The 57671-nt window shown below is 46.5% G+C and carries 49 protein-coding genes (2 of these 49 only partly in view); 12 read left to right on the top strand and 37 right to left on the bottom strand.

All coding sequences use genetic code 11. The annotated features are described in order from the left end of the window. Both ACZ42E_RS01375 and ACZ42E_RS01370 read right to left on the bottom strand, forming a co-directional pair. Positions 1–1637: the 5' portion of an HD domain-containing phosphohydrolase gene (locus ACZ42E_RS01375; RefSeq protein ID WP_464892677.1), read on the bottom strand. 775 nt of this gene lie to the left of the window's left edge; the window shows 1637 of its 2412 coding nt (coding positions 1–1637); the start codon lies at positions 1635–1637; its stop codon lies beyond the left edge, outside the window. 176 nt (positions 1638–1813) lie between these two features. Continuing rightward, on the bottom strand, positions 1814–3490 hold the full coding sequence (locus ACZ42E_RS01370) for a Na/Pi cotransporter family protein (protein WP_464892676.1): 1677 nt from the start codon (positions 3488–3490) through the stop codon (positions 1814–1816). 408 nt (positions 3491–3898) lie between these two features. Between ACZ42E_RS01370 and ACZ42E_RS01365 the strand changes: the two genes are divergently transcribed. Beyond that, entirely contained in the window at positions 3899–4018 is a 120-nt protein-coding gene (locus ACZ42E_RS01365; RefSeq protein WP_464892675.1) for a TOBE domain-containing protein, read from the top strand. A gap of 66 nt (positions 4019–4084) precedes the next feature. Here the strand turns inward: ACZ42E_RS01365 and ACZ42E_RS01360 are convergent, their stop codons facing one another. From ACZ42E_RS01360 to ACZ42E_RS01315, 10 genes are all read right to left on the bottom strand, one after another. Beyond that, positions 4085–4912, bottom strand: coding sequence for a hypothetical protein (locus ACZ42E_RS01360; protein ID WP_464892674.1), 828 nt, complete (start codon positions 4910–4912; stop codon positions 4085–4087). Between the two features lie 132 nt (positions 4913–5044). Next, positions 5045–5815 carry an enoyl-CoA hydratase/isomerase family protein gene (locus ACZ42E_RS01355; protein WP_464892673.1) on the bottom strand — a complete coding sequence of 257 codons (771 nt, stop codon included), beginning with the start codon at positions 5813–5815 and terminating at the stop codon, positions 5045–5047. Between the two features lie 345 nt (positions 5816–6160). Next, entirely contained in the window at positions 6161–7297 is a 1137-nt protein-coding gene (locus ACZ42E_RS01350; RefSeq protein ID WP_464892672.1) for a zinc ribbon domain-containing protein, read from the bottom strand. A gap of 3 nt (positions 7298–7300) precedes the next feature. Continuing rightward, the gene (locus ACZ42E_RS01345; RefSeq protein WP_464892671.1) at positions 7301–9877 is read right to left on the bottom strand and encodes a zinc-ribbon domain-containing protein; all 2577 of its coding nucleotides are present in this window, start codon (positions 9875–9877) and stop codon (positions 7301–7303) included. 1 nt (position 9878) lies between these two features. Beyond that, positions 9879–10880: a ligand-binding sensor domain-containing protein gene (locus tag ACZ42E_RS01340; RefSeq protein ID WP_464892670.1), complete on the bottom strand. Its 1002-nt coding sequence runs from the start codon at positions 10878–10880 to the stop codon at positions 9879–9881. Next, entirely contained in the window at positions 10868–11548 is a 681-nt protein-coding gene (locus ACZ42E_RS01335) for an ATP-binding cassette domain-containing protein (RefSeq protein WP_464892669.1), read from the bottom strand. The genes ACZ42E_RS01340 and ACZ42E_RS01335 overlap by 13 nt, the downstream gene beginning before the upstream one ends. Positions 11549–11558: 10 nt before the next feature. After that, on the bottom strand, positions 11559–13103 hold the full coding sequence (locus ACZ42E_RS01330) for an ABC transporter permease (protein ID WP_464892668.1): 1545 nt from the start codon (positions 13101–13103) through the stop codon (positions 11559–11561). An 11-nt stretch (positions 13104–13114) separates the two neighbouring features. After that, positions 13115–14128 carry an extracellular solute-binding protein gene (locus ACZ42E_RS01325; RefSeq protein WP_464892667.1) on the bottom strand — a complete coding sequence of 338 codons (1014 nt, stop codon included), beginning with the start codon at positions 14126–14128 and terminating at the stop codon, positions 13115–13117. A 561-nt stretch (positions 14129–14689) separates the two neighbouring features. Beyond that, complete coding sequence (locus tag ACZ42E_RS01320; RefSeq protein WP_464892666.1) at positions 14690–16138, bottom strand: sensor histidine kinase; 1449 nt, start codon at positions 16136–16138, stop codon at positions 14690–14692. Next, positions 16135–16806, bottom strand: a complete 672-nt coding sequence (locus ACZ42E_RS01315; RefSeq protein WP_464892665.1) for a response regulator transcription factor — start codon at positions 16804–16806, stop codon at positions 16135–16137. Before ACZ42E_RS01315 ends, ACZ42E_RS01320 begins: the two co-directional genes overlap by 4 nt. Positions 16807–16978: 172 nt before the next feature. Between ACZ42E_RS01315 and ACZ42E_RS01310 the strand changes: the two genes are divergently transcribed. Together ACZ42E_RS01310 and ACZ42E_RS01305 are read left to right on the top strand one after the other, a co-directional pair. Then, positions 16979–17365, top strand: coding sequence for a CBS domain-containing protein (locus ACZ42E_RS01310; protein ID WP_464892664.1), 387 nt, complete (start codon positions 16979–16981; stop codon positions 17363–17365). 89 nt (positions 17366–17454) lie between these two features. After that, a complete protein-coding gene (locus ACZ42E_RS01305; protein ID WP_464892663.1) occupies positions 17455–18012 on the top strand; it encodes a DapH/DapD/GlmU-related protein in 558 nt (185 codons plus the stop codon). 46 nt (positions 18013–18058) lie between these two features. Here the strand turns inward: ACZ42E_RS01305 and ACZ42E_RS01300 are convergent, their stop codons facing one another. Together ACZ42E_RS01300 and ACZ42E_RS01295 are read right to left on the bottom strand one after the other, a co-directional pair. Further along, positions 18059–19261, bottom strand: a complete 1203-nt coding sequence (locus ACZ42E_RS01300) for an L-lactate MFS transporter (RefSeq protein WP_464892662.1) — start codon at positions 19259–19261, stop codon at positions 18059–18061. Positions 19262–19544: 283 nt separating this feature from the next. Further along, entirely contained in the window at positions 19545–20336 is a 792-nt protein-coding gene (locus ACZ42E_RS01295) for a hypothetical protein (protein ID WP_464892661.1), read from the bottom strand. A 196-nt stretch (positions 20337–20532) separates the two neighbouring features. Between ACZ42E_RS01295 and ACZ42E_RS01290 the strand changes: the two genes are divergently transcribed. Continuing rightward, positions 20533–20931 (top strand): OsmC family protein, encoded by a 399-nt coding sequence (locus tag ACZ42E_RS01290; RefSeq protein ID WP_464892660.1) that lies wholly within the window; start codon positions 20533–20535, stop codon positions 20929–20931. 64 nt (positions 20932–20995) lie between these two features. Here the strand turns inward: ACZ42E_RS01290 and ACZ42E_RS01285 are convergent, their stop codons facing one another. From ACZ42E_RS01285 to ACZ42E_RS01240, 10 genes are all read right to left on the bottom strand, one after another. Further along, positions 20996–23428: a sodium-translocating pyrophosphatase gene (locus ACZ42E_RS01285; protein WP_464892659.1), complete on the bottom strand. Its 2433-nt coding sequence runs from the start codon at positions 23426–23428 to the stop codon at positions 20996–20998. Between the two features lie 378 nt (positions 23429–23806). Further along, positions 23807–25741 carry an MBL fold metallo-hydrolase gene (locus ACZ42E_RS01280; protein WP_464892658.1) on the bottom strand — a complete coding sequence of 645 codons (1935 nt, stop codon included), beginning with the start codon at positions 25739–25741 and terminating at the stop codon, positions 23807–23809. 9 nt (positions 25742–25750) lie between these two features. Next, a complete protein-coding gene (locus ACZ42E_RS01275; RefSeq protein ID WP_464892657.1) occupies positions 25751–27388 on the bottom strand; it encodes a hypothetical protein in 1638 nt (545 codons plus the stop codon). Continuing rightward, a complete protein-coding gene (locus ACZ42E_RS01270) occupies positions 27381–29096 on the bottom strand; it encodes an Hsp70 family protein (protein ID WP_464892656.1) in 1716 nt (571 codons plus the stop codon). The genes ACZ42E_RS01275 and ACZ42E_RS01270 overlap by 8 nt, the downstream gene beginning before the upstream one ends. A gap of 50 nt (positions 29097–29146) precedes the next feature. Next, positions 29147–30481, bottom strand: a complete 1335-nt coding sequence (locus ACZ42E_RS01265) for a hypothetical protein (protein WP_464892655.1) — start codon at positions 30479–30481, stop codon at positions 29147–29149. Positions 30482–30702: 221 nt separating this feature from the next. After that, entirely contained in the window at positions 30703–30846 is a 144-nt protein-coding gene (locus ACZ42E_RS01260; RefSeq protein ID WP_464892654.1) for a hypothetical protein, read from the bottom strand. 14 nt (positions 30847–30860) lie between these two features. Continuing rightward, a complete protein-coding gene (locus ACZ42E_RS01255) occupies positions 30861–31490 on the bottom strand; it encodes a LysM peptidoglycan-binding domain-containing protein (protein ID WP_464892653.1) in 630 nt (209 codons plus the stop codon). Between the two features lie 24 nt (positions 31491–31514). After that, positions 31515–33464, bottom strand: a complete 1950-nt coding sequence (locus ACZ42E_RS01250; RefSeq protein WP_464892652.1) for a hypothetical protein — start codon at positions 33462–33464, stop codon at positions 31515–31517. A gap of 26 nt (positions 33465–33490) precedes the next feature. Beyond that, positions 33491–35911, bottom strand: coding sequence for an Hsp70 family protein (locus ACZ42E_RS01245; RefSeq protein WP_464892651.1), 2421 nt, complete (start codon positions 35909–35911; stop codon positions 33491–33493). Next, a complete protein-coding gene (locus ACZ42E_RS01240; RefSeq protein ID WP_464892650.1) occupies positions 35912–36409 on the bottom strand; it encodes a nucleotide exchange factor GrpE in 498 nt (165 codons plus the stop codon). It abuts the gene before it with no gap. Positions 36410–37080: 671 nt separating this feature from the next. On the opposite strand from ACZ42E_RS01240, the gene ACZ42E_RS01235 reads away from it, so the two are divergent. The 4 genes from ACZ42E_RS01235 (at position 37081) to ACZ42E_RS01220 (ending at position 39535) form a co-directional block, all read left to right on the top strand. Then, complete coding sequence (locus ACZ42E_RS01235) at positions 37081–37521, top strand: hypothetical protein (RefSeq protein ID WP_464892649.1); 441 nt, start codon at positions 37081–37083, stop codon at positions 37519–37521. 45 nt (positions 37522–37566) lie between these two features. After that, positions 37567–37821 carry a hypothetical protein gene (locus tag ACZ42E_RS01230; protein ID WP_464892648.1) on the top strand — a complete coding sequence of 85 codons (255 nt, stop codon included), beginning with the start codon at positions 37567–37569 and terminating at the stop codon, positions 37819–37821. A gap of 2 nt (positions 37822–37823) precedes the next feature. Continuing rightward, a complete protein-coding gene (locus ACZ42E_RS01225; protein WP_464892647.1) occupies positions 37824–38288 on the top strand; it encodes a hypothetical protein in 465 nt (154 codons plus the stop codon). A 182-nt stretch (positions 38289–38470) separates the two neighbouring features. Next, positions 38471–39535 (top strand): putative CRISPR-associated protein, encoded by a 1065-nt coding sequence (locus tag ACZ42E_RS01220; protein ID WP_464892646.1) that lies wholly within the window; start codon positions 38471–38473, stop codon positions 39533–39535. A 48-nt stretch (positions 39536–39583) separates the two neighbouring features. Here the strand turns inward: ACZ42E_RS01220 and cas6 are convergent, their stop codons facing one another. The 13 genes from cas6 to ACZ42E_RS01155 form a co-directional block, all read right to left on the bottom strand. After that, positions 39584–40339: a CRISPR system precrRNA processing endoribonuclease RAMP protein Cas6 gene (cas6, locus tag ACZ42E_RS01215; RefSeq protein ID WP_464892645.1), complete on the bottom strand. Its 756-nt coding sequence runs from the start codon at positions 40337–40339 to the stop codon at positions 39584–39586. Then, positions 40339–41571 carry a type III-A CRISPR-associated RAMP protein Csm5 gene (csm5, locus tag ACZ42E_RS01210; RefSeq protein ID WP_464892644.1) on the bottom strand — a complete coding sequence of 411 codons (1233 nt, stop codon included), beginning with the start codon at positions 41569–41571 and terminating at the stop codon, positions 40339–40341. Before csm5 ends, cas6 begins: the two co-directional genes overlap by 1 nt. Further along, complete coding sequence (gene csm4 / locus ACZ42E_RS01205; RefSeq protein ID WP_464892643.1) at positions 41561–42562, bottom strand: type III-A CRISPR-associated RAMP protein Csm4; 1002 nt, start codon at positions 42560–42562, stop codon at positions 41561–41563. Before csm4 ends, csm5 begins: the two co-directional genes overlap by 11 nt. A 15-nt stretch (positions 42563–42577) precedes the next feature. Further along, positions 42578–43321, bottom strand: a complete 744-nt coding sequence (gene csm3, locus ACZ42E_RS01200; RefSeq protein WP_464892642.1) for a type III-A CRISPR-associated RAMP protein Csm3 — start codon at positions 43319–43321, stop codon at positions 42578–42580. After that, positions 43318–43776, bottom strand: a complete 459-nt coding sequence (gene csm2, locus ACZ42E_RS01195) for a type III-A CRISPR-associated protein Csm2 (protein WP_464892641.1) — start codon at positions 43774–43776, stop codon at positions 43318–43320. The genes csm3 and csm2 overlap by 4 nt, the downstream gene beginning before the upstream one ends. A 72-nt stretch (positions 43777–43848) precedes the next feature. Next, on the bottom strand, positions 43849–46365 hold the full coding sequence (gene cas10, locus ACZ42E_RS01190; RefSeq protein ID WP_464892640.1) for a type III-A CRISPR-associated protein Cas10/Csm1: 2517 nt from the start codon (positions 46363–46365) through the stop codon (positions 43849–43851). A gap of 59 nt (positions 46366–46424) precedes the next feature. Then, a complete protein-coding gene (locus ACZ42E_RS01185; protein WP_464892639.1) occupies positions 46425–46694 on the bottom strand; it encodes a hypothetical protein in 270 nt (89 codons plus the stop codon). Between the two features lie 3 nt (positions 46695–46697). Then, on the bottom strand, positions 46698–48458 hold the full coding sequence (locus tag ACZ42E_RS01180; protein WP_464892638.1) for a dynamin family protein: 1761 nt from the start codon (positions 48456–48458) through the stop codon (positions 46698–46700). Between the two features lie 3 nt (positions 48459–48461). Beyond that, a complete protein-coding gene (locus tag ACZ42E_RS01175; protein WP_464892637.1) occupies positions 48462–49250 on the bottom strand; it encodes a hypothetical protein in 789 nt (262 codons plus the stop codon). A 39-nt stretch (positions 49251–49289) separates the two neighbouring features. Further along, positions 49290–52004, bottom strand: coding sequence for a dynamin family protein (locus ACZ42E_RS01170; RefSeq protein ID WP_464892636.1), 2715 nt, complete (start codon positions 52002–52004; stop codon positions 49290–49292). A gap of 2 nt (positions 52005–52006) precedes the next feature. Next, positions 52007–52681: a hypothetical protein gene (locus ACZ42E_RS01165; RefSeq protein WP_464892635.1), complete on the bottom strand. Its 675-nt coding sequence runs from the start codon at positions 52679–52681 to the stop codon at positions 52007–52009. A 716-nt stretch (positions 52682–53397) separates the two neighbouring features. Then, positions 53398–54228, bottom strand: coding sequence for a hypothetical protein (locus ACZ42E_RS01160; protein WP_464892634.1), 831 nt, complete (start codon positions 54226–54228; stop codon positions 53398–53400). A gap of 270 nt (positions 54229–54498) precedes the next feature. Then, a complete protein-coding gene (locus ACZ42E_RS01155; protein ID WP_464892633.1) occupies positions 54499–55212 on the bottom strand; it encodes a hypothetical protein in 714 nt (237 codons plus the stop codon). Between the two features lie 179 nt (positions 55213–55391). Here ACZ42E_RS01155 and ACZ42E_RS01150 point away from each other — a divergent pair, with 179 nt between their 5' ends. From ACZ42E_RS01150 to ACZ42E_RS01135, 4 genes are all read left to right on the top strand, one after another. Next, the gene (locus ACZ42E_RS01150; protein WP_464892632.1) at positions 55392–55862 is read left to right on the top strand and encodes a DUF488 family protein, N3 subclade; all 471 of its coding nucleotides are present in this window, start codon (positions 55392–55394) and stop codon (positions 55860–55862) included. Then, entirely contained in the window at positions 55859–56290 is a 432-nt protein-coding gene (locus ACZ42E_RS01145) for a DUF488 domain-containing protein (RefSeq protein WP_464892631.1), read from the top strand. Before ACZ42E_RS01150 ends, ACZ42E_RS01145 begins: the two co-directional genes overlap by 4 nt. 47 nt (positions 56291–56337) lie before the next feature. Beyond that, positions 56338–57078, top strand: coding sequence for a dual OB domain-containing protein (locus ACZ42E_RS01140; RefSeq protein WP_464892630.1), 741 nt, complete (start codon positions 56338–56340; stop codon positions 57076–57078). Between the two features lie 318 nt (positions 57079–57396). Further along, positions 57397–57671 carry the 5' portion of a long-chain-fatty-acid--CoA ligase gene (locus ACZ42E_RS01135; RefSeq protein ID WP_464892629.1) on the top strand. It continues 1357 nt past the right edge of the window, so 275 of the gene's 1632 nt are visible here — the first part of the coding sequence; its start codon is at positions 57397–57399; its stop codon lies beyond the right edge, outside the window.

Genomic DNA, 57671 nt, shown 5'->3' with positions numbered 1-57671 from the left:
AGTGCAAATTCATCTCCCCCGATGCGGGATATTACTATATTGTCTCTTTGCCCGCAGGCCCTCTTTATGGCTTCAGCAGCTGCTTGAAGCAGCTCATCCCCTTTCTTGTGGCCTAAAGTGTCATTAATAATTTTAAGGCCATCCACATCACAAACTATTATTCCCAGCGGATAATGCCCATGAGTTACAGAATTCATATTCTGTTCAAAAAAGGTTCGGTTATAGAGGCCGGTCAGCCCATCATGCAGGCTCATAAATTTTAACCTTTCTTCCATCCGCTTGCGTTCTGTTATATCTGAAATAAAAGCAAACGCATAAAGAGGCTTTCCTTTTTCATTCCTTACCAGAGTAGCCTTTACCAGCACATTTACCTTTTCCCCGTTTTTGGCCGGCAAAACCGCCTCATGCGTGTAGTGGAGGTTGTTGTCGCTTCCCTTGAGGAAATAATCGTAATTTAAACCTTCATCCTGTAAAAGGGCTCTTATGTTGTAATCTAAAAGCTCATCCCTTTCATAACCAAGCATCCGGCAAAGAGCCGTATTCACCTCTTTTATATGGTAAGCAAGGTCTATCATGCAGTAGCCTTCACTGGTCCTTTCAATCACTGTGGCCAGGTGATGGCGCACTTTTTCCAGCCTGCCAAGATAATAGGCCAGTATAAAAACCAGCACAGAAAAGACAAGCGTTATCAAAAACAGGTTGGAAAAAAGAAGTGCTCTCTGCTTTTTTATTTTCTTAACAAGGCTTTTATCATCATAAATTATTTCAATGAGATAAGAATTCCAGCTGTCTATTTCCCCGCTTGCCAGATAAGTATTATAAGGTATATAGCGGTAGGTAAGAATGCTCTTTTGGTCTTTTACCTCCCGCAGCTCATTATACAAAACGGCATCCGTTACTGCTTTCATATTCTCCGGAGGGATAACAAAACCTTTGCTTCTCCGGTTCTGGCTTATCTCCATTACCGGTTTGCCTTCCCGGTTGAACTTATAAATATTTATATCCCTGACTTCCGGATGTTTTTTCAAAAGGCCTTCTACCACCGTTTTAAAATCAAGTATGTTAAGCCCGGGGAATTTTTTCCCCACATCAATACTCAGTTCAAATATGTAGCGGTGGTCGGGAGACGGCATATAGCTGTATTTCATAAGCCTTCCTGTCTTATAAGAAGGCTCTATAAAATCGGTAACAAAACTATCTCCCTGAAGCCTTTCCTCAAGCAAAGCCCGGAAATTTTTGAACCTCTTGAAATCAAGCCCCTTATCAGGCGGGAAGGTAGTCCTGACTACCACCAGATTTTCATCAATTATATAAATATCAAAATCTCCCCCCTCTTTTTTCAGCTCATCAAGATTCCAGGACATGACATCGGGGTTTTTTTCGTATTCAGCTGCCAGACGCTCTGAAAATCTCATCATCTGTTCTGAAAAATAAGCGTCAATGACCCGCGAGGTATCCTCAACATTTTTCACTGCATGATAAACAGCGTTTTCAGTCATCTCCCGGCGGGCCATATCTTCTGCATACAGTATCTTTTCCACATTCTTAAAGCCCTTGTAAGATAAAAAGCATATTATCCCAAATACCAGAAGGTTGCTTATAATCACTACCCGGTAAAAGCGCGGTTTTTCAAGCATTTTTTACACCTGCCAGTATCAAATAAAAAAGCTAGTAATTCTTAATTAGATCATATTACAAAAAATGATAATAAATTTCTGCCATTTAAGCCATACAAAAAATTTATACATCTCAGATTATAAAAATACAGCACATCATTTTCGATGTGCTGCCTGTTTATAAAATTCATCTTTAATTAAGCATTATCCAGAACATAACCTGCAATATTGCGGCAGTGTTCGTTAATCCGCTTTATATTGCTCAAGAGATCCAGGAATACTGCCCCGTTATTGCCGTTGCAAATCCTCTCATTAAGCCTTCGGATATGGTTTTTGCGGTACTCAGCCTGCAGTTTTTCTACCATGCGCTCATTCTGCATAACCTTGCGCGCCAGATCCTTGTCTTCTTTTTCCAGAGCCCTGAAAGCCAAACGCAAAGTCTCCTTGGTCATATCAATAATATTGGCCAGTTCTTTCTGGGCTTCCCCGGAAAAATTGACATTATACTTGGTAGCATAATCTGCCTGTTCTATTATATTTTCACTGTGGTCAGCAATCCTTTCAATATCATTTAAAGACTGCAGTATCACATAAGCCCGGTTAGAATCTTCAGGGGAAAGCCTTTTTTCAGAGGCCAAAACCACATAGTCGGTTATTTCCCGCTCCAGGTTATCAATAACTTCTTCCAGGGACATCCCTTTTTGATAAAGCTGCATATCCCGGGTATTAAAATATTCTATGGCATTATTAAACGCCTCTACCGCCAGATTTCCCATGCGCAGGGTTTCCCGGTTAGCCTGGGCCAGAGCCACTGCTGGGTTATTAAGGAACCTTTTATCAATATATTTAGGTTTAAATTCAATAACTTCTTTTTCCGCTTTTTCTTCAGGCACCAGTTTAGTTACTATCCAGGCCAAAACCCCTACCAGCGGCAGATGAATCAAGGTATTGCTTATATTGAAAACCGCATGGGTCTGCGCAATCTGCAGCTTTACCCCTATCGTATCCCAGGTGCCGGCAAAGCCAGGAATAAGGGTAAAAAATGAATTGGTAACCCACACCACCATCTTTTCAAAAACGCCCATAATGAACAGAGGCAGAAAAATAATCGTTCCCACCACATTGAAAAGGAAATGGGTAAGAGCTGTCCGCCTAGCTGCCACACTGGCCCCAATCGCGGCCAAAATAGCCGTAACGGTAGTTCCAATATTATCTCCAAACAGGATGGGAACTGCCTGCCTGTAAGTCACTGCCCCCTGATAGGCCAACTCCTGCAAAACCCCGATAGTGGCGCTGCTGCTCTGTACAATAGCTGTAAACCCTGTTCCCACCAGCACTCCCAGAAGGGCATTGTTGCCTATATCTGTCATCAGCTTTATGAAAAACGGCAGGTCTTTAAGCTCTTTCATTCCATGCCCCATAATCGTCAAGCCTGCAAAAAGAAGTCCAAAGCCAAATAATGCCTGTCCTATGAGCTGCAGCTTTTTATTTTTGGAAAGCAAATACAAAAATACCCCTATGCCGATTATGGGATAAGCATAATCCTTAAGGTTAAACCCGATAAGATAAGCGGTAACGGTAGTACCTATATTGGCACCCATAATTACGCCAATAGCCTGTCTCAAAGTTAAAAGCTCGGCATTAACCAGCCCTACAGTTAGAACCGTAGTGGCGCTGCTGCTCTGGATAAGTCCGGTAACCAGTATGCCGGTAAAAACACCGCGTATCGGACTTTTAGTTCCATGTTCCAGGATAGTCCGCATCCGGTTGCCGGCTACCGACTGCAGCCCGTCCGACATAAACTTGAGGCCGAATAACAGCAGCCCCAACCCGCCCAGAAAAGAAAAAATTATCTCCTGCCAGGAAATAGCCATAGATCGTTTTTTCCTCCTTAAACAAAATATTCCTCAACAATATGCAGGAATTTTTGCCAGATCAATTTATTATTAAGCCGGTAATAAAATGTCTGGCATATATCCTACAAACCCCCTATTTTATTATATACATTTTAAGCCGGAAGCCAACCTGATAAATTTTACACAAAAATAAATAATGAGCAAAGCAAAAAATATTTGCCTCATGCATAACTTAAAGTTATATTCAAAATACATTGCTGGTTATATATGGATATTCGGGGTATAAAGCATAAATTTTGCACCCATCATAATAACAGCGTGATAAAGGAGGTGAGAAAAGAAATGAAAGCAGGAGTACGCAACAGGCTTACCGGAAAGGTATGAGAAATCAAGAAGGATGAGGTCATGGCCCAGGTTACTATGTGAATGGGCGACCTTGAAATCACGTCCGTGATGACGCGAGAATCTCTGGAAGAAAGCGGCTTTGCCCAGGGTGATGAGGTAACTGCTCTGGTCAAAGCTATAAACGTGGTTCTGGTAAAATAATCCTTAAGATTAATCTTTAACCTTCAAAACAGCCGGGCCCATCCCCCGGCTGTTCTCATAAAAACCCTACATTTTGGACAGGCTTTCTTCCACCGCTTTTAAGTTATCATCCACGACCTTAATCTTCATAGATATAAGCAAAGACTCCTTCTCCTCTATGGCTTCCTGTAAATCATTAAGGGAGAGTTCGGTACGGTCAAACAGTTTGTCGTCTTCACCCTTCTTTTTCTGCATTTTAAGCATATTCCAGTATTCAGACAAAGAAGGCATATGTTTTTGCGCCTCTGCAAAATCACCTTTGCCTGCCAAAGCAGCCGACATCAAGGCTTCATATTTTACCAGGTAAAAATTGGCTGGCACCACTCCGCCAAAATCCCTGCTTATCCCGGCATAATATTTATACATAGAAATCCCTGCCATCACGGCTTCTTCTTTTTTCTTCTTTTCCACTGCCCTGGCCAGTTCATCCAGCCCTTTACGGAAACTATCCCTCTTTTTGCTTCCTACCCCCGCTTTCACCAAATCCGGCTCCAGAGCATTCCATTCCTTATACATTTTCTGCAAAATCTCTTTTTCCTTGCGGTAGTCGTTTTCTTTCAACTTCTTTTCTTCACCTGATATCTTTCCTTTACTGCTGTCATTTTGCCCTTCTGATCCCGCACCTGTATCCTTGCTTTTCTGTTTGTTAGAATCCTCTTTTACCATTTTTTTAGCCAGTTCTTCATTTATTTTGTCAATATCGTCTTTTATTTTCTTCAAGGCAGGTGGAGCCTTCATCTTTTCTTCTCCTGCTGGTTTTTGGGCTGCCTCCTTTTTCTGGCCGCTGCACCCGGCTATTAACCCTGAACTCAAAAAAACAACAGCCAACATTATGAGCCATCTTTTCTTAAGCAAATTCCCACCCCTTTTATCCCTTGTAAACTATTATTTATCTTTTCCTGATACTCCCCTTTAAATGCACAAAAAAAGAAAAAGAGCTTCCTCAGGTGAAGCTCTCTTAAATTCTTTTGATATAACTGATATGTTTTAGCTTATAGCTGCTTTTACCGCTTTTAAGGTATTAATTATATTTTCATCAGTGAAAACCTTTATAAGGAGATCGAAATCATAGCTGTCTATAAATTTTCTCATATATTCTGCATAAGGCTTCCTTTCCAGGTATTTAAGCAGTATAAACGGACGTCCCGGGGTATCGATATAACTTGTAATTACCTCCTTGGCTCTCTTTATCAGGGTTTCGTCATCTTCCACCAGTTCGTCAAAAATCCCTTTTTCAAAGCAGTAAGCCGGACTTACCAGTTCCCCCTTAAATATTATATCCCGGAAATTTTTTTCCGTTCCCAAACCGAAACGCATGATTTCCCCTTCCGCAGGAGTCAGTGACAAACCTATTTTTATTTCCGTCATGCCAATCTTGATTTTCGGATGGTTTTTGGCAATCTTGTAGTCACAGGCCATAGCCACTATCATCCCGGCAGCAGTCGCATGCCCATTTATGGCAGCTACAACCGGTTTAGAACAGGTAAATAGCTTGTACAGGACTTCTTCTTCATATCTAAACCAGTCCACAATAGCTTCCGGACCAGCAAAAGTGGTAAAAGTCTCTAAATCAAAGCCCCCGGAAAAATACCTGTCCTGCCCGGTAATAATAATCCCTTTAAGTTCTTCTTCACTGTTTACCCTGTCAATAGCCTCTTCGAGGCCCCTCAAGGTATCCTGGTGTATAGCCTTTACCCTGCCGTAGCAAAAATTAAAAATAATAATATTATCTTCAATCCTGTATTCATACTTCTCCATCCTGTACACCCTCTCCTTGTAAAAATTTTTCTTTTCGTGAAAATCCTGCTGCAATACTCCTTTCCCCTGCTTTCACCCCCTGGAACAAGCCTTTAAGATGCTCTTATAAATGCATTATCAGTTTACCAAAAATCTACCCCTATTTAAAGATATCCGCGTGGGCAATATTTTATTTCTCAGCCTTTGATCCCCCACCACTGCTTCAGCTGAGGTACTTCAACCAGGAAAACATATTGCAGGATTTAGAACCAGCCTATCGCATTGCTTTTCGTAAAAAAGCAGCAGGTATTCTTCTAAATACCTGCTGCTCCAGCTACCGAAATCGAACCTAATTTCATGAGCTGATCAAATGCGGCTCCCACACACAACACAAAACTTGGCGCCTGCTGGAGCTGGATTATCGCACCTGGGACACCTTATCTCTTTGCCTGTCTTTTCACCACACACCGGGCAAAACCTGGCATGAGCAGGGATTTCTGACAGGCAAACCGAACATTTTCGCGATAAGAGGGCATCCTCTGCTTTACTGGTATTCGCATCTCCTAAAAGCAAAAGCCTGTTAAAAAGCACTTCCACATATTCCAGAACCGTTTCCGGAGCAATGCCCGTAAAGGATAACTTATCTCCCACAGGCTCCAGCATCAGCACATCATGAATACCGCCCATTACCGCCACATAACCCAGCTGCCTTACCTCTCCTTTTTCCTTGTAGGCAGCGCGCACAGAAAGCAGGCTCTCAATAAGAAGCAGCCGGCTCGCTACCTCTACCATTTCGGGACCAGCATTGAACTGTTCTCCGCTTACAATGAGAAGGCCTCTGTCAGTTAGTTCTTTTAAACCCTGCCTTATTTCATCATCAGTCAGTTTACGATTAATTATCCCGTAAACAACAGTCGTAAGCCACTGGGCATCGTCTTTCGCACTCTTTACCTCATCAATAATATGTTCACCGGTTAAAGCTATATCATACGAAGTTCCAAGGCCCAGCGCCGCCAGCATACGGCGCCGCATAATATCTATGCCTGCTGCATAGGCCAGAGCCCCGCTTAATGACAAATCTGTTTCCACATTCAGCGACAAAAAAGGAGAATCCCCCCATAATGCGCGCAGCGTCTGAAGAACTTCGCCTACCTTGACCGGATAACTTATGCGCCATCCTTCTTCCCGGCTTTTGAGCCGTATTACCTCCTTTTGCCCCGGGGCAAAGTAAAAAGTATCTTCCATCCTTCCCAGGCCGCTCGTAAAACGGCAGCGAAAGACCGCAGCAGGATCAGCTAATATTTGCATCGCATACATAGCTTTAGGCGTTAGATTATCCCTATCATCTATCAAGCCTGCCTTCTTTAAAGCACTTATTTCCTCCTCATTGGAAGACATTAAAGGCAGACTGGCAAATGGAGACAAAACCCCGAAGGTGGCAGCTGTTTTTTCACCTAAAAACCTTAAGGCTCCCCTGCTGACATCAAAGCTTTCACGTTTCATCCTCTACTGATCCCCCTTTCCAAACATCGCGTCCATGATGGGATCCTTGCTCAGCTTATCGCGAATGCTGCCCTGCAGGACATTCTTCCCCGCTGTGGCAAATTTATCGCGCACCATACCCGATACTGATTCATGAATGTTTTCCTTGCCCATTAGAGCGTCTTTGATAAATCCAGCTCGCGCTTCTCCCCAGGCCGCATCTTCCGGATTAAATGCGGTATATTCCTTAAATCCGGGCAGCTTGCCGCCGGTCATATCTGTGATTTTGCCTGCTCCCGCATCCATGATCTTGCCTAAACCAAGATCTACAACTCCTTTTAGCGTCCCTCTGGCAATGTGGCTGGTATAATCCTTGCCTTCAGCGATCGCCTCACCCAATCCCTCAGCAGTTCCCTTGGCCACCGTGTAGATATCCTTGATTCTGCCTCCAACAGGGCCAGTTACATTAGATAAGACATCTATCGACTTGTCAGCTCCCCACTGCACCCACTCACCTGCTGAAACCGCCTTATCCCACCACCAGACAGAGCTGTTAGCTGCCGCCGAATCTTGTTGCAGCTTTTCCTGCCTGGCCTTTAGATCTTCAAGTACCTCATTAAATGTTTTTCCCTGCCTGTTTATACCGTCGCGGTTAAAGCCGCGCCTGTCATACCCGTCCCGATCAAAACCTTCCCGGTCATAGCCCATCACATTAAAACCGTCCCGGTCATAACCCTCCCGGTCATAGCCCTTGCGGTTAAATCCATCTTTGTCATAACCTTCGCGATCATAGCCATTCCTGTCATAGCCGTTTCGGTCATAACCATCTCTATCATAGCCATTTCGATCGTAGCCTTCCCTGTCATAGCCGTCTTTTCCTATACCATCCCGGTCAAATCCTTCGCTATTATATCCATTTCTATCATAGCCTTCGCGATCGAACCCTTCCCGGTCAAACCCTTCCCGGTCATAACCTTCGCGATCAAATCCCTCACGGTTAAACCCTTCCCGGTCGTAACCTTCCCGATTAAATCCTTCCCGGTCAAACCCTTCCCGGTCATAACCTTCGCGATTGAACCCTTCCCGGTCAAATCCTTCGCGATCAAATCCGTTGACATCAAAGCCCTCCCGGTCGTAGCCTTCCGCATCGCGGCCATTTCGGTCATAACCCTCGTCATTATATCCACTGCGGTAAAAGCCATCCCGATCCTTGCCATTTCGATCATAGCCCTCCGCATCATACCCATTGCGGTCATATCCATCCCGGTCAAAGCCATTCCGGTCGTATCCATTCCTGTCGTATCCATCACGATCATAACCGTCACGGTCGTAACCATCCTGATCATATCCGTCCTCGTCAAACTTTCTTTCATCATCACCTTCTCCGCCCTCGCTGCCATCCTGAGGCTCATTTTGGTTCGGGACCGTGAAATCATTCAGGCTAACGTTATTCAAGGCATTAATTAAGGCAGGACCTGCTGCCGCTCCAACCGAGGGACCCACTCCATGCAGCACCGCCCGCACGGAACCCGGGCTGCGTACCCAGGAATCAAATGTTCCCCCACATTCAGCCCATCCTCCATCATCCGCCAAAACCTGTTTGGCTTTTAAGAACACCACAGCAAGTGTTAAGAGAAAAAACAAAAGCGACATAAAATGGCCGCCCTGCCCTCCATCCGAATACAGGAGATAGGCAGCTGCGCACAGCATTATAATCCCAGCATAAGATGGCCACGGGAGAATGAAGGCCAGGGCAAACCCCAGCGAAGTCCCGATAAGTCCCACATAAGCGGGAACCACTCCAAATTGGGCAGCAGCCTCCGCCTGCTTTGGATTAATCACAGTAACCAGCGCAATCCACGTTGACTGAATAAGGATCGCAACTACTCTTCCTGCAGGACTTGCGAAAATAACCGCCAGCCCCATGGCGAGTACCAGGCTCGTCATATTGCTCATTATCCCTGATATAACCAGCGATATCCCCATTCCAGACAGCAAAAGGACAAAGCCATCCTTACCGGCTTCGCGCACATAATCTGCCATCAGGCCAGGTATGCGCGCCATATCAGATATCCATACACCCCAGCCTTTTTTTCGTATCTGAGGGAGGGAAGTAAAAATAAAACCAGATAATAACATCCATAAAAGAGTAGCTGATATCACCCGTCCCTGAGTAGCCAGCAGCTCGCGGCCTATCCAGGTACCTGCGCCAAACCCCTCATTGCGCACCACCAGAAGATAGGTGTGCAGGAGCATGGTAACCAAAAAAACAATAATCATCATAGGAATGTTTTTTACCAGATTCCTAACCGTCTGTCTCAGTACCAGGTTGAAGAATGTCCTCCAGTTTAAAGGAGGTTTATCCTGTATATAACTTTCACCCTCCATCCTTTTAAAATCGTTACTTACATTATTTCCTAAATCTTGAGATGAAAAGCAGGTTACCGCGCTTCCGCAGTTCGCGCAAAATTCCGCTCCTTCTTTCAGCGCCCAGCCACAGTTTGCACATACGCCAGAAGCTTTTATCACAGCTGGCGTTCCGCAGCGGGGGCAAAATTTTGCCTGATCGGCCAGTTGGTTTCCGCATTGAAGACAACGCATGCTATTTTTCTCCCCTCCTCATGCGGGTCAAGCCATCTTCAGTGGCCATCCACAAAAAACCGTTGTCATCTTCCAGCATATCTTTAACCTCATTGCCCGCCAGCCCCTTTCGTCGATCAAGGTATCCCCACCTTTTGCCGTCGTACCACGCAACTCCATCATACTCCGATCCAAACCACATCCTGCCAGCGGCATCCTGATATATAGACCGCACCTTTTCCCCAGCCAGCCCATCCTTTTGGGTAAGCCTGCGAGCAATCTGGGGCCTGCCGTCAACGACCTTGAACAAAACTGCCCCACCTCGATTATAGAAACCTGTTGCCGCCCATATGTTGCCATCCAGATCCTCCATTATGTCACAAACATTATCATCAGGGAGCCCATCATCTGAATTAAAGTTAAACCACTCATTTCCCGCCAGGCAGGAAACTCCGCCCCCGGGCACTGCATAAGAGCCAAACCACATAAAACCTCTGGAGTCCTCAAATATTACATTTACCATTGAAGAAGCCAGGCCATCTTTTTCTCCATAAACCCTCCATCTGCTCCCCTCCAGCACCGCTGCGCCATTCCAGGTCCCTACCCAAATCCTGCCTTTATTATCACATGCCAGGCAATTAATGCGCTTATCAGGCAGTCCTTTAATCATCAGCACCTTATCATCCTCATACAAAAACAATCCATTCTGGGTGCCAATCCACAGATTTCCCGCCTTATCAAGAAGCAGGGCCCGCACATTTTCAACCTGTTCGCTGCCGGGAAGTTTTCCTTTTAGCCTGAAGGAATGCGCATCAATCACAAAGACACCATCTCTTCCCCCCGCATAGATGATGGGGCCGCTTTGTACAAGTGCTGATATCTCATGCGGAGGGCGCATAACAGCCAGATTTTTTTCCATCTGTTCATGCGCAATATACTGCCCCACCCCATAAATAACGGCCAAAACCACCCCCGCAGTCAAAACCAGCGGGAAGAATATCCTTTGCCAGTTTAAACAGGCCATTTACAATCAACCTCCGCCAGCCTCCCACCCTTCACCTCATATGTCTTATCTGCCAGCTGTTCTGCTTCCCTTATTTCATGCGTAACCAGAATAATTCCGATCCTCTCGGATTCCATCCTGTGTTTAACCCAGGAAATAGCTCTGTCCTTTAACTCCTCGTCCAGGTTAGTAAACGGTTCATCCATTAGCAGCCAGTTAGGCTGTGCAGCCAAAGCGCGGGCCAAGGCTACCCTTCTTGCCTCACCACCCGAAATCTGGCTCGGCATGCGCTTCAGTAAAGGGCCTATACCTAGAGCCTCAGCATTTTCATAGGCTATTTTCTTTTTATTCAATCCCCTGCGCACACCGAAGGTAATATTTTCATAAACATTAAGATGTGGCCATAAAGCTGACCCCTGAAAAACCATGGACATTAGCCTTTGTTCCGGGATTACTGCCCCTGTCGGCCGGCTTAATATGCGCATATCAGTCCGTATATCCCCTCTATCCGGAAGTATAAACCCGGCAATTATCTTAAGCAGCGTAGTCTTGCCGCTTCCTGACTCACCCAAAATGGCAGCACACGTCCCTCTTGCGAGAGTAAAACTTATCTCGCTTAAAACCTGTTTTCCAGCCAAAGATTTGCCGATTTGGTCAACAATAAGTATTTCTTCTCTGTCCGGGCACAAAGCTTACTTTCTACCCCCTCTCTCCATTCATAAACATGCTTCTCGCTAACACACCTGCCACAACAGTCACTAAACCCATACTCAAACAAAGCAGCGCTACTGCTCCCCTGGCCCCATAGTGCAGGTAATTGTAAATACGTACTGTTATCGTCTCCTGCCCTGGCGGAGTCAGCATAACCGCAGTCCCCAGCTCTCCTATCACAAAAGCCAGAATAAAAGCTGTCGCTCCCAGAAAAGCCATCTTAACCAGCGGCAGTTCTACCTTTAAGAAGGCTTGATACTCTCTTTTCGCATGGATTAAAGCCGCCGCCAGCAAATCATGGTCAACCCGCTTTAGAAAAGCCCAGCTTAACAAAACAGCTAATGGTGCAAAACGCGTAACCTCGCCTAAAATGATTAACAAATTAGAGCCGTGCAAAGGGTAAAGCCAGCTGCCAATTTCAATCCAGGCAATTCCCACCAGAGGTGAAGGAAGCGCCCACGGCAGCAATACAACTAACCACCAGCAATATCGCTGTCGACTGTGAAAGGCCAGCCTGCGTGCCACCACATATCCCAGCACAATGCATACAAAGGCCGCCGCGATTGATATTGCGCATGAATAAATCAGCGAGCTTATACTTCCTTTAAGTATATTAAACTCCGGGCCAGACAATGCCTCCAAGCCTAAACTTAATAAGGGCAAAGTAGGCTGGACCAAAGCTATAATCACAAACAGCATGCCAATTCCGCGATAACCAGCCTTCCAGTTCAAGGGAAAATAATCATTGGAATTTTGGGGGATAAGAAATGAACTTACATGCTGCAAAGGCAATATGCTTAAGGCTATGACGGCTGCACTTAATATAAGAATCGGCAGCGATAAGACAAAAGCTCTCCCGGGATCAGCATGCAATGAAAAGTCCGCAAAAATATCAAAGGCATAGACGTTTACCTGGCACAATGAAGGAATTGTGTAATCAAGCAAAGCCAAAACAAAATTAAATCCTCCTGCTGCCGCCATGACTGGAACCAGCAGGGGCAAAGCCACCGAAAACCAGACCTTTTCTCCCCCAGCAGCCAGGCTCGCCACCTCCAGCAGTTCCCGGTCGATTGCCCTTAGTCCTATGTACACGGCCAGCGATGACAGAGGCATAAGCCACATCACCATCGTCCACCAGGCGGCCAGCGGGTTATGCCAGCTTAATCCAATCCTATACGCCAGTAAAGACCACCCGGATACATGTATATAGCCTGGCATCGGCAAAACAATCAGGAAGGCAGGCACTATAAGTGCAGCCAAACGAGGTTTAAGCCATAATATACTGCCTATCCCGGCACCCAGTATTAAAGAAAAAATAGCCACTGCCGCCGATAAAACCAGGGTATTGAAAAACAGCTCCAGCCGGCGGGAAGTCGCCAGCAATACCGCCTTATGGCTTAAGCTGCCCGATTCCATTCCCGCTATCACCAGGACAAAAAAAGGTCCCAGGGCAATAAGAATATAACAAAAAAGAAGCAGTCTTTCAGCAAAGGCAGGCATCCGCGGCAACACATTATCTACCTGTGAAGGCATATGCTGCTCTCCTAACGCACAAAGATTTCAGCCATATCTGCTTTCGAGCGTTCTCTTTCCCGATATATTTCTTCAAAATTTACCGGCATTTCTTTAATATTCTGCGGGATGCCCGCATCAAATTGCTTGCTTAACTTTCGACAGGGAATCTGGATAGCCCCATCTTTTAAAAGACGTGCCTCTACAGGTCTGGAAAGAAGATAATCAATAAAGGCCTGCCCTTCGCAGCTATGCGGGGCATTTTTTATCAAGGCCACCGTGTTCGGGATTATTAAAGTCCCCATTCCTTCGTTATCCGGGAAAACAAACGCCACAGGTGCACCGCCACGAATCGCGCTCAGCGCGTCGTCAGTATCAGTTAGTCCCCACCAAAGCTTGCCGCTTGCCACCATATCCTTTACTACAGAGTTGCCATCCACTACCTGTACGCCACGTTCCTTTACCTTTTGGAAAAACTGACGGCCATTTTCCTCACCCCACAGCGCATATAAAGCCGCAACATGAGTCGCCGTCGTGCCAAACATCGGATAGGCAATACCAATCTTGTCTGCCGGCCACCTTGGATCAATAAGCTCCCTAACTGAACGCGGATACTGATTGGAGGCAACCTTATCGGTATTCACGATAATTACACGAGCTCTGCCGCCAAAAGCTGTCCACATTCCATCCGGATCACGGAACATTTCCGGAATATCCCCGGCGTTCCTGGACTTATAAGACGCTAAAACCCCTTGCTCCTTTAAAAAAAGTGTCTGCATAAATTCAGAGTTCCAGAAAACATCGGCCTGGGGACGCTCCTTTTCAGCCACCAGCCGGTTAACCAGCCCCGTTGTCTTGGTAGCTTCCACATCATATACCGCCTTCACCTTGATGCCGCTCTTCTTTTCAAAATCTTTTAGAACAGGCTCAGCATACACTTGGTCTACCGACGTATATACAACTACTTCCCGGCTGCTGCCGCAACCTGTCCCCAATACAATCACAACCAGCAAAAACAACCCCGCAAGCAAGCGCTTTGCTTTCATACAACCTTATCCTCCCCAGGCAGTCGTTTTCTCTCCCATTCCTCTTTTTCTTATACGGTCTCATCTAATCAAGTATTCTGCGTAATTAACAAAACCAGAATTATTAAAGGTTTATTTGGAAATAAAAAAAGACTTCACCCCACCATCAGAGAAAGACGCAAGTGAGCAAAACAAAAATTCCAGAAAGGAGTGAAGTCACCTGTATATTCTTCAGCAAATGTCATTTTCCCTGGAATAATTGATGGAACTCTAATTTAAAGGGCATATGCCTTTTCAATTTTGCAAAATGCTTAGTTCATGCACCCGCCCTTCGATATCAACCTTACCTATATCTTACAGGGAATTTAATCAACTTGCAATCTTGCTTTTTCAATAACCAGTGCCAGGACGCCACTGAAAAAAAAACTGTCCTTTTTCAGCACAAATTTCTACGAGATTTTTAACAAAAGCTAATCCTTTTAACCCCCATTACAGCTTTGTTTTTTCACGGTACAAAGCCGTTATCCCTGCCCAGTTATTCCTGAATATATTTTCAGACATCTAAAAAAAGAACAAATTCATTTATCCCCGGTCCAGTTCAAAATAAAACTCTACTCCCCCCTCTACATTAGCTGCCCCATAAGCATTATTGTCCAGCTCCTGAATCGCCTTCACGATAGCCAAACCCAGGCCCGTCCCCCCATAACTCCTGGTCCTGGCCTTATCCACCTTATAAAAGCTTATAAAAATCTTGTCCAGAGCTTCATCCGGTATATGATTTCCCGAATTATAAACCCTAACCCTTACCTTATTCCTCTCTTCATCCTCTTCAGCTATAATCCTTATCTTCCTTTCCCCATCCACATAATTGACAGCATTGTTTATATAATTGGTCAAAACCTCCTCAACCCTTAAAATATCGGCATAAACCGGAATATTTTCCGGTTTTTTAACCTCCAGGCTTATCCCCTTGCCCTCAAAAATCGGCTCATACTTCTGCAGTACCTGGTCGATAAAAGATGACAAATCAAAATGCTCTTTTTCCAGCTTCATATAGCCTGACTCCATCTGGGCCAGATCCAGAAGCTCCCGCACCAGTTTATTCATCTTTTCTGCCTCGTCTATTATTACCTCACAGTAAAAATCCTTATCTTCTTCACTCTCAGCCACATTAAGCTTCAGCCCTTCCGCATATCCGCGTATCAAAGCCAGCGGCGTCTTTAACTCATGAGAAACATTATATACAAATTCTTTTCTCATCTGGTCAATCTTTCTTTCTTTTTCTATGTCCTCTTCCAGCTTCAGGTTGGCTTCCTTAAGCTCTCTTATCGCCTTATCCAGCTGATAAGAAAGAGAATTGAGGCTCTGCGCAAGCTCCCCCAGCTCGTCATCGCTTCTTATTTCACAGCGCTGGCTGAAATCAAGATTGGCCATCTTCTGCGCAATACTGTTCATCTCTCTTATAGGCTGGGTAAAACGCCGGGACCAAAAAAACACCACCAGGCTGCCCAAAGCCAGACTCGGAATCGCTGCCAGCACAAAAAACCTCCTGGCTATCCCTACACTTTCCTCCACCGCAGCCAGAGGGGTGCTTAAAATCAGGAATTCTCCATTATCCAGCCGGTACAGCATATTAAGAAACCTGGTATTCAAGACCGGATCAATTATCAGCTCCAGCTGGCTCCTTTCTCCCAGCATCCCGTAAAACCTGATCCAGAACGGAATTTCCCTTCTTCCTCCAAAACTGCGCATCTTTCCCCGGGTTATATATTTAACCTGTCCGTAGGCATCAAGGATAACTATACTCAGTCCCTTGTCGCGTTCCAGATTTTCCAGCTTAATATCTATTTCTTCCACATCGCCATCATAAACCCGGTTAATATCTTCAGCTGCCTTTTTGAGCAGCTTTTGCTTTTGTTTTAGATAAAACTCTCCCATGTAGCTGGTATTTAAAAAAATAAAAAACATCATAAAAATCAGGCTGCCCAGCACAAAACCGCTGAAAAGCTTAAAACTTATCGACTTTCTCATCTTGCTCCCTCAAATCTATAGCCTATTCCCCTGACCGTCTGGATATAGCTTCCTTTATCCCTAAGCTTAAGCCGCAAATTCTTTATATGGGTATCTACAGTGCGCATATCTCCATAATAGTTAATATCCCAGACCGCATCCAGAATCTGTTCCCGGCTTAAAGCCCGGCCTTCATTCTTGACCAGGAAGTTCAGCAGTTCAAATTCCTTTAGAGTAAGGTCTATCCTCTCTCCATCTACTTCCACCCAGCGCCCTTTGGTATCAATTTTAAGGCCTTTAAAAACCTTAACCTCCTCATCCCCTTCTCCCATCCTGCGCATTACCGCTTTTATCCTGGCTACCAAAACCTGGGGACTGAAAGGCTTGCTTACATATTCATCTGCCCCCAGCTCAAAACCAAAAACCTCGTCCTCTTCCCCATCCCGGGCTGTAAGCATAACTACCGGAAGTTTAGACCTTTTCCTTATCTCCCGCAGAACTGCCCAGCCATCATATTCCGGCATCATAACATCCAGTATCACCAGGCTTATTTCACTATCCTCTTCCAAAATTTCAAGAGCCCTTTTTCCATCTGCTGCCTCCCTTACCTTGAAGCCTTCCCTTTTCAAAAAATCGCCTACCAGCTTGCGGATGCGCTCTTCATCATCAACCACCAGCACTTTTTTCATGCTGCTTAATCCTCCCGATGCTGACCATTTTGCTAATCTCATTTTAACCACTTTTTGTGTTTTTTCTGTGAAGCAGATACTATTCAGGCAAAATTTTAGCACATACTGGGCAAAAATAAAAAAAATCACCTATAATATAATAAAAGTTTTATTTAAAAAAGGGGGAGTAAAAATGGTAAAAGAGATTATCCAAAAAGGCTGTATCCGCCTTACCCCGGATAAAACCGTCGGATTTTCCCTCAAAGAAATGGAAAACCGCAAAAAAAGCGTAGCCGTAGTCATAGATGAAAACGAACACCTGCTGGGGATTGTGGTTAAAACCGACCTTTTAAAATTCCTGCGGCAGCCCGGACATTACGAAGATTATCCGGTAGAACTGGCCATGACCAAATCAGTAATAACTGTAAAACCGGAAGATGATATACTCAAAGCTTCCCGCCTGCTAAGGGAAAACGATATATCAGCAGTCCCGGTTATTGACGATGAAAATAAGGTAGTTGGCATAATCGGCCTGGAAGACATAGTGGATTACTGCATCCAGAAAAATAGTCTGCCATAAAATTATCATTGCAAAAGGAAAAAACATTTTTCAGTCGAATTTATAAACATATTTTAATAACATAGTTCATAAGAAAGGACGGGGTGAAGGTGAGCGAAAACCTGCGCGCAAATCCTGAAGGGGATAAGCCGGTAATTGACCCTTCCAGCTATGTTGACCCTTCCGCGGTCATCATCGGTCCGGTTACTATCGGCAAAAACTGCTACATCGGTCCCCATACAGTAATCAGAGCTGATGAGGTAGATGAAAAAACCGGCAAGGTAGCTCCGGTTGTCATCGGTGACAATGTCAACATCCAGGATGGAGTAATCATCCATGCCCTGGCTGGTACCAGCGTAGAAGTGGGGGCCAATACTTCTTTAGCCCACGGCTGTGTAGTGCACGGCCCCTGCAAAATAGAAGAAGGCTGTTTTATAGGATTCAGGGCTGTGGTTTTTAAAACCGCAATCGGAAGCGGCAGCATGGTAAAACACGGAGCTATCGTGGAAGGAGTAGACATACCTTCGGGCAAACTTGTTCCTACCGGCGAAGTTATAACCGGGGAAGCCGATTTGGGCAAACTGAAAGAAGTCGGCCACGCAGAAAAAGAATTTATGGAAGAAGTAGTCAAAACCAACATCGAACTGGCCCACGGGTATAAAAAATAAAAAAATTAAGGAGAGGACACCACCTCTCCTTATTTGTTATCTGCTTTTAGGCATTTTTAAGCTGCGGCGGTTTTACCAGGAAGGTCAAAACCAGAGCTATTACACAAAGAACGGCTGCGATCATAAAAGCCTGGGTAAAAGGCATGGAAGCACCAATCCTCGGACCTACTATGGCAGCTGTTCCATAAGCCATAAACACTATTCCGTAGTTCATTCCCAGATTGGCAGTTCCATAATAATCAGCCGTAATAGACGGGAACAAGCCTAAAAATCCGCCAAAACAGAAGCCGATAAGCGAGCAGGAAGCCAGGAAAGTAGTATAATTCATGCTGAATCTGCTCATATAGAACATAGCGCAGGCTGCCAGAATATACATAGCAATCAGAGCCGTGGTGCGCCCAATCTTGTCAGATAAGGTTCCCCATACAATACGTCCTGCAGCATTAAATAAAGCAATGATTACCACCGCATTGGCAGCCATAAGAGCATCCAGCCCTACCAGTTTAGTCCCTATATCCTTGGCAAAACCTATTACCATAAGTCCAGCTGTACAGCCAAAAAGATACATAATCCACAGCAAATAGAATTGGTAGGTTTTGAGCATCTGGCCGGGAGTAAAGTCAGCTCCGCTTCCTCCCTTGCCGGCATCCTGGGGAGGTGTCCAGCCAGGCGGGCAGTACCCTGCCGGAGGATTCTTGAGGAGCTGAGCGCCCAGGACTACGAAAACCAGATAAATAAGACCCAGGTACATAAACGTCTGGCTTACTCCATAAGCATTCAGGAAATTGGTAGCTATAGGCTTGAAGAGCATACCTCCCAGGCCAAATCCTGCTACCGCAATACCGCTTATAAGCCCCCTCTTATCCGGGAACCACTTGACACAGGTAGCCAGAGGGCATACATAGGCAGTACCTATGCCAGCCCCACCGATTACGCCATAGAAAATGTAAAGCTGAGTTAAAGTGGTAGCCTTGCTGGCCAGGAACATGCCGATAAAGAGAAGAATGCCGCCGGCAGTCGCCACCCAGCGCGGCCCAATCTTGTCCTGAATTCTGCCAGCAATAATCGTGAAAAAGGCAAAAACAAAGATAGTTATGGAAAAGGTCATTACTACTCCAGCCGGATCCCAGCCGTATTTGTCAATCAGCGGCTGGTTAAAAAGGCTCCAGATATAAACAGCACCCAGACAGAGCTGAATCATCAGTGCCCCTAATACTACCAGCCAGCGGTTTCCTGCCTTATTTTCCAAGATTTCAACCCCCTCAAGATTTAATTTCACTCGTAAATCCCCTGTTAACCAGAACAGCTACTCAGGTTATATCCCTCTTCCCCCTCCTTTTCCTGATTATTTTAGCTCTTCCCATAATATATATGTGCTTTTGCGCACAACATAATAACAATTTATTCTTCCTTTTTATCAAAAATCCTGCCGCAAATTTTCTATAAAAGATATATTTACGACAAAAAATGAAAAGCAGGGACGGTTCTCTGTTTCATTTTGAAACAGAGAACCGTCCCCTTGTTTCATTCACTTATTGATTCTGGCTGGAGGCGAAAGGGCAATTGCCGGCATTGCCTCTTCCCATCATTCCTTTTCCCTGGCCCATTCCGTTGCCTTTGGACGGGTGAATGGCTTTAGCTATTGCACTTGCCTGTTCAGAAGTTATAGTCCCTTCAGCCACTAAATCCCTTATAATATTTGGTTTTTCACGATTTTTAACATATTCTCTCCATTCTTCAGGTGTTATCTCCAGCCTTTTAGCCATATCAGCTTCTCTTTTTTCCATTTCTTCCCGCATCCTGGCAAGCAGCTTATCTGCCTGCTCCTGGGTTATGGTTCCGGCAGCTACCAGCTCATCAAGCTTGTTTTTAATTTCCTGCTGTCTTTCTGCCGCCCTTTCTTCATGCATAGCCTTCATTATAGCTTCTGCCTGTTCGGAAGTGATTATGCCTTTCTCAACTGCTTCGCTTAAAAAGGGATCCTGCAACTGTCTTCTTTCTTCCCTGGCCTGCTGCCTTTCCTCAGGAGTCATCTTTTTAATTTCCTGCCTAAATTCTTCCCTTTCCTTTACCCTTTGCTGGGCCAGGTTCTTCAAAGCTTCTGCCTGTTCCGAAGTAATAAGCGAATTCTCAGTAAGCTTGTTCAGAAGGGTTTCCCATTTGGCAGCCAGGTCTACTCCTTTTCCCATTCCTCCTCTTATCATCTTACCCTGCCCGCCTGCCATTACTCCGTTACCGGCAGCCAGCGCTATACTTCCAGTACCCAGAAGAAGCCCACCGATTAAAAATACACTTAAAATTTTGCGCCAAAAATTTCGCTTCACCGCTAGCCATCTCCTTTCTTTCATTATTTTTGCCTTCCGGCAATTATATTGTAGCCAGTTTATGTGAAGACTCCGTGAACAAAAACGCAAAAGTTGTTGTGAAAAAATTCAGTAAAGTTGTAAATTTTCCAGCGGGATTTATAATATAGACATACATCAATTTTTAAAATAAAAAAATTTAAAGGAGGGACAGCCCTTGGCGGCAGACAAAATTATCTCCACTGAAGTCAACTGGCAGCATGTGGGTATCAAGAGCATAGCCCAGATAGGCAGCTACAGTGTAACCATGGACTCCCCCGCTGAAGAGGGAGGAACTGGCGAAGGCCCTACTCCCCTGCAGATGCTTCCCGCTTCCCTGGGAGGATGTATAATAGCCATGATCGCCATTGTAGCCAGGAAAAAAAGAATGGATATAAAAGATATAAAGGTAAATGTGGAGGCAGTAATCGAAGGCGGAAATGTTAAAGAAATAAATTACAGGGTAAATGTAGAGGCTCCCTACAGTGAAGAGGAAATAGAAAAACTGATTGAACAGGGTATAAAGATATGCCCGGTTAAAAATGCCCTGGGGGTGCCGGTAAACCGCATAAAATAAGCATAAAAAGAGGGAATACCCTTAAAAAGGTATTCCCTCTTCTATTTTTTTTATACTTTTGTTCTTACACAGCCTTTTCTATCCGCATCCGGTAGAATGTGCGCCATACGAATACCAGAGCAATTACCAGGAATATTACACCGGCATAAGGAGCCATACTGCTGAAAGCAGGGGATATGGCTATCTCCATAGCCAGAAGCCCAAACAGGGTAGTAAACTTGATAATCGGGTTCAAGGCTACCGCTGTCGTATCTTTGAAAGGATCCCCTACCGTATCTCCTACTACAGTAGCATCATGCAGTTCAGTACCTTTTTCCTTAAGGTCTACCTCTACTATCTTCTTGCCATTATCCCATGCTCCACCGGCATTAGCCATAAATACTGCCTGGAAAAGCCCGAATACTGCAATAGATATAAGATAGGACACAAATAAGGCCACCGGTGTTGCTCCACTTATAGGAGCTGACAGACAGGCAAAAGCCAGAGCAAATGAGAATATGCCGATAAAGATATTAAACATACCAGCCTGGGCATACTGGGTGCAGATCTTAACTACTTCCTTGGAATTTTCGGTGGCTGCCTTCTGGCTGGTAGTATCAAGCTTGATATTGCGCTTGATATACTCAACTGCCCGGTAGGCACCAGTCGTAACCGCCTGGGTGGAAGCGCCGGCAAACCAGTAGATTACAGCACCGCCACAGATAAATCCAAACAGGGTGTAAGGATTAAGCAGGGTCAAAATGCTTTCCGGCTGAACTCCCAGCACATTCTGGATAACCAGAATGAGGGAGAAAATCATGGTGGTAGCTCCTACAACTGCCGTACCAATAAGCACCGGCTTGGCAGTAGCCTTAAAGGTATTACCTGCGCCGTCATTAGCTTCCAGGAAGTGTTTAGCCTTGTCAAAATTAGGCTTAAAGCCAAATTCCTTTTCAATCTGTTTATCTACTTTAGGAATAGTTTCAATCAGTGAAAGTTCATAGATAGACTGAGCATTGTCAGTAACCGGCCCGTAACTGTCAACCGCAATAGTAACCGGACCCATTCCCAGCATTCCAAAAGCCACCAGACCAAAGGCAAAAATAGAAGGATAAATCATGATAGACTCCAGCCCATAGCCGCTGGCTATATAAGCAATAAACATCAGGGCCAAAAATACCATGCCAATCCAGAAGCCGCTGAAATTGCCTGCTACCAGTCCGGAAAGGATGTTAAGGGATGCTCCGCCTTCCCGGGAAGCCTTAACTACTTCTTCTGTATGAGCAGACTTGGGGCTGGTAAATATCTTGGTGAATTCAGGAATAAGCGCGGCACCCAGAGTTCCACAGCTTATAATCGTAGCCAGTACCAGCCACATGGACTGCAGCTCAGGAGCAGCATTGGAAACCGGTCCCAGCATATAGTAGCTTACTACATAGGTAACGATTATGGAAAGGATAGAAGTTATCCATACCAGGTTGGTCAAAGGCTTTTCAAAATCCATATCCTGGCTGTTTCCGTACTTCGCCTGGGTAAGCCCCTTATTTATATAGAAGGCAACTACCGAAGTTATTATCATGAGTATGCGCATGGTGAAAATCCAGGTCAAAAGCGTAGTCTGCAGAGCAGGAGCTACTGCCAGCACTATGAAAGTGACCAGAGCAACCCCGGTAACCCCATAGGTTTCAAAACCATCAGCAGTAGGCCCTATGCTGTCACCCGCGTTGTCGCCGGTGCAGTCAGCAATAACCCCAGGATTGCGCGGATCGTCTTCCTTAATGCCGAAAACAATCTTCATCAGGTCAGAACCGATATCTGCAATCTTGGTAAAAATACCCCCGGCTATACGAAGGGCGCTGGCACCCAGGGATTCCCCGATAGCAAATCCTATAAAGCTGGCTCCTGCCAGTTCCCGGGGAACAAAAAGCAGTATTATTAGCATTATGATAAGCTCAACCGATACCAGAAGCACCCCGATGCTCATACCGGCATCGATAGCAATATTGAAGACCTTGGTGGGCTTAACTTCCAGCCCGGCAAAAGCTGTCCGGCTGTTGGCCACCGTATTCATGCGAATTCCGTACCAGGCAACCAGGTAGGACCCCATCATGCCTATGATGGTCCACATCAGGATAAAGAGAACACCGCTTACGCCGGTATGCTGCAGATAGCCAAAATAGAAAGCGATACACAGCCCTATAAATATAAACAGGATTAACAGGAACTTGCCCTGCTGGATGAGGTAAGTCTTGCATGTTTCATAAATAGTTTCCGCTACATCCAGCATAGCCTGATGAGCAGGATACTTCTTGACCTTGCTGTACTGGTACAAACCAAAAAGCATCCCCAGAACGCATACGACAAGCCCCATCATGAGCAGCCTGTTCTGGTCTGCTGCAAGCTCCGGTATTTTTAAATTAGCTTCACTGGCCACAGCTAAAGCAGGTGTCAAAAGAACCGCAAGCACTGCCAAAAAGTTTGCCCATATAGCTTTAGCCTTTTGTAGATACTTATTCATCGTCTACCTTCCTTTCCTGTTAAAGTATTCTGCAAAAATACTAAGATAACTGCCCGTCCCCAAGCCAGGTTTTTAAAGTCGCCCATTTAACCTCGCTGCCAGGGACTTAAAGCTCAAAACCCGTTTTGAGCCTTTTCAAGTTATCCTGCCCTATCCCCTCCTTCCTTCCAAATTAGGCTATACTTTTTGCGTCAAAATTTTTATATATTATACACTAATTTTTTCTCGATTTCGATATTTTTTGTGATCGAAATTTATATTTTTAGAATTTAATTTTCTGACAATTCAAAAAAACTGGCTGCATAAAAACAAAAATCCCCGGTTTTCTCCTTAAACCGGGGAAAATAAAACCCTGCCACTTTTTTACGGCAGTAAAATCTAGCCAGGCTCCGGATAAAAACCTTCCAGCCCTTCCCCATGCACCATAACCACCCTGTCAGGATGCAGGCATTCCAGGGTATACAAAAGGTCGCTGTATCCCGCATGGGCGGAAAGGCTGACTTTAAACCACACCAGCTTATAGTCGTCAAACGCTTTTACAAAACTTACATTTTCGTCCTCTTCCATATATCCAGTCTGGATAACCGCAAACTTTTCCCTGCGCAAAAGCCCATCCAGGTAGCGGTCAGAGGTGGTTCCCCTTTTCAGCATGCCAGAACTGGCAATGATAACCGGATACAAGACTAAATTGCCTTCAATACTGCCGTCAGGCAGAATATGCACATAATCCCCTTTATCCCTGAAGCCAGCTACCCGGTTGGCAAAATAATGAAAAACAGGTACTGCCTTCCCATCCAGCAAAACCGGCACTTTGTGCTTCATATTTCCCAAAGCCGCTATTATCTCCTGGGCCCTGCCTGCAGCAAAGGCAGGCAGCAGAATTTTTAAGCCAGCCCCATGTATTTCTTCCACCAGCCTAGCCAAAAGGACCCTGCTGTCATCATAATCCAGGCCCCCATAAAGCTGTCTGCCATAAGTAGTCTCCATAATAAGCACATCCGTCTTTTCCCCTTTAACCTTATCCAAATCAAAGCCTTTCACCAGAGCCTGGTCGTGCAGGCAAAAATCGCCGGTATACAAAAGCCTTTTCCCTTCCGCCCGCAAAATAAAGCCAACCGAACCCAGCACATGCCCATTGGGGAAAGCCTCCACCGCAAGGGAATCGTCTATAAGAACAGGCCTGCCTTCCCTTATAAGCCTTATGTCTATGCCTCTAAAAATCTCCGGAGCTGCCTTTCCTATAAGGTTACAGGTATCTTCCGTCAAATAAACCGGCACCCGGCTGTCTTTAAAAATCCCCAGCCCTCCCCAGTGGTCAAAATGGGCATGGCTTATAAAAACTGCCTTTACATCTTCAATCTCTGTCCCGTTTCTTTTCAAAAAATCCCTCATGTGCAGCCCGCCATAGCCTTCTCCCGCCTTATCCCCCAGGTCAAAAATGACCGTCCTGTCCCTTACCTTTACTAAATGCATATTCCCCGCCTGACAGGACCAGGGATAGGAAACTATTTCAAATGTTTCATCCCGCATGCCCTGGTAAAAAAACCGCGTACGTCTCTTTATCTCTTCCACATCCAGCATCAATTCCCTGATCTGCCCTTTGGCTTCCCCGTCCTTTAGCATTCCCCTTTCCCTTACATAAGGAACCAGCAGGGGCTCCAGCCACCCTTCTTCCAGCGTATAAGAAAGGTAGCGCTCCCTCCTCTTCTCATCAAACAGGGCCACCAAACTGCAGGCATGGTTTTGCAAAGCCCTGGTATCCAGTTTATCGATAATAACATCCGCTATATAGTCTACCAGCTTTTTTATATCTCCCCTGCTTCCCCGTTCTATAATCTTTTCCTGCAGCTCATAAAGCATAACTGCTGGAAGCTGGGGATTTGCGGCCAGATAGCCTTTCAGGGAGGAGGGGAGAGCCTCCCAGGGGAAATAAAAGACGATAAAGATATCCAGTATCTCCTTAAGGCAACAGGGGCTGTTTTCCAGTTCCCGGCAAAAACGCGCAGAAAAGCTGCGGAAAATATCTTCCGCTTTCCTGTAATAGCCAAGCTGGAGGAGGGATAAAACCTCATAAAACCTGCAAAAAAACTGGTTTTTCTTTTCCCAGCCCAGGCAGGCAAAATAGTAGGCCAGCTGGTAATCACGTCTGCGGTAATACATGACCGCCAGCAAGTCCAGGTGTTCCAGGTCCCCTTCCAGCAAAAATCCGCGCAAAGCCGCCTCTTTATAATCGCCTGAAAAAACCGGATTTCGCAAAAGCTCTATCTTTTTTTGCGGGCTTACCCCAAAGCCGTCTTCAGCATATCCCCCCATAGCTGCCTCCTACCTTCCAACCTCTCCTTCCTCTACCGACTTTAAAATCTTTAAAGCCCTATTCTTAACCTTTCCCTCATAATTGTCCGCCACATGGAACAAAAACCTTTCCAGTTTTTGGCCTGTTTTTGTCTTGGCATTTTTCACATAATACCTCCCTGTCATTTCCAGGAGGCTCAAAAAGGCCTGCTCATCATCCAGCCCATAAGCACTTTCTTCCCCAAAGCCAAAAACCCTGAATATTTCGGCCAGTGCTTCTTCCATGTCATTTATATTTAGCTTGTCCAGAGCCACGCTCATGTTGTCAGCCGCCCTTACAATGTCTTCTGCCCTCCTTTCCCGCAGGACAGCCACCAGCTTTTCATTAATCGCCTTTTGTATTTCTGTCCTTCTTCCCAGGTAAAACTGGTTTAAATGGGATATTATTTCCGCCGCCCTTTCCCGGCTTCCGGTTAAGAAATGCTCTATCAGACGCTCCAGATATTCTTCCCTGCCAGTAAGGTAATAGTAAGTCCAAAGAGAAATATCAAAGAAGGAAAAATTGCGGCTTAAAAAATAGTCATCATCCTGGTAGCCCAAAAAGCCAAGTGTTACCAGGGCATCTTTTATCTCCCCATCCCTGCAGTTCCCGTTCCTGAGGACCTGTATAATATAATTGGCAGCTTCCGGCCTTCCGGTTTTGCGGAAGGCAAAAAGCGCCTGCCTGCGCAGCGCCTTATTTCTCAAATAACCTATAAGCTCCTCAAAAGCCGCTTCCCTCTCAGCAAAAGAAAAACCGCTTTCCGGGTTCGCCTTACTGGCAAGTTCAATAATATGCCTTTTGGGGTCCTGTAAGTGCCCACCCCCTTCCAAACCGCCTCTCCTGTATTCAGCCAGCAGTCTGTTAATTCTGTTAGATACGTAATACCTCACCCCGGGGCTGCCAAGAAAGTTTTCAAATTCATTCAAGGCTTCCGGCATATAGAGATAAAAATTTTTTTCCAGCAGGTTGAGCATCCGCCTGTCCATATCGCTGTTCCTTTGCAAATTCCTTATCATATTAAAAACATAAGGCAGAAGCTCCCTATCCCCGCTCTCCACCAGAGCCCTAAACAAATCCACCTTAACCCGCTCATCATCCGCAAAAATTCTGTGTGCCTTCCTTAAAAGCTCCCTGTCCCTGGTAATGCGCGCAATATCTACAGCAATCTTCAGCTGGGGAAACCAGTGCCATCTGGAAATAATATGGCTTAGCACCTCCCGGCCTTCTTCTCCCCAGACCGTTATATTTTCCGCCGCCACTTCGGCAACCGTTTCCCTTATATAGCGGTTTTCAAGGTATTTGTTGACAGTTTTGCTGGCATACAGCATGCATTCAACCGGGCATATCCGCTTCCGGTTCATCTCTTCACACTTGTCCTTGAGGCTGGCCCTGAAAAAAGTGGCAAAAGCCTCATTTATATTGCTGCCGTCTATTTCCTTGTAAATATTAACAAAATCTTCCACGTCATCTCCGTCAAAATGGTAGATGAACAAATTTTTCCCTTCCCCCCGTATCCTGGAGCCGGTAGGCTTAAAAAGCCCCAGGCTGTCTACCCATTCATTCCCTTTAAACCTTTCCCTGTATCTCTCCAGTTCCCTTAAATCCTTTATCCTTTCATCAGGCATAATCCATCCCCCTCTCCCTGGATACAACCGGCAAATCCCGTTCTATCGTAAGCTCAATCTCCGGATTATTTTCTACCTTCATGACAATGCTCAAAATCTTATTTTTGTTAATCGTGTACCTTACATCGATAGGGGAGCCGCTTTCTACCGGATAGGAAAATCTGGCCACATAAGACTTCTGTATCCTCATATTCGGGTCATAAGGATCTCTTCCCCCGTACAGGTTTATCTTCATCCCGGAGGGGGAGGTAGTCTTAAGCCTCTTCTCCAGCCGCCCTTCATAGGGCACCGGGGTATGGGCAGGGATTATGACTTCCGGCAGGCCGCTGTCCACATCTATCATAATAGCCTCAGCCAGCACATTTATTACATCATAGCTTATATCCCTGCCGCCTCTTTCCGGCAGCTCCCTCGCATTATTCCTTATCACTCTTTCCCTGTTAAGCCTTTCCTGCTCCACATTATAGTAATTGTAGATAGCAGCCCCGTAGGCCACCGATTCCATAGGGGAATCAGAGACGATAATCTCCTTTCTAAACTCCCCGGCCAGCCTTTTCTGCAGTTCCCTATACCTGGACATTCCTCCCGTCATATATATAAGGTCTATATCTTCTGGCCCAATCCTGTAAGCAGCCAGGGTTTCATAAACCGGGTCGATAATATTCTTTGTTTCCCGCGCTTCCCTTTCCGTACGGGGCTTCTCCTTTCTCCTCCTGTATAAACGGGCTGTCGCCCCATCATATTCCTTTTTATTTATGGAAAACTCATACGGCTTCTTTTTATAAAAATCGGGTATTACCCGGGTAAAGAAAATATCTTCATCCCTTTCCTCCATCTCATTTATAGCGTTCATCTCCACCCGGCTGGAGATGTGTTCCTTGGCCTCCTCGGCAAAAACCAAAAGCTTGTTGAACATCTCCTCCCTTTCCTCTTCGCTCAGGCTATCCAGGCTGATCTGCTGCTTTCTCACAAAAGAATTGAGCAGATAATCAGCCGCCCAGAAATCAAAATCTATCCCCCCCAGTTCCTCATACCTGCCGACTGCCAGTTCCCGGAAAGTAAGCCGCAGCCCTTCCCGGCTTACCTCCACCACGGAAACATCACAGGTGCCCCCGCCCATATCAAAAACCATAATCCTGCGGGGGCGCGAAAAATCAATCATGCTCTCTTCCTTCACCGACTCCTTGTTCACAAAATAGATAAGGGAAGCAGTAGGCTCCGGAAGTATATCTACCATGTCCCTGTCAAACCCCGCCATGGCAGCAGCCTCCAGGGTATCGGCAATCTGGTCATTGTTAAAAGAGGCTGGCACCGTAATTACCGCGCTCTTTATATCACATCTCGTATACTGCTCAGCTGCCTTGCGGCACCTTTTCAAAACCTCAGCCGCCACATCGCGGGGAGTAATAACCTGTTCACCAATCTCCCATCTGTAGCTCTGCCCTATATAACGTTTGCTGTTTGATATAGTCCGCCCGGATTGGTAAAACCTCATATCCCTGGCAATCTTGCCTACCATCCTGTTTCCCCGGTGGTCGACAAAAAGCACCGAAGGCAGATAATGAAGGGTAATTACCGTATTGTTGGAGTCATACTGGGGAATCTTCACAATCTCGGAACTAAACTCATCACCCTTTCTTCTCTTAATCCCCACCGCGGCTACCGTATTGGTTGTACCCAGGTCTATGCCCAGATAAAAATCAGCCATAAGCTTCCACCCCTTTCAGCCATCACCATTCTTCTCCTCATTTCTTCTCCTCATTCCACCCTCACCAGGGGCAAAATAACATTTTTGCCCTTGTACTGCCAGCCGGGCATGGCAAACTCCCCGGCAAACTCCCTGGCATCCCTTATATCCCTGTCCAGGATAAAAGAATCCCCTATATCCCTGGCTGAAAACACTCCCCTGCTGCCAACCTTTTCAACCCCTTCCGCTTTTACCCCCATTTTTTCCAGGGCCACAAAAAAGTTGCGCAAAAACAGCCTTATATCCTCCAGGGAAAACTCCCGCTTCCCGCAGGCAAAAAGGAACAGCTGGCTTAAAACATATCCGTATTCCGGCCTGTTCATCACCAGGACCATATCCTTTACCGCCGCTTCATAGCGGTTAGAAGCATATTCATAAAGGCTCTCTATTTCCCTCTTTAAATCCAGGCATTCATTCCGGTATTCCTCTATTTCTTCCTGCAGAAGGCTTATCGTGCTCTCATACCTCTTAAGCAAATCCCTGAGTTCCGAATAAACAACCTCCGCTTTCCCGGCACTGCTGCCATTTTCCTGGCCTTTTCCGTCCCGGCCTTTCTCTTGCTCCTCCTCCGGAAGAGCTGCCCCTGCAGCATCGCTTTCAGAAGCCGCCTTTTCCTTTAAATTCCTGTAAGCTTCTTTTCCGCTTCCTTCTTCCTTCCTGGCCGCCTGGCTTTCAGCCTCCCGGACAGCTTCCTTAACCGCCGTCTTTCTCCTCACATACTCAGATGCCGCGTCATCAAATATCTTTTCCAGAACAGCTGCCCCCTGGCTGAAAACATAAACCAGCTCTTTTTCATCGACAGCCAAATCTGGCAAATAAAGACGGCTGAGTTTATACACCCTTAAGCTTAAACCGTCCATATTAAGCAGCTCTTCCGGAACCCTTTCCTTCACAAAAGCCAGCACATTATCCTGCAAAGCCTGGTATTCCCGCGCCGGCTTCCTTATAAAGGCCAGCTTAAAGGCAGTGTCAACCAGCAGTTTAAGCAGATAAACCTCGCTCCTGATCCCTCTTGCTCTCCCATTCCTGTAGACTAAAAAGTGCATTTTATCTTTTCTCGCATAATCGATTACCTCCCCAGGGATTCGGCAGCCTTTCTTTTCCGGGAAAAAATCCTCCCACCCCTCCTGCAGGCTTATATCCCTTCTCCCTCCGCTAAAAAAACAATTTTTTTCAATAAAGGTATCCAACTTCGCCCAGAAAAGCCCTTCCTTTTCTTTTTCTACCCTGAAAAGTTCCAGAATTTCATGCTTAATTTCCTCCAGCGTTTTTTCGTCATAATAGCGCTGTCGTTCCCCACTCCTTTCTTTCCTGTAATCCCTCTTAAATTCCTTTTCCTCATACATACGCCTCTTCCCCTTTCCAACTCATGTACTAAATTTTACAAAACCCCGGTGACAGCTATTTGTCAGTTTAAAAACTGTTTTCAAAAATTTTTAACCTTTATTTTCCATATACTGTATTTTGTATACCGCATTTATTAGCTTATCCTGTCGAAAAAAGAAAAAATTTTAAACTAAACCTTTTCTTTCCTTATGCCTGTTCCAGAATATTCGACCTTAAAAAATCAATTCCTGCTTAAATCTAAACCCTGCCTGCCTTTTTCCCCGCCTGCTTTCCCTGCCAGCCCCTCCCTCTCCCTGCCGCTTTTTCCTGTACCAGCCCTTTTTTGGCCTGCCCCCTTAAAATGCCATTTATCCCTGCCGTGCAAAAAAGCCGGCAGGGTTATTTTCCCTCCGGCTTTTTATCTTCTTCACCCAGAAGGTCAGGGATTACTATCACCTGCCCCGGCTTGAGGGAGTGCGGCTCAAGCTGCTGGTTGGCCCTCCCAATTTTCCTCCACAGCCTGCCGTCCCCGTAAAACGCATAAGCCAGGCCATACAGGGTATCACCTTTTCTCACCCGGTAGTGGATAAAACCTTCCCCTTCCCTGCCTTCTTCTCTCGCCTCTTCAAGCCTTTCCTGCCAGGCAGCCAGCTCTCTTTCATAGCCTTTTCTGGCCTCCCGCAGGTGGTAGTCCTGCCAGCCTGCTGCCGCCAGCAGCAAAAGCGCCGTCAGGGAAAATACAATCCCCAGCCTGCGCCATAAAACCTTCCGCCTCCCTCTTCTTATCTCTTTTCTCAGCATCCCCTTCTTCTCTTCCATCTCTTCTTTGCCTGCCAGGCAGGCCGCCAGTTCAGCATAAACACCGGCTTTTTCATACCTGCCTTCCCGCATGGCTTTCTCGCCTGCTTCCCACAGGTCCTGCGCTGCCTGGTTCCACCGGTGCAAAAGCCTCAAATCAGTCCCGCAGATGTGGCAGTATCTCTGGTTATAAGGTATCCCTTTCCCGTAGCCGCACGGGCAGTCAGTCATAAACCCCCCTCCTGTCCTCCATCCTCAGCATCCTGCCAGATAGCCCAGAAAAAGCAGGATTAAATAGCCAATAGCTATCTTCGCCAGAAAGCTGTCCAGGTCTTTCAGGCAGCCCGGACGTTCTTCCATCTGCTGCAGGCTTTTCAGCGCCCTGTCTACATCCTGGTAATTATCCTCTATTACCGGGTTATCGGGGGCCAGATACAAGGCCTCCCCCAGAAGCCTTTGCGCCGTCTGCAAAACCCTTTTCGCTGCTTCCGGGTTTTCCCTCATAACAAACCGGTTTTCCTCCAGCAAATACAGGGCTTTCTGGTTCAAAACAGCTGCCAGAGCCCCTTTCAGGTCTGGATGGCCGGTAACTTTTACCCCTTCCCGCAAAATACTTATGGCCCCATCCACATCATGTTCCAGCATGACTTTTTGCTCTGCCATCGAAAGATAGCACCTTATTATGCCTTTTACAATTTCTTCCCGTACTTCAGTCCCCTCTTCCGCTTCAGGCAGCCTTTTCCGCAGAAGAGCCAAAGCCTCCCTGGCCCTTCCTTCCGCACACCACAGCATGGCCCTTAAAATCTCCATATACAAAATCTCTTCTTTCCACTTCCGGCAGATGCCTGCCACATAGCTGTTGTTCCCTGATTTTTCCCTTAAACCTTCCAGCCAGCAGACTGCCTGTTCCAGAAACTTAACCGCCGGCTCAAATTCCTTACTCTTATAAGCGGCATCCGCCTCTTTTTTACACGCCTTATCCAGCCGGGCAGCCGCGAACTCTGCCAGCATCCGGGAAGCTTCCCCCTTTCCCTCCGCAGCTTCCAGAAACTCCTGCGCCAAATCTATCAACTCTTCTGGGGATTCAGCCCCCAGCAGGGGAAAAGTTTTTACCAGCAGCCGCTCCACCTTCTCCCTTATCCCCTCGCCGCCTTTTTTCACCACCTTGGCCAGCATTGCCAGGGCCTCAAAACCATCGCCGTCCTTAATATTTTCCTCTATCAGCGCCAGTTCGGCATGCAAACAAAGCTCCTCAAGCTTTTCCTCTTCTTCCCTGACCAGATCAAAAAACTCCAGCTTTTCCATCTCCCTTTTCGCCAGCAGGCCGTGGCCGTCAGCCAGCAGGGCTTCTATCTTGGCCAGGTAAAAGCGGGGGGTAAGGAAAAAATCTTCCTCCCCTTCCCTGGCCCAGGGGATAATTATCCCCCTTCCCAGAGACAGGGTGCAGAAGCTCCTGTCTTTTACAAAATTAAAACTCTGCGGGTTATAAAGCTTTTCCCCGGCCTTTAAGGCAGCAGCCGCGCTGTAATACACATCCATGGCCTCCTCATCCAGCCATTCGTCCGCTTCTTTAAATATAAGGTTAAGCGCATATTCCCTGAAAAGGCTCAAAAACCCGGCTTCTCCCGCCAGAAAGGGATGCTCCCCCTCCCGGACATCTTCCGGCAGCAGTTTTTCCTTTTCCTCCCCCTTCCACTTATCCCAGAATAGCCTGCTGCGCAGAAGATAGCTGAAACGGGCCAGCGACTCATCAAAGCAGGAGGAGGCAAAAGAGAAAACATCCTCCTCCTCTTCATCAAGGTCCCCCCGCAGCGCGGCCATGCCGCTCCAAAAAAAGGCTACCGCCAGGCTGTGGACCGCTTCTATATGCCATTTCGCGTCAGCTTCCCTTTCTTTCAGGTAGCCTCTCCACGAAACATGCCGTGAATATTCGGAAATGGCAGCTGACAGGGCATCTTCAAAGAAAACATCCATTTCGCAGAAATCCTGCCCCAGAAACGAAATAAACCGGTTGTCATAGCGCAGAATATCAACGAGCATCTTCTGCCTGTCATCCAGCAAAGCCTGCCGGGCTCTGCGCGCCTCTTCGGCCGGCATCCGCTTCAAGGCCAGGGCAAAAGCCTTCTTGATATCTTCCCGGGAAGCGCTGTCGCTTATTCCCAGAACCTCGTAAACATCTTCCACTGTCATCCAGGGGTCCCGCACCTTTGTCCCCTCCTTGCCTTTTTGGGTTAAAAAGCCTTCAAAAGCCACAAATCACTGCCGCAGGAACGGCAGTACCTGCTTCCCGGCTCATTGCTGGTTTTGCACCTCGGGCACTGCCAGGAGGCCTTTACCCCCATGCTGACAAGCGCTTCATACTCCCTCTGCAGGTTCTCGTTAAAATTCCGTATCCTCTCATTTATGTCCCTGTCCCCCGCCTTAACCTTTTCCCTTACCGCATAAAGCTCCTGTTCCAGCTTATAGGCAGCTGCCTGGTTATAAGGCCTTATGTCCTTGGCTATCATCACCCGGCTGTGCATAAACCATCCCAGCAGCGAAAAACTCCTTTTATCCGGGGTGTAGAAAAGGTTTAAGACAAAATCTCTCAGGCTGTCCGCCTGCCTTACCGCTTCTTCAGCCTTCCCGTTCCGCCAGAGGGAGCGCACCTGATTTGCCCTTCCCGTTATCTCATAGACTATGTCTTTATTAAGGAGCCAGTCATATTCGCTTACCACATGTTCTGCCAGCCAGCAGGCATTTTCCACCCTTTGGGCAGCATCCCTCGTGTTCCTTTCCAGAACCGCCTTTTCCAGTTCCTCGGCCAGAATCTCCGCGTTATACACCCTGTCCTTTTCCAGTTCCTTAAGGATTTCCAGCTGTTTTTCCCTGACTTCCCGCTTCAAGTTGCTGTCAAAATCCTTCTCCTGTTCTGAAATCATGCAGGAACATTCTTCCAGGATGCGCATCGCCTTGCTGTCCATCCGGTTCCAGCGCAGGATAGCCACCGGCAGCCTCTGTCCTCCTTCTGCAAAAGCCTCCAGCTCAAAATAGCCGTCCGCATTGAGCCACAGGCTCACCTTTACCCGGCTTCCCGCCTGAGTCCCAAAAGGCATGAGCACAATAGCCTCCCCTACCGTCTCCACTTCCAGACTGTCCTCTTCCTCCGCCCTCCACACCGGCACCGAAATAAAAGTCTGGTGGTCAAAGCGGGTAGAAAACATGCGGCTTATCCGGTTTTCTTCCGGTGTGGCATAGGTATCCCCTTTATTCACATAGATGTGCCTTACCCCTCCTTCAGTAACAATCCCGTAGTAAAACCCGGTTATTCCCCCTTCCACACTGCTCATCCCCAACATAAAGGCTCCGCATCTGGAACACCTCTCCGCTGCAGGGGAATTGGGGCTTCCACAGGAAGGGCAGAGAGCCTTCCCTTTCCCTGCCAGCTCAAACCCGCAGCCTTCGCAAAACAGCGCTCCCATTTCATTAAGCCGGCTGCAGGAGGGGCACATAACGCTGTTCAGCTGCGCTGCCGCTATCGCAGCCCCCATAGCCACGCAGTGCTTGGGATGAACCCCTGTTTTCACCTTTTCCCTGCCAAAAAGCCTTACCATCTCCCGGTAAACATGCGGCATGGAAGAAGCGCTGCCTGCCATCACCACATAATCTATATCCCCAACTTCCAGATAAGCATTGGCCACCGCTTTCTTCACCAGCTCCACGCTCTTTTTCACCAGGTGGCAGGTCATCTCCTCAAACTCGCTCCTGGTAACCTCAACCAGGACATCTATCGGATTCCCCCTCTGGTCCCTGGTGCAGGCAGGGATAATAATCTCCGTGAATTCGCTGGAGCTTAAAGCCTCCTTGGCCTGCTGGCACGCTTTCCTTATATCGATGGCTGCCCTGACATCATTCCTTACCGCCTCTTTGAGCTCATCCCCCGACTGTTCCAGCACATAATCAAAAAGCGCCTGGTCAAAATCATCTCCTCCCAGCCACATATCCCCTTCCTTTACCAGTTCCACAAAATTGCCCTCCATTACCGCCATGATCGTAACATCAAACGTGCCGCCCCCCAGGTCATAAACCAGTACATTCTTCGGTTCCCGGCTGGGGTTTTCAATGCCATAGGCAATAGCCGCCGCCACCGGCTCATCCAGAAGCCTCATAACCGTAAGCCCGGCCCGCCTTCCTGCCTCAATCGTCGCCTGCCTCTGCCGGTCGCTGAAATAAGCGGGAACCGTGATAACCGCATGGGTTACCTCTTCCCCCAGCCTCATCTCGGCATCCTTTTTAACCTTTTCCAGGATAAAGGCTGAAATATCAACCGGGGAATAAAGCTTTCCCTCCATAACCACCCGCAGGCTCTGTTCCGAGCCGTCTTCCGCCGGCACCACGCGGTAATAAAAATGCCTCTGCGTCAGTTCCCTGACTTCCTTATCGCTGAATGCCCTTCCCATAAGCCTTTTCACCGACACTATCGTATCCGCGGGGGCCAGCTGCCAGCGGTTGTAGGCCACCCTCCCCACCTGGATGTCCCCTTTATATGAAGAAACAATCGAGCGGGTTATATATTCCCCTTCCTTATTGGGAAGGACCTCCACCCCTCCCATCTTCAGACAAGCCACCACCGTATTGGTGGTCCCAAGGTCAATCCCTACCACTCTTCCCATCTATCCATCTCCCCTTTCTCCTGCGACTACCTCCGCTTCCCGCAAAACATCGCCTTCAAAAAGGTAGCCCCTTTTCAGGACTTCCAGTATAACCCCTTCTTCCCCTTTCCTGGTTTCTACCACCCGGTGGTACAAAGGGTTAACCTTATCCCCTGAGCGGGCTTCTATCTCCTCCACTCCCAGATTCCTGAGCCTTGCCTGCAAAAGCCGGTAAACCGTCCAGCTGCTACGATAAAAACCAGTCCTTTTCAGTTCCTCATCTTCCACTCCGGAAAATAGCCTTTCCATAGCGTCTACTGCCGGCAGCAGGGAAAGCACCATCTCCTTTCTCTCTTCCCGGCTTCTCCTTCTCGTCTCCGCAAGCTCCTGTTTAAGCTGGGCATTTTCCCTTATCATCCGGTCAATCTCTTCTCGCATCTCTCCAAAGGCTTCCTTAAGCCTTCTTAATTCATCAGAACCGAAAATCCCCACCTCCTGGCGCATAAAAAATAGAACCATTTAAAAACCCCTGGCTCTATATTAAAAAACAGCTGTGACAGCTTATTGTCAGTATGAAAATAAATTTTTTTAAAAAAATTAAGCCAGCTTTTTTAAAAATGCCTGCCATAAAAGCGCCTGCCTTAAGATATGCCCGTTCACAAAACAGAACTTATGCTGTATAATAACCAAAAGGGATGTATAAATATGGCATATTATAATACAGGGCATAAATATGCAGCCTTTCCTTTCTTTCACATCCCCGCGCCCTTAAAAACAGTATCTTGAGACATTCTGGGCAGGAATAAGACGCCATATAAAAAGACCTTAAAAGGGATTCCCGCTAAAGACAGCCTGAAACCATGCAGGATGCCACCCGAGAAAGTCACGGATTCCAAATCCCACCCCCGCCAGGGGACGGAAATTTCTCCATTACCTCTAGTTAAAGCTCTCATTAAATTTCCGTGATTCCAAATCCCACCCCCGCCAGGGGACGGAAAGTAACAACGAGCGTGCGATCGCCAAAACCATATAGATTCCAGATTCCACCCCCGCCAGGGGACGGAAACGCGGTATAAACTCCTGCAACTCTTTCTGAGGCAACGGCAGGATTCCAGATTCCACCCCCGCCAGGGGACGGAATACCCCTTATCAAACTGTTGCCCCCGGCAACAAAAAAGGAGGTGAAACTGGTGGCTCTTTCCAGAGAAGAGAGGAACATTCTGAAAGACCCGGTGGCAAAAAGATGGCTGATAGAAGCAGAGGAGCACTGGGAAAAGTACCTGCCGTCACAAACAAAGCAGCTTAAGGAACAGGGGAAATTCAAGGAAGAGATTCAGAAGAGGGTTATTAAAGCGCTCAAGCAGAAAGAAATGATAGAAGAGAGGCTGAACCAGAGCAGAGACATAGTGGAAGAGAAAGACCCGCATAAGAAACAGGGGATGATGAACATGAACGCCCTGATAGCGGAGGAAGAAGCAGCCAGAATGTATCTGTTTCCAGAGCCGGAAATAAGCGAAGAAGAAGAGGAAGTGAGCTGGGCAGTGAAGGAGATGTATCAGAGGTATCTGGAAATGGTAAGCATACAAAGGGAAATAGCGGAAGTGATAGCCAAAATAAATAAGATGAAATAGTTCCAAATGCTCTCAAACCCCTGCGCCACAGGTAACAGAAAAATTATGTCGTCCGGGATAGTTTCCCGCTTTTTTTGTGCCGTAAAAAATCAATATGCCAGGCATGATAAAAATTTTTTAAAAAATCCCTGGACAAAATTATCCATAAGTGATATATTAGAAAAGCCGCCTGCAGTCTTCAAACTCCATAAAAAGGTTGTTTTAGCTTCAGCAGCCTGCCGTCCGACCAGCCTGCTGAAGGTGAGTTTTATCCTGAAAAGGAGTGATGAAAGCTGGAAGAAAAACCTGACAACCTCATAGTTTTGACGGCGAACAAAAGCAATTTTGACGAACAGCCCGGTCCTATCTGGGGCAAGTACCGCTACTACCGCTGCAGGGCATGTGGCAATACCCGCCTCTTCGCTGGAGAAGCCACTATAAAAGCTACTTTTCTTACCAACACGCTTTCTCCTTTCATCTACGACGTCATGGAATACATCCTCAAAGAAGACAAATCCACCTTTAAAATCACCAAATGCGCCTTATGTTCATCAACTGACATAGAATATGAAGAAATAAAATACACCCCCTTCGACGAATTCTGCTGCCCCTTTGACAGATGCGCAAGCGCCAACAAAGATTTCCTTAACCCCAACACCAGGGATCCTCATCCTTCAGAAGCCGAAATACCCGCACCACCAGCAGCACCTGCTAAAAAACATCCCCTTACCGAAAATGAAGAACAATTCAACGTATGGGGCAGAGAATGCAAAATAAGGGTTGAATAAACATAGTTTTCAGCTTTTTCGCGCCTGCTGGCTTAAAGAGCTGCCATCTGGCATTTTTCTGGCGGAAAAAAGCTCCCTTTTTCCGCCTTCTTCTTTCTGCTGGCAAAAAATTAAAAAATAAAGCAGGTTTTTGCCCTATCCCCAGCCAATAATAAAAGTTGTAAAAAAACTTTGCAGAAAGGATGGATAAAAACTTGCGCCGGATATTATGCACGGTAGGCACTTCCCTCCTTACCAACCTGCGCCGCAGTGGAGGCCAAAACAGCAATATAAGCGATTTGCTGTCTTTCATTCAGAGACAGGGAGACAGGCTGGCTTCCGCGGAAACCAATTCCCTGAGCCGCATCATAGACACAGGAGATGAGATATGCCTCCTTTATTCCCATACCGAGGAAGGAAGGATTTGCGCGGAAGCACTGCAGCAGTATTATAACAGCCAGGGAATAAAAGCCGAAATAAAAGAAATCGCTTCCCTCAATTATGCGCACCATACTTTCGCTTCTGAAGGCTTAAAATCATTGATAAACAGCCTGATTTATGAAATCCGTATATCCCGCCTGCGGAATCTGGAACCGGTAATAAACGCCACGGGAGGCTTTAAGGCAGAAATAGCCTATGCTACCCTGGTAGGCCTCATTTTCAAGGTACAGGTTTATTACATACATGAGGTGTTCCAGGATATAATCATCATGCCTCCCCTGCCGGTAGACTGGGATGCTTGCCTTTTCGTCGAAAATGAGGATTTTTTTGACTGGATAAGCAAAGATTTCCGCACCAGAGAAAGAGTCATAAATCGCCTGCAGGGTTTGCCGGAAGAGATAAACCTCTTCCTGGAAGAATATGATGAAAGGTATATCACCCTGTCAGCAGCCGGCACCGTTTACTATGAAGCCTTCTGCGACCTGCGCAGGCAAGCAGCTGATATAGTTATGATTTCGCGGCAGGCAGAATCCTATTATAACCAGCTCGACTCCACAGTAAAGGACCGTTTTGACATGCTCATAAAAAGGCTTACCATCGACCAGGTCAGGAAATCCCAGGTGCGCCGCATCGACAACGCTGAATGCGTTGATTACCCGGCAAGCCGCCCTACCAAAGAAAGGATTTTCTTTTATGACGACGGGGAAAAAATATATATATGCGAACTGGCAAGACACGGGGACAATTATGAAAACCTGCTGCGCAAAGGGGTAAAAAAAGATGATTACCGTGAATTCCGGGAAATGAAGGTTTTTAAAATAAGCTAAAAAGGCAAAAGGCTGCCTTCCTCAGCAGCCTTTTACCTTTTTGCTTTTTTACCTTTCTACCTTTACCCCTCCCATCCCCAGGGAAGTCTTTATCCCCAGCCCAGCAAAAAAAGCATAGTCCAGAAGCATGTTAAAGAGAGAAACCATGGGGGAGGGAGCTGAAATCCTGATGCTGAGGCTCCCCCTGAAAGCCGGTATGGACACTTTCTCCAGCGGGAAATACCTGGTTTCCAGCTTATAGCGGCTTATGAAGCTATGTTTCGCAAGGAGCCCCGGCAGGTTATCCTCCACCAGCGAAACCTGGTCAGCAAAGCGGTTCCACCGGTTTATCAGGCTCTGATAAATCCAGGGCAGCTGGGGGAATATCTGATAACGCTCTTCAGAACGGAACGCGGTCGGGGTTATAAAATGCACATGCAAATTTCTGGCTGGCTCTGCGTTCAGATAATGAAAATCCGCCAGCTCCTTATAAGACTTGAATCCAGCTGCCAGCTTTGCCTTTTCCACGGCAAAAACCGCTTTTTTGTGGTATATAGAGACTTCAAAAACCCTGCCTTCCAGGAACGGTTCCACCAGGTGCTCAAAAGCACGCGCGTCAAGGGTGGACAGGTGCCATACCGCCTTATCCTCCCTTCTTTCAATATACTGGCTGAAAGGCTTCAATTCTGAGCGGTGCAGCGATTCAGCATATTCTGCCCCTGCCCTCTCCATAAGCCAGCCGTGAAAAAGCGAACCCATCTGGTAGGAAGGCAGTTTTTCCCCGTTTTCTGCCCCCAGGGGTATCTCAATATGGGCAAGCTGCATTATATATTTACCTCCTCAATTATCTCCACCCGGCAGAGGCCGCTTACATAATACCTGTTCCTGTAGTAGGCAAGCTTAAGGGTGCGGGGGGAAACCTCCCTGTCAAGGTTCTGGTGCTTATGCCCGGGAAACTGGTAGTGCAGGATAGCGCGGGTAACCTCCAGAGGCTTTCCTGCCAGAACCGGCACCAGGGTTTTGGTGTTAAATCCGGCCTGCCCTCCCAGTATCAGGTTCGGCTTTATCCTCTCGTCACAGGAGAAGCGGTAATTAAGATTTTCCTCCCTGGCTTTTTTCTTAAACACACTATCCCCCAGCAGGGAAGGTATCCTCTTTTCCTGCCAGTCAAGCACCTTTTTAAACCCTTCAGCTGTCCCCAGGAAATCCAGCTGGCTATCCTTAAGGTAAGAGGTATCAAGGGTAATCGTAAAATATGTTTTAATCCCCGGTTTCAAATACTCCAGATAAAGGGGAAGCTTTTTCAAGCAAGAACCGTTTTTCCTTTCGGTAGAAAGCCGCAGGGTGCGGGTTATAAAAAGATCTTCCACATCCATAACAGTGCTGTCGCTTACCCTGAAAAAGCGGAAAGCATCTTTAAGGGAATCGTTTTTTACTCTGTCATTCCTTACCTTTGGTGAGCAGCTGGCTGCCGCCCTATTTATTTTCTTTTTATTCTCTGTATCTTTTAACGGATTATAGTCTTTTTTATTTTTACCATCTTTTCCTTTAGTGTCTTTTTTGCTTTCAATATTATATTTTAGCAAATTATCTTCAAATTCTTTCCAGTCTTTATTTTTTTCAAATCCATTTTCATTGATATATGAAACTATCATATTGCGCAGGCTTCCTTTAATGCTGCTTCCCGGTATGTAAGGCATGTTAATGCCGTTCCTTATAAAACATTTAACATCATTGAGATCCGAAACATCGCTGTCAGCTTCTATTCCTGCTTTTTCTGAAGCCAGCTTTGAAAAATCTTTTATCCTATTTTCTTCCAGCCACCTGCTCAGGTGTATTCCCTCTGCTTCCGCAGCTTCTTTTACATACTCCGCATAGCTGTCCAGCAGCCCTTCTTCCAGGAGAAATTTTACAAATTTAGCCTCATCCAGAAAATACACCTGTTTATTCCGTTCATCATAAATATACTGGCTGCGGTTGAGGCTGGCTTCTCTTCCTCCCCCTATAAAAACAGGGGTTAAAACTTTTAAAGCTGCCCGGTAAACCTTAAGAGACATCAAAATCAACCCCTAACATCAAGGACTTGCCGTAGCGGTAAACCGGATGCCGCCCTTTTAAAGACACATCAGGAATGTCGCCCTTAAGCCTTTCGGGGAAGACTGAGCCGCTTCCCAGCATAACAAGAGGCTTTCTCTTCACACAAGTGTCGCTGTAAGCTGTAGACTGGACAAATCCTTCCCTCCTTACCAGCCGGTAGAAAGATTTATCCAGAGGGAACCCCGCAAGTTCATCTTTTGCTGGATATATTACCGAAAGGCTCATATAATAGGCTGCTTTATCACGCGCCAGCATCCTATACAGGCTTCGGTCACAATCAGTCAGGCAGCACTCTTCATCCATGATATAATAATCATCCTCCAGCTCAAAAATCCCCAGCCCGGAAGTCCTTTTGCCCCCCAAACCCGAATAGCCAAGATAGCCTACCAGTTCCTGCAGCCATCTGGCTCTTTCTTCACTATCCGCCCCTAGGATAAAATAAAGGCCTGCCTGCGGATAAAAGCTGAAAGTCCCTATATAATAAGGCTGGGGCTTTTCCTGATAATTAAGCGCCACCCTTACCCGCAGCTCCCCTGCCCCCAGCTCCTGCCTCCATCCCTCATCATCCGGCAATTCCTCTCTCTTCCCGGCAATAAAATCCAGGTATCCATCAAGGCTTCTGGCTGGTATCCAGCTGATTTTTTTCATGCGCTTGCGGTTTTTAATGTCGCTCTTTCCCGGAGCTTCCGGGAAAAGCGGACGCGGTACATAAAGGGTTTCTTCATAATAAGGCATAAGGTCCGATATGAGAAAATTTCCCTCCCTGGCCGGCAGGTACAGCATCTCATAAGCCGCCTGTTCCCCATAAAGCCGGCAGGCCTCCATATACAGAGCGGAAAAAAAGGTATCCGCATGGCAGGCCATCTCTGCCTTTTCCAGCCCCAGGGAAGGGATATCAGCCCCAAAATGAACCGGGGTTTTAAACTTCAGTTTGAAATAGCTGAAAAACATAGTCTTTCTCTCCCCTTAAGCCGGCTTTTCCTGTTCTTTTATGATGCCTGCCTTGTTTAGTTCATCCTCCAGTCGCCTGATTAAGCCATTATCCTCAAAAGCTACCGCCTCCAGCCTGAATTTTTGGAAAGCAATCCTGCCATTGCCCCGGCTTCCGCCTCCGCCCAGGTAATCATACTGCAGAAGTTTTAATCCGTTTGCTATGTTTTTGAAATCTTCCTCTATCTCATCCCTTTTCTCTATGTTGTAAATAAGCACAAAGTCAAACTTAGCCCCTGCCGGCACCCTTTCCATCTGCCGGGGCTTGGCCTCTCCGGTTATCCGGTTTATAGTGTTTTCAAATTTTATCTCTGTAAGATAAAGGTCGGTCTCCATATTCTTTATCTTCTCGACACTGGACTTCTTCATGAAAATATCCGGAAACTGCAGGCGGGAGGCAATGAGCTGCCGGCTGCTTTCCCCTTTGCCGCCTCCAGAGCTTTTTTCACCGCCAAAAAGCCTTTTTAGAAAGTCCGGTTCCTCTTTCAGTTCCAAAAAAGGCCCTCCTTCCGCATGGCGCGCCAGGAGGTTTCTCATCTTGCCCTTTACCGAACTGCCGGGAATAATAGGCTCCTTGGTCAGGGGATCCCTGATGACTATGCTGTCTACTGCCCCAATGCCGGCAAACTCTTTGGAACCTCCTATATGCAGCCCGGTAAGCAGGATAAGGTCAGCCCGCACAACTATTTTTCCCATCAGCTTCTGCATGTAGCCCATCATTCTCCGCCTCCCTTGAATTTGTGAAACGCGGTAATCGCTTCCATAAGCCGGCAGAATTTTTCAAATTCCCCGGCACTATCTCCTATACCGCGGATATAGCCCTTTAAATTGTTATAAAAAATTTCCATTTTTTCTGCTTTACTATTTTTAGAACCAGACTGCCCTTTTTCCCTTCCCACCTGATACAGCAGCTTTATTTCCAGGAGCTTTACTTCCTGCACCAGCTCCTCCGGCAAAGTGGCTGGCCTTTGCCCTGTCCTGGCAATCTCCTCATTTTTGTAGATTTTGTACCTGTTCTCCAGCTTGTTCACGGCAGCCAGGAATTTTCTTATCTGGGAGGTCGTTATCAACAAAACTTTTTCTTCCTGTTTGGTTTTTTCATTCTTTTTTTTGCCAAACATATCATCAACAATCCGCTCCGCTTCCCTTATAATATCTATCTGCACATCAGGCATCTTTCACTGACCCTCCTCTTTATTTCTGATATAAGCCGGCATCTTTCAGTCGCTGTGCAAATGCCGGGAAGTTTAGTTGTCCTCCGCACGGTTTATGTAAATAAGCAGGTTCAGGGCCATTATGAGCTGCTTCCTGTGCCGCGAATCCGTAGCCCAGGCATAAATCTTCCTTCTCAGCTCCTCAAGGGCCGTTCTGCTCTGCTCTCCCGCCCCTGCCGGCACTTCCAGCCTTGCCAGCACATAGACAAGCCGCGCCAGGTTTATGCGCCCCCTGTCATCATCTGTTTCCGACAGAAGGTAAAGCAAGCGGTAAAGCATGCTCATGCTGCCAGGCACCTTGCCTGCTGGAAGAGGTGTTTTTTCCAGGTGCAGGACTTTTTTCAAAAAAAGGTATTTTTCATTGAGTACTCCTTCCCGGAATTCCTCCCAGCTGTAAACCTGGTCTTTTTCCGGATGCAGTTCATCAAGCCCAAATAGAGCCAGCGCGTTCTTTTCTTTTCCCCTGCTGTCCCGGTACTCCTTGGCTCGCTTTTCCAGCTCCCCGGTAAGGTAAGCCATCTGGGAAATGGGAAAGCCCGGTTTAAAAAGGCCTATGCCGGCTGAAAGGGAAAGCCTTTCTCCGGTATAGCGCCTGAAAGCCCCGTCAATGTCAAGCGCCAGGTCTATAACCTCATTCCAGGCTCCTACGATAAAAAGATCATCACCTCCTGCATATACAATAGCCAGATGGGGATTTTCCTTTCTTTCATCGCTTAAATAGACAGAAGAAAAGGTTCCTTTCCTCTGGCATATAAAATTAATATAATACTTGAAAAAGAGGGAAAGCTGCCTGGACATAGTCGCCAGCCGGCTGAGGGTAAAAAACCTATAGGGATCTGCCTCCCCTTCCTGCTTTAGCCCTTCCACAAAAATGCTTCCCAGGTTGTCTACATCAGCGCGCAAAACCCCAATTCGCTTTATTCCCTGGCTTGCCTGAGCCAGTTCTTCAAAATCTATATACCCCTCTTCTTTCTTCTCCGGTTCCCGGCTGTAGTTGCCGTTCCACAGGTTGGTAGCGAAATTCACCCCGGTATAAAGCCTGTTTATGGAATATATGCGGACGGGGAGCTTGCCTTTTTCCATTTCTTTTTTGAGTTCCTCCTCTTTCCGGAAAACCAGGTAAGCCTGTTCCCCCTTCAGGGAAGGTATTTCCAGATAGTCTTCCCGGCCAGAGAGAGGACTTTCATAAGTTACCGCGATAAGCAGGCTATCTTTTTCCCTTCCCATCCTGCCGCCAATATTGCGCAGAGTCAGGCAGTTCTGGCATATAACGCTTTCGGGATTTACCGGGTCATTTGCCAGGCGGCTGCTGGAAGTCCTGCATATGGGACATTCCCTCTCCGCGTCAATCTCCGGGGAAGAAAAAAATATCTCTTCTACAAGGCTTCCCTGATACCTTCTCAGTTTGCCCAAATTGGCCGCATAAGCCAGTTTCTCAAAGCTTTTGCGCACAGTATTCTCCTCTTCTCCGGCCTGGTTGGCCAGCATATTTCCGCTTACCGGGACAGACGCTATTTCAATATACAGGGCAGTCGAATAATATTTAAAAAGCCAGCGGTTAAACCTTTCGCGGGCTTTCTCAACCGCTTCCCTCGCCTTTCGCGTATTGGGTAGAAGAAGCCTGAAATGTCCGCCTCCGCTGTAAAGCAGGTTGGCACGGGAAAGGCTCAGTTCCTCCAGTATCTCATCCGCCATATGTTCACACATGAGATCCAGGTAAAAAGAACGGGCCCGCAAAGACTTAAGGGCTCCTCTGGAAGAAATCGTGTAGATAAAATCCTGGATGCCTGAAAGGTCAGCCAGAACCAGCATAAAAGCCGGCTCCCCAAGAAACTGCCGCCTTTTTTCCTCATTAAGAAAAATAGCTTTATAGTTTCTCTCCCCTTTTTCCTCCAGGTAGAGATATATAGAAGCTGCCACCGCGGCAGTTATCTTTACATGGTCAAAAAGCGAGATATCCGGCACCTCCGTCAAATCAGTGCTGGAAGGGATAAAGCTGGCTACCGCTTCCATAACCTTGAGCACCGAATTGGGAGATTCCAGCCGATAATTTATCTTTTTCAAATTTTCCTCCAGGTATCTTTGCCAGGCTGCATAATCCCCGGGGGTTAAAGAACACCCTTCCCGCGGAAAAGGTATGCCGTCTTCCGGGCGCAGGGTTAAAGCCGGATAGGCCAAATTGCCTTTTCTCTCTCCACCAACCAGGTTAAAAACGCTCTGCAAGGCAAGATGGTGGTTGAATTCCCTGCGTTTGTCCTCCCTGTCATCTTCCCTTCGCCGGTCCAGGGCTGAAGCGATATTATCCGCCTCACATACTATATAGGCAGGATGGGAATCAGAAAGCTTAGCGCCGCGCAGGGCATCAATATGGTGGTATCTTATTATTTCCGCCACCTGTTTCCTGTCAGGTATTTCTACATTCTCTTCTTCTATAAAATCAGCTCCCCATTTGCTGTGGGAAACAAAGCGGATATTATCTGCGCGAAACATAATTTTGCCGATATCATGCAGAAGGCTTCCTAAAACAATCGTATTCAGCATGTCTGGCATATCTATTCCCCTTTGCGCGTTTTTAGAAAAATTCTCCAGAAACCGTGTTTTCCCTCCTTTTATCCGCAAGCAGCCCTTTTATCACCCACCCCTTCCCGCTCCAAGCTGAGGTTCTTCTCCAGCACATAGGCAAGCGGTATTCTGGGCCACTTAAAATCCTGCAGCCGTTTTTCCAGAAGGTTTAAAGCCTCCATAAATTCATCTATCCTGTACTCCGGCATATACAGCTGGCAAAAACTCTCCTCAATAAGGTTTTGCCGCACATATTCCCCTATTTCTGTCCTTTTCGCCTCCACTGCCTTTTCGTAATCCCGTACCACCTCCTCCATCTTTTACCGTACGTTGCTTTTCAGCTTGTTGCGGAAATAATCCGGGTAAACAGCCAGAATAACTTTGCGATAAGCTCCGCCAACCAGTAAGCCTCCCAGAATCCCCAGAGCTATTGGAGCCAGCAAAGCGATGAGTATCGTGCTTACAATTCCTGCCATCCAGCCCATTTCTCCCAAACCTATGTTCCCCAGCCCATTTATACTCCCGCTGCTTTTTTCTACAGTAATTTTTTCCGCAATCAAATTATCAAACAACATCCTTTCCATCTTTCTCCCATCGGAAAAGATGTAATAATCCCCATTTTCTCCTAAATAAGAATTCAGCTTTTCCAGCAGACCTTTTTCCAGCTCTTTTCCCCAGGCCTCAATCTCTTCTGAATTGATTATGTATTCTTCAACATAAGACTGCAGGTATGCGTCGCTTTCCTCAAAAACCTGTTTTGGCATATGGTCGATTCTGGCGTTTATTTCAGCCATAAAGCTCTCCAGGCTGCTCTTTATGTAAAGATTTATCTCTTCTCCCAGCACAGCAAGGCTTGCCTTGAGCCTTTCCTCTTTCTTCTCCTTTTCTTTTCTCCTGCCTGCCAGCTCTTCCCGGCATTCCGCTATAAAACCCCTCAGCTCTTCCAGATATCTCAGGTAGGCGTCCTCAGCCTTCTCTCTCTTCAGCTCCCGCAGCCGGGAAATAAAATGGTTATTAACCGCTTCCTCCAGCAGGTTATAGCCGCTTTCCGCCATTTTCAAACTATCCTTTTCCTGCAGCCCTTCCCAGGCTTTCCTGGCTGAAAACGGCACTATACAGCAGAAATAGCCTCCAAAAAGCCGGTAAGCCTCCTTAAGCACCCTGTCCCTCTCTTCTTCCTTTACCATGTCAATCTTATTGAGGACCCCTATAATATTTCCCGTTTTCCTGCCCTTCGCCCCCAGCGCTTCATCCAGTTCTTTCATCAGTTCACCGGTTTTGCCTGAGGAAATCCTGGTAGCGTCCAGAAGCCACAGCACCCCGTCAGAACGGTAATAATAATCCAGGGCAGTCACGCGCATGTCCCGGTTTTCATGGAGCCCTTCCTGGTAAAGCCCCGGAGTGTCAACTATATCAAAAACCCTGGTGTACTTCCCATAGTCCACTTTCCACCTGGCTTCCAGGACCGGTGATCTGTAAAGCATTTTCTCCTTGAGGTATTTCTCAATCTCTTCCCTGTCCGCCCTTCTCAGCTTTTCCCCCTTAAGCTGCCAGAACCTCTGTTCAGCCTCCTTAAGCTTTTCCCGCACCAGCCTGCGGGAAGCCTCATATTTCTCTTCCTCCTCCTCTATCAGCCTTTCCGCTTCCTCCCGGGACATAGACTTTACGCTGCCATCGCTGAACTTTATCAGCACTTCCCCTTCTTCCTGCCAGGCAGTAAAAACATCTATTTTCCAGGTTTTGGGCAAAAAATCCACCCTGGCCTCCTCCCGTCCCAGAAGCACGTTAACCAGCGAAGACTTGCCGTACTTGCCGTTTCCCATTACAAAAAGTATAAAAGGCTGCCGAAACCTTTCCGCTACCTGCCTTATATCCAGCATTATGCTGAGCATCCTGGCTTCCAGCCGCTTAAGATAAGCGCTCTTGCTGGCGGGGAACATGATATTGAGCTGGTTTAAAAAGTCCTGCACAGCCAGGGCATGTCCTTTTATCTCTTCATAAACAAAATCCTCTTCCATCTCTTCTGCCTTCTGGCATAAAAGCCGGTATACATGCCAGGCTTTGGCTGCTGCCCTGCTCACAGCTTACCCCCCTTTCCCCACCAGCTGCCAGACCAGCCAGACAATAATAAATCCTGCCGCCCCTGCCCCTGCCAGCATTATCTTCTGCAGCCCGGAATAAAGCCTTTTATTTATATCCTGCAGTTCCTGCTTAAGGCTGGCCAGCTCCTCTTCCCGCCTCCTGAGTTCCGCATAGACGGCCTTTACCTCCTGTTCCAGCCGGTATTCCCTTTCCGCTTGCTCGCCGTACGCCTTCACAACCGCCTCCTGCGCCCTGGCAAACTCTTCTTTAATCTCTTTTAACGCATTTTTAAGCTCTTTCTTATACTCCAGCTCCCCCCTGGCCGCATAATCCCGCACAGCTTCCACATCCGCCTTTACCTGGCTTATCTCGGCAAATGCCCCCCGGGATAAAGCCCTCAAAGTCGCGATTTCCTCTTTAAGATTCAAATTTTCCCCTATCAGCTCATTAACCTTACTTTCCCAGCCCTTGAAAAGCTGGTTAAACTTCCAGAGCACCTCTTCACCCTTTTTCCTTATTTCCTCAGGATAATTTCTCCACTCCACACCTGCCAGCTTTGCACAAAAATCCTTGAGCTCTTTTCTCATCTCCTCATCCAGCAGAACCCCGGAAATCCTGACCGCGTCTTCCAGAAGTATTTCCAACTGTTTGCAGCGCTCCTTGAGCACCTCTCCCCATTCCTGCACCAGTTCCCCGAAAGCCGGCACCAGGGATTCCCTGGCCACTTCCTCTCCCAGCTCCCGTATCAGCTCCTTAAACTCCTGAAGCAAATCCTGTTCTGCTGTATTCATCCCATCTCTCCCCATCCATCAAAAATGTAGCCGCGTATATTACAGGTACTCCCCTGGATTAACCAGGGATAAAGAAAAGGAAATGCCGTATCCCTTCTTAAGGTTTTCCGCAAAAAGCTCCAGCTCTTCGATATAGCTGCACACCTCTTTTTTGAATTCAGCAACCTCCTTCGGAGTAAAGCGGTCAACCAGCGAAGCAGTCAGCTCACTCACAATATTTTCAATTATCACCTCAGAAGCTTCGTCAATCCTGGGCAGCACCCTGGCCTCAACTTCTTCCAGCAAAGCCTTTTTCAGCTTGCCTTCATCCACTCTGGCAGACAGCGCTACCGAAGAAGGTGAAGAAGAATTCTCCAGATAACCCTTTGCCCCCCATATAAGGGCTCCCAGCGGCACGGTCAGCAGTACAGTCGGGAAAAGGGTAAGAGCGGTAAAAGCAGCCAGTACAGCACCCGCTAACCCGCCTATTATTCCACCCAGGACAATCTTCTCTTTCAGGGACTCCACATCTACAAAATTCTTATTCTGTGTATAAACCACAAACCTGTCCAGTCCCACCCCGGCAAAAAAATCTCCCCATTCCAGGACTATATCTTCCAGCACGCTCTCTGTTTTATCTTTCCATAATTCTTTGACCCTGGCCTCCAGCTCCTTGCTGGTTTCATCCCACCACCTGCCAACTATCTGGCTTACAACCCCCCTGATCTCTCCTTCCCGCCGGCACCTTGAAAGCCGCTCCTTTTCCCCTGCCGTCAAAAAGCCGGGATTTTGCCCATCCCCATAAATCCTGGCCTTAAGCCATTCCCGCACTTCATAAATTACCTCTTTCTTCAAAGCCTTAAGCCTTTCTTTCTGCCTTTCAAGCATAGCCCCCATATTTTCCAGATAATCGTGCAGATAACCCCTGTGCAGGCTGTACTCCCTGCTCCACAGCTCCTGCAGGGACAGGATCAGAGCCTCTTCCTTTATCTCCTCCGCCTTTTTCTCCAGCTTTTCATGCAGATAATCTATAAAAGGAACTATCCCGCTCTCTTCAAACATGCCCTCATCATCCGACAGCAGCGCCTCCCAGGCTTTGCCTGCTGAAAAGGCAAAAACGTCATCTACCTTTAAATCCTCAAAGTAAAAGCCGTAGCTGTCATTTACATATTCAATAACCCGCTCCCGGTTTTCTTCCCCTACCTCATCAAGGCGGTTTACAGCCAGCACCACCGGCTTATTGCTGGCAATGGCCTCCAGAAACTTTTCCTTAACCCCCAGATCCCCCAGGCTGCTGGCATTAAAAACCCATACCAGTACATCCGAAGCCATTATATAATCAAGCGTGGTATTCTCATTTTCCTTATTCAGAGTAGCCAGGCCCGGCGTATCAACCAGCCGCAAGCCTGTCAGATTGGCCAGCGGATATCCTACCCTTATACAGCGGCAATCAGCAGCAAAGCCCGCTTCCCGCCCTGCAAACAGTTCCTTTATCTCCTCCAGGGCAACTTCATACTTCGTGCCGTCCTTTTTATGCACCTCAGCATGCGGACGCAGGGCATAATCTATTTCCAGTACCGCCGCTGTGCACTCCAGCACATCAACCGGGGAAACTTCCCCTCCCGCCAGCACATTAATAAGCGTAGACTTGCCTGCCTTCACCTCTCCCACAAAAACCAGGAACAAAGGATTGTAAATGCCCTCAAGGACCAGGCTTATATCCCTCTCCGCCCTTTCAAGGAGCGGCATAAAACTTGCTCCCCCCGGAAATTCACCTGCGCGCCGCAGGGGAGAGGCAGCCATCATCTCCATAAACTGCCGGCCTGCAAAATGCAGGCCTTCCCTTAAATCTTCCCTTCGCAAGCTGTCATCCCCCATCCTGTTGCTGTTTTCTTCCATCCTGTCCGGATAAAGCAGTATCATAACCAGAATCATAGTCAAAACCTGGTAATCAAAGCTTTTCTTTTTGCTCCTGTACCCGCCTGCCGCAATGGCTGCTATCAGCACAGGGGCCAGGGGCCCGATAAGCCAGCTCAAGCCGGTAGTCAAGCCCGTATAAAAAGCAAAAGGCAGAGTGATTCCCAGCAGGGTAGTGAAAAAAGCATGCACCACCGTCGTAAGAGCCAGATAAGCACCGAAACCAGCTGCCTGCACACCACCGATAACCAGAGCCCCTTTAGTTCCTCTTCGCAGAGCTTCTAAAAGCGCTTCCCCGCTCAAAGCATCCAGCCGCCAGGCTTTAATGACCGCTTCCTTTTCCTCTCTGCTCAGCTTTTCCAGATTCTGCCCCAGCGCGTCCAGAAACTTCGCTTCCTGTTCCGGACTGAGCCTTCCCTGCATCTCCTCTATCCGCTTCATAAAATCTTCCAAAAATTTTTCCAGCAGCCTGTCAATCAATTCTTCAGTCCTCATGCCATAAAACTCGCTCCTGCTTCCCTCATAAAAAACAAGCAGCCGCAGCAGCAGCTCTCTTTCCCTCTGTTCTGGCTCTCCATTTGCTGTTATCCCGGCTCTGCGGCACAGCAAAAGCCACAGGTTTTCTTCCAGCATCCCGCGCGGCAGTTCCTCCAGCTGCACCGCTTTTTTTCTTACATTTTCCCCTATTTTCAGCATCAACTGCCCTTTTTGACTGCTGCTCCCTGTAAGGCCCCAAAAATCTCTAACCCCCTGTATGGCTGTTTCCGGTAAAGAAACATCCTCCAGCCAGGCTGCGCAGTATGCCAGCTGGGAAGCCGGCAAAGCGGAAATCTTCTCCCTGATAATCCCCTTTCCCAACCTCAGCTCACCACTCCCCAGCCAAAATTCTTCCGTGCGAACTCCTTCGCCTTCCCCGCATCATCCGCAAAAGCCATTACCAGTATATCCTTCCCCACCTTAAAAGCATAAAGGCTGTTGCCTATCAGCCACATGTCATCATCCACAAAAGTGCCAGAAATCAAAGTCCCTGCGCTAAAAAGGCCCGGAATGCCAAAAACTACGCTCTTATCGCCGTCTATAAGCGCGTCCTTGGCCAGATGCAGGCCAATCCCGAAAGCCCCGCAGGAGGCTATTACTGCCATCACCTTGCCAAAAAGCTGAGAAGCCTCATTTTTATCCCGCCACACCTTATAGGCTGCGAAAAACTCCCGCAAAGCCCAGGCTCCCAGTGCGCTGTGAAAAAGAAAAAAGCGGTGCATGCCTATTCCCAGAAGGGGAATGTCCTTATCCGGCAAACGGAAAGAATAGTAAAGCGATACTGCAGAAGCTGGCACCAGGATGCCTGCGCTGACTACCATCCTGATATTATCCGGTAGCCCATCCCAAATCCTTCGCAAGCGGAAATTCCCTTTAAATTTTCGCTCCTGCCCCCCGCTTTCCCCAGCCTCCCCTGGCTGTGGCAGCACATCAAAAGGATAAGCGCCCCCGCTTCGCCTCTTTTCTTCTGCCTCCTTTTCTTCCCTCCTCTTCTTCAAAAAATTGCTTTTAAACCTTCCAGCGCTCCAGCTAATACCATATCCCTCCCTGCAGGCAAAATCTGCCCTGGCAAAATTAAAATCCTTTCATCTCAAAAAGCCTGTAAAATACAGTTTCAGATCTTCCATCAGGCATGCCCCGCCGCATTCAGCATCCCGGCCATCTGCCCTGAAAGACAAAATTTAGCCTTCCTGTCCCCCTCTCCCGAAGCTACAAAATATTAAAAATTCTTCCTTTTTCTTACCTTTTCGCCCTTTTATATTTAAAATTATTATAAACCAGGTACCCAGCCCCGGAATATCGAAAAAAATCGTTTCGTTCAGCCTCTCCTTTTTCAGCAAATGCCAGCTCGCATCTTAAAACCTTCTCCTTTTCTTAACCCCCCTCCCCTTAAAAAGCCAAAAAGCCTGCCCGGTCTTATCCAGGCAGGCTGCATGTTTTTATTACGCCACAAGCTGTTTAACCCTTTATTTAAAAAGCTGTCTTTACCAGGCAGCATCTCACAACCGCTTTTTTAAAAGAAACCTTGCAGCAAAGGGTCATGCAGGCCATGCAGGAAGAAAAACTTGAGCTGCAGCTTCTTTGAGAATACATAAAAGACCGGGAACAGCCTGTCAGAGAAAGCGGCAAAGAAAAAGAAGCAGTGCAAAAACTCTGCTTAAAAAAATCTTTAAGCTATCCTTTTATAAATTTCGCGCCGCATATCAGATCCTAACTAACCTCTCCCGGCCAGGTTGACGGCCAGGTTGTACAAAAACCAGCCATCACCATTTACAAAAACCTGCGGCCTGGCACTGGCTGCGTCCCTCTGCACCCCTATCCCATCCCGGTAAGGCCTGAAAGAAACAATCTTGCTGTAAGGTATGCGAAAACTCTTTCTTTCCCCGCCAAAATAAATATGTTTGTCCGTCAGGGCCAGGATGCCGGTATCAACATGTACCATCTCCTGCGTTTCTACCGGATACCCCTTAAAACCTCCTATCCGGTAGTATACCCCCCTGGCAATGCGTATGCTCACCCCCTGGCTTCCTCCCACATACTGCCGCTTCGTTTTTTCTTCATAATATTTAACCCCTTTGAAAACCCACACCAGGCTTTCCTTTTTTTGGAAATTGAAAGGCAGCGGCACATCGGTACTTATCCGCTGAGGCACCTTCCCTTCCATAACCTCGCGCAAGACAGCAGCTTCCACCAGCCTGGTATACCAGCCCCTTCTGTCCAGAGCCTGCTGGTTAAAGCCAAAATGCTCAACAAAAGCCGTAAGCTTTTTTTCCTCCTCTTCTTCCAGGCATCCGTCTTCCAGATAACATTCAACTTCCTCTTCCCAGGCCTTTACCATTATATCCCGCAGCTTGTTTTCATCGACAAAACTTTCTCTGGCCCTGGCCAAAAGCCTGTTTTCCAGCCCTTCATAAACTTCCCCGGCTATAGCCGTTTTTATTTCTTTAAGCAGCCACTCAACCCCGCTCCTGTGTTTTTCCTCACATTCTTTGTGCTTTCTCCTCAAGAACCCTGCCGGCTGTCCGCAGTAAACACAGTCTCCCATAATGCCCTCCTTAGCTGAATTTATCCTTTAAACCTGAAACATTCCCCTTTTTATTATAATCAGCCTGCAGCTCCCAGATAACCCTGGATGACAACCAATCCAGAAATTGGCTGCCAGAAATTTTATATGCCAAAATCTGCTCCGGCATACAGCTTCCTTAAAAATCCCCTGGCAAAAATCCCGTCCGGCAATCAAATCCTATCCCAGATAAAAACCAGGTACCAATCCGCCCAGCAGGTAATATTTAAAATATTTAATTCAGCAATCCCATCATTTTAGCCTGTATTTCATCCTCCTGATGTTTCTTGCCATTTCCCGCAAAACATCCTGATTCGTATAAATCTTTTCCCCCACCTCCAGCAGCCAGTAGCGGTTAATTTTTCTTTCGCCTTCCCTTTCCCTCATTCTGGCCCTGGAATAATTTTTATATTCGTCCAAATCCAGGTTTATCATTTTTCTATCCCTATACCTCCACTGGCCATTGGAGATGAAAAATAAAAAACTATCCATAACCACCTGCATAAAAAACTGCTCTTCCTTATCATAGCTATATATTTCAGGATACCTAAAACCATGCCCATCACAGCTGTAGCCTGTATTCAGCCCTGAAACATTAATCCAGCGCACTATGCCTGCCATAAAAGTGTCCATTATCCATAAATCAATCCTCTCAAAATCTGCCCTTCCCCCTTCTGCCCCTGCATGCAGGTTTTCAACCGCCTGCAGCCATAATTTTTCATTCATAAATTCCTGTTCAGGGACAAAAACCTGTTTTTCCTCATCAAAACAACTGCTCATTCCTAAATAATCTATTATTTTCCTGAAATATTCCCTATTCATCTCATTTTCCGCTGCCAAACTAAACCCTTTACCTGATTTCGGCACATAAAAGCCGCTCCTTATAAAAATCCTCTCCCAGGGCAGTTCCTTCATCAGTTCAACTTCCTCCGGCAAAAGAACCCCCCATTCATTCCTTCCCGGCATGTAAAATCCCTCCCTGTCAAAAATCATCCCTTATGTGGTTAAATTTTAAAATATGAATGTGACAATAGGTTGTCAGTGCTATATTCTAATTATTATTTAGCACTTTTTTGCAAATAACTGGTATAATTTACTTATAAAACACCCCAAAAGACAAAAACTAAAAGTAGGGAGTAATATATATGTCTCCAAAAAAAGGTTTATTGATTACTGCATCTATCCGTAACATAAAATACCTGTGCTGTGACGAAATATGGCAAATAACCCGTAGCCGTCAAATAAACCCTGACATTCGCTGGGTTCCGGAACTTGCTCCCAGCAAATATTTATATGAGAAATTTATCCAGGAGTGGAAAGGCAAAGATCCCGCCAGCTGGTGGCCCTTCTATCAGGAAATATTCAACCGGGAATTGTCCCAGGAAAATAAAAAGCCATTTCTACGCCTGTTATGGAAAAAACTAAAGAGCGGTCAAAAAATAGCCTTGGTATGTTTCTGCCCTGATCATCGTTACTGCCACCGTACACTTGTTGCTCAATTTTTTCAAAATTACGGCATTAATACAATTGAATACATACCAGAAACCAACCAAAATGCGGAAATTAAACAACCAAACCTTTTTGATTTACAAGTAATGGAGGTAGGAGAGAATTGAATATTTATACTATAGGTTTCTCCAAAAAAAATCTGCGCCAGTTCATAGAGCTTATCCGTAAAGCCGAGATAAATAAAATAATTGACGTAAGGCTCAATAATACATCTCAACTAGCCGGCTATGCCAAAAAAGATGATTTAAAGTTCATACTGGAAATTTTTAATATAGAATATGAACACATACCGGAACTTGCACCTACTGAAAAACTGCTCAAAGATTTTAAAAACAAAAATATCTCCTGGGAAGACTACGAAAAAGAATTCAAACAAATTCTCCAAAAAAATAATCCTGCGACCTTTATAGAAATACAGGATGGACAAAACATATGCCTTTTATGCTCAGAAGATAAACCTAACTACTGCCATCGCAGACTTATAGCCGAAGCTCTTATTGAAACCTATCCTGAATTGAAAATAATTCATCTTTAATTTTTTAATTTTATTTTTACCTTAAAAACAGGGCGGGGAGAGGGAAAATGAAAAAAACCATAATATGCTTGGCTTTGTCTTATAAAAATGGAGCATATTGTATAGCTGGCATCGATGAACAGGGTAATTGGATAAGACCGGTAAATAAAGGAGGCAAAGAACTACAAAAATCAGATATTGAAGATAAAAATGGCAACCTCCCTAAGCTGCTTGAAATCTGGGAAGTAGAATTTTTAGAAAAAGAACCCCTTTACTATCAACCTGAAAACTGGGTTATAGATAATTCTTACCATTGGGAAAAGGTCCAAAGTATTTCTCCTGAAAATTTAAAATATTACTGTTCTTCCGATCGTTACATCTTTAGAAATGCAAAAGCACAAATACCCTCATATGAATTAAAAAAACATCCTATTGAAAAATCGTTAATGTTAATCCAGGTCAAGTCTTTTATGGTATATAAAAAATATAGAAAAAAGCCCCAAATACGAGCTGTATTTAAATACCAAAATCAAGTATATGATTTGCCTATAACTGATATTTCTTGGTACGACAACTTTGTCGACCCATTATTCGGTAAATATCATAAAAATGAGAACTATTTTTTTATAGGAAATTTTTACTTTATAATAGGTCTTGGAGAAGAATATAGAAAAAATCACTATAAACTCATTGTAGGCATTATCTCAGATAAGGATTCTACCACTGAAGGGAAAATCAATCTTGTTTTTCCCGGCTTTACAGATGATCAAGTGCGAAGTCTTTTTATTGAAACATTATTAGAAAAATAAGTTGTCATTGGCTGACAATATTTTTACTTGAAAATCCTTCCGACATTTTGCCCCCCCTTTTATTTGCTCAAACTCTCCAACAGCATATTTCTAAGTAGTAACTAATACACTACTAATTTTCATCCTTTAGTATAGTCTCTGTTTCCATGCCAACAGTATATCATTCCAGCATCACAGCAAAATTTTACATTTAAAATCACATTTTTTTGATTTTCAAATAAAGCCCTGTGTATAAAAGTTGGAATTAGCAGCAGGAAATTATCACAATATGTCAAAATTATATTACATAGCAGAATATTTAGGGGTGGAGGTATTCGTATGGAAGAAAAACGCTGGTACAAATGGTATGATAAAGGGGTTCCCTATCATATCGACTATCCAAAACTGCCTTTAAAAGACTTCTTTAACCGCAACGCCGGAGCCAGGCCGGAAAAACCCTATCTTCTCTTTCGCGACCGGACTATAACCTACGGGCAGGCCAATGCCATGGCCAAAAGGCTGGCCCAGGGGCTCATGTCTCTGGGAGTCAGGAAAGGCGACCGGGTAGCCTTCATGATGCACAACATACCTGAATATGTAATCTCCCTGCAGAG

It is taken from the genome of Thermosyntropha tengcongensis (genome assembly GCF_055381335.1).
This window is presented reverse-complemented; position numbering and strand designations above follow the sequence as displayed.

Coding starts and splice junctions, on each gene's coding strand:
- ACZ42E_RS01285 (WP_464892659.1), bottom strand. CDS start 23,428: ATGAATAAGTATCTACAAAAGGCTAAAGCTATATGGGCAAACTTTTTG.
- ACZ42E_RS01275 (WP_464892657.1), bottom strand. CDS start 27,388: ATGCCTGATGAAAGGATAAAGGATTTAAGGGAACTGGAGAGATACAGG.
- ACZ42E_RS01140 (WP_464892630.1), top strand. CDS start 56,338: ATGAAAAAAACCATAATATGCTTGGCTTTGTCTTATAAAAATGGAGCA.
- ACZ42E_RS01270 (WP_464892656.1), bottom strand. CDS start 29,096: ATGGCTGATTTTTATCTGGGCATAGACCTGGGTACAACCAATACGGTA.
- ACZ42E_RS01350 (WP_464892672.1), bottom strand. CDS start 7,297: ATGAAACGTGAAAGCTTTGATGTCAGCAGGGGAGCCTTAAGGTTTTTA.
- ACZ42E_RS01320 (WP_464892666.1), bottom strand. CDS start 16,138: ATGAGAAAGTCGATAAGTTTTAAGCTTTTCAGCGGTTTTGTGCTGGGC.
- ACZ42E_RS01255 (WP_464892653.1), bottom strand. CDS start 31,490: ATGACTGACTGCCCGTGCGGCTACGGGAAAGGGATACCTTATAACCAG.
- ACZ42E_RS01330 (WP_464892668.1), bottom strand. CDS start 13,103: ATGCCTTCACAGGTAGATAATGTGTTGCCGCGGATGCCTGCCTTTGCT.
- ACZ42E_RS01345 (WP_464892671.1), bottom strand. CDS start 9,877: ATGCGTTGTCTTCAATGCGGAAACCAACTGGCCGATCAGGCAAAATTT.
- cas6 (WP_464892645.1), bottom strand. CDS start 40,339: ATGCAGCTTGCCCATATTGAGATACCCCTGGGGGCAGAAAACGGGGAA.
- ACZ42E_RS01280 (WP_464892658.1), bottom strand. CDS start 25,741: ATGGGGGGATATGCTGAAGACGGCTTTGGGGTAAGCCCGCAAAAAAAG.
- csm2 (WP_464892641.1), bottom strand. CDS start 43,776: ATGCCTGATGTGCAGATAGATATTATAAGGGAAGCGGAGCGGATTGTT.
- ACZ42E_RS01325 (WP_464892667.1), bottom strand. CDS start 14,128: ATGAAAGCAAAGCGCTTGCTTGCGGGGTTGTTTTTGCTGGTTGTGATT.
- csm3 (WP_464892642.1), bottom strand. CDS start 43,321: ATGATGGGCTACATGCAGAAGCTGATGGGAAAAATAGTTGTGCGGGCT.
- ACZ42E_RS01150 (WP_464892632.1), top strand. CDS start 55,392: ATGTCTCCAAAAAAAGGTTTATTGATTACTGCATCTATCCGTAACATA.
- csm5 (WP_464892644.1), bottom strand. CDS start 41,571: ATGTCTCTTAAGGTTTACCGGGCAGCTTTAAAAGTTTTAACCCCTGTT.
- ACZ42E_RS01185 (WP_464892639.1), bottom strand. CDS start 46,694: ATGGAGGAGGTGGTACGGGATTACGAAAAGGCAGTGGAGGCGAAAAGG.
- ACZ42E_RS01175 (WP_464892637.1), bottom strand. CDS start 49,250: ATGAATACAGCAGAACAGGATTTGCTTCAGGAGTTTAAGGAGCTGATA.
- ACZ42E_RS01355 (WP_464892673.1), bottom strand. CDS start 5,815: ATGGAGAAGTATGAATACAGGATTGAAGATAATATTATTATTTTTAAT.
- ACZ42E_RS01245 (WP_464892651.1), bottom strand. CDS start 35,911: ATGGGAAGAGTGGTAGGGATTGACCTTGGGACCACCAATACGGTGGTG.
- ACZ42E_RS01155 (WP_464892633.1), bottom strand. CDS start 55,212: ATGCCGGGAAGGAATGAATGGGGGGTTCTTTTGCCGGAGGAAGTTGAA.
- ACZ42E_RS01310 (WP_464892664.1), top strand. CDS start 16,979: ATGGTAAAAGAGATTATCCAAAAAGGCTGTATCCGCCTTACCCCGGAT.
- ACZ42E_RS01315 (WP_464892665.1), bottom strand. CDS start 16,806: ATGAAAAAAGTGCTGGTGGTTGATGATGAAGAGCGCATCCGCAAGCTG.
- ACZ42E_RS01365 (WP_464892675.1), top strand. CDS start 3,899: ATGGGCGACCTTGAAATCACGTCCGTGATGACGCGAGAATCTCTGGAA.
- ACZ42E_RS01240 (WP_464892650.1), bottom strand. CDS start 36,409: ATGGTTCTATTTTTTATGCGCCAGGAGGTGGGGATTTTCGGTTCTGAT.
- ACZ42E_RS01370 (WP_464892676.1), bottom strand. CDS start 3,490: ATGGCTATTTCCTGGCAGGAGATAATTTTTTCTTTTCTGGGCGGGTTG.
- ACZ42E_RS01220 (WP_464892646.1), top strand. CDS start 38,471: ATGGATAAAAACTTGCGCCGGATATTATGCACGGTAGGCACTTCCCTC.
- ACZ42E_RS01230 (WP_464892648.1), top strand. CDS start 37,567: ATGTCGTCCGGGATAGTTTCCCGCTTTTTTTGTGCCGTAAAAAATCAA.
- ACZ42E_RS01265 (WP_464892655.1), bottom strand. CDS start 30,481: ATGTATGAGGAAAAGGAATTTAAGAGGGATTACAGGAAAGAAAGGAGT.
- ACZ42E_RS01160 (WP_464892634.1), bottom strand. CDS start 54,228: ATGGGAGACTGTGTTTACTGCGGACAGCCGGCAGGGTTCTTGAGGAGA.
- csm4 (WP_464892643.1), bottom strand. CDS start 42,562: ATGTTTTTCAGCTATTTCAAACTGAAGTTTAAAACCCCGGTTCATTTT.
- cas10 (WP_464892640.1), bottom strand. CDS start 46,365: ATGCCAGACATGCTGAATACGATTGTTTTAGGAAGCCTTCTGCATGAT.
- ACZ42E_RS01340 (WP_464892670.1), bottom strand. CDS start 10,880: ATGGCCTGTTTAAACTGGCAAAGGATATTCTTCCCGCTGGTTTTGACT.